Annotated in this window: 58 protein-coding genes (1 of these 58 running past the window's edge); 22 read left to right on the forward strand and 36 right to left on the reverse strand. The window is 71.4% G+C overall.

Annotated features, from left to right (window positions below; all coding sequences use genetic code 11):
- Nucleotides 1-137: 137 nt before the first annotated feature.
- Genes IE200_RS17210 through IE200_RS17225 form a run of 4 tightly spaced genes read right to left on the reverse strand, consistent with a single transcriptional unit; the run spans nt 138 to nt 2,542 of the window.
- Nucleotides 138-743 (reverse strand): acVLRF1 family peptidyl-tRNA hydrolase, encoded by a 606-nt coding sequence (locus IE200_RS17210; protein WP_191280719.1) that lies wholly within the window; start codon nt 741-743, stop codon nt 138-140.
- A gap of 2 nt (nt 744-745) precedes the next feature.
- On the reverse strand, nt 746-1,291 hold the full coding sequence (locus tag IE200_RS17215) for an NYN domain-containing protein (RefSeq protein ID WP_191280720.1): 546 nt from the start codon (nt 1,289-1,291) through the stop codon (nt 746-748).
- A 31-nt stretch (nt 1,292-1,322) separates the two neighbouring features.
- Nucleotides 1,323-1,724 carry an ASCH domain-containing protein gene (locus IE200_RS17220; RefSeq protein ID WP_191280721.1) on the reverse strand — a complete coding sequence of 134 codons (402 nt, stop codon included), beginning with the start codon at nt 1,722-1,724 and terminating at the stop codon, nt 1,323-1,325.
- A 35-nt stretch (nt 1,725-1,759) separates the two neighbouring features.
- Nucleotides 1,760-2,542 carry an aminoglycoside adenylyltransferase domain-containing protein gene (locus tag IE200_RS17225; protein ID WP_229856722.1) on the reverse strand — a complete coding sequence of 261 codons (783 nt, stop codon included), beginning with the start codon at nt 2,540-2,542 and terminating at the stop codon, nt 1,760-1,762.
- A 106-nt stretch (nt 2,543-2,648) separates the two neighbouring features.
- Here IE200_RS17225 and IE200_RS17230 point away from each other — a divergent pair, with 106 nt between their 5' ends.
- Nucleotides 2,649-3,608, forward strand: a complete 960-nt coding sequence (locus IE200_RS17230) for an SMP-30/gluconolactonase/LRE family protein (protein ID WP_191280722.1) — start codon at nt 2,649-2,651, stop codon at nt 3,606-3,608.
- 28 nt (nt 3,609-3,636) lie between these two features.
- On the opposite strand, the gene IE200_RS17235 is transcribed toward IE200_RS17230, so the two are convergent.
- The 12 genes from IE200_RS17235 to IE200_RS17285 all read right to left on the reverse strand — a co-directional run bounded on the left by IE200_RS17235 (nt 3,637) and on the right by IE200_RS17285 (nt 15,372).
- Nucleotides 3,637-4,029, reverse strand: coding sequence for a metal-sulfur cluster assembly factor (locus IE200_RS17235; protein WP_191280723.1), 393 nt, complete (start codon nt 4,027-4,029; stop codon nt 3,637-3,639).
- Complete coding sequence (gene sufU / locus IE200_RS17240; protein WP_191280724.1) at nt 4,026-4,493, reverse strand: Fe-S cluster assembly sulfur transfer protein SufU; 468 nt, start codon at nt 4,491-4,493, stop codon at nt 4,026-4,028. The genes IE200_RS17235 and sufU overlap by 4 nt, the downstream gene beginning before the upstream one ends.
- A gap of 1 nt (nt 4,494) precedes the next feature.
- Nucleotides 4,495-5,730 carry a cysteine desulfurase gene (locus tag IE200_RS17245; protein ID WP_191280725.1) on the reverse strand — a complete coding sequence of 412 codons (1,236 nt, stop codon included), beginning with the start codon at nt 5,728-5,730 and terminating at the stop codon, nt 4,495-4,497.
- Between the two features lie 108 nt (nt 5,731-5,838).
- Complete coding sequence (gene sufC / locus IE200_RS17250; RefSeq protein WP_191280726.1) at nt 5,839-6,603, reverse strand: Fe-S cluster assembly ATPase SufC; 765 nt, start codon at nt 6,601-6,603, stop codon at nt 5,839-5,841.
- Nucleotides 6,600-6,935 (reverse strand): non-heme iron oxygenase ferredoxin subunit, encoded by a 336-nt coding sequence (locus tag IE200_RS17255; RefSeq protein WP_191280727.1) that lies wholly within the window; start codon nt 6,933-6,935, stop codon nt 6,600-6,602. The genes sufC and IE200_RS17255 overlap by 4 nt, the downstream gene beginning before the upstream one ends.
- Nucleotides 6,932-8,158: a Fe-S cluster assembly protein SufD gene (sufD, locus tag IE200_RS17260; RefSeq protein WP_191280728.1), complete on the reverse strand. Its 1,227-nt coding sequence runs from the start codon at nt 8,156-8,158 to the stop codon at nt 6,932-6,934. Before sufD ends, IE200_RS17255 begins: the two co-directional genes overlap by 4 nt.
- Before the next feature lie 43 nt (nt 8,159-8,201).
- Complete coding sequence (gene sufB / locus IE200_RS17265; protein WP_191280729.1) at nt 8,202-9,620, reverse strand: Fe-S cluster assembly protein SufB; 1,419 nt, start codon at nt 9,618-9,620, stop codon at nt 8,202-8,204.
- The gene (locus IE200_RS17270; protein WP_407941026.1) at nt 9,617-10,303 is read right to left on the reverse strand and encodes a helix-turn-helix transcriptional regulator; all 687 of its coding nucleotides are present in this window, start codon (nt 10,301-10,303) and stop codon (nt 9,617-9,619) included. The genes sufB and IE200_RS17270 overlap by 4 nt, the downstream gene beginning before the upstream one ends.
- 98 nt (nt 10,304-10,401) lie before the next feature.
- Entirely contained in the window at nt 10,402-11,226 is an 825-nt protein-coding gene (locus IE200_RS17275; protein WP_191280731.1) for an ABC transporter permease, read from the reverse strand.
- Nucleotides 11,223-11,960: an ATP-binding cassette domain-containing protein gene (locus IE200_RS17280; protein ID WP_308433023.1), complete on the reverse strand. Its 738-nt coding sequence runs from the start codon at nt 11,958-11,960 to the stop codon at nt 11,223-11,225. Before IE200_RS17280 ends, IE200_RS17275 begins: the two co-directional genes overlap by 4 nt.
- A complete protein-coding gene (locus IE200_RS21130; RefSeq protein ID WP_308433021.1) occupies nt 11,954-12,235 on the reverse strand; it encodes an ATP-binding cassette domain-containing protein in 282 nt (93 codons plus the stop codon). The genes IE200_RS17280 and IE200_RS21130 overlap by 7 nt, the downstream gene beginning before the upstream one ends.
- Nucleotides 12,236-12,354: 119 nt before the next feature.
- The gene (locus IE200_RS17285) at nt 12,355-15,372 is read right to left on the reverse strand and encodes a S8 family serine peptidase (protein WP_191280732.1); all 3,018 of its coding nucleotides are present in this window, start codon (nt 15,370-15,372) and stop codon (nt 12,355-12,357) included.
- Nucleotides 15,373-15,609: 237 nt separating this feature from the next.
- Here IE200_RS17285 and IE200_RS17290 point away from each other — a divergent pair, with 237 nt between their 5' ends.
- The 3 genes from IE200_RS17290 (at nt 15,610) to IE200_RS17300 (ending at nt 18,280) form a co-directional block, all read left to right on the forward strand.
- Entirely contained in the window at nt 15,610-16,548 is a 939-nt protein-coding gene (locus IE200_RS17290; RefSeq protein ID WP_229856724.1) for an ABC transporter ATP-binding protein, read from the forward strand.
- A 68-nt stretch (nt 16,549-16,616) separates the two neighbouring features.
- Complete coding sequence (locus tag IE200_RS17295; RefSeq protein ID WP_191280786.1) at nt 16,617-17,351, forward strand: ABC transporter permease; 735 nt, start codon at nt 16,617-16,619, stop codon at nt 17,349-17,351.
- Nucleotides 17,351-18,280: a COX15/CtaA family protein gene (locus tag IE200_RS17300; RefSeq protein ID WP_229856726.1), complete on the forward strand. Its 930-nt coding sequence runs from the start codon at nt 17,351-17,353 to the stop codon at nt 18,278-18,280. The genes IE200_RS17295 and IE200_RS17300 overlap by 1 nt, the downstream gene beginning before the upstream one ends.
- An 18-nt stretch (nt 18,281-18,298) precedes the next feature.
- Here IE200_RS17300 and IE200_RS17305 read toward each other — a convergent pair whose 3' ends face one another.
- Nucleotides 18,299-19,264 carry a heme o synthase gene (locus IE200_RS17305; RefSeq protein ID WP_191280734.1) on the reverse strand — a complete coding sequence of 322 codons (966 nt, stop codon included), beginning with the start codon at nt 19,262-19,264 and terminating at the stop codon, nt 18,299-18,301.
- Nucleotides 19,265-19,467: 203 nt separating this feature from the next.
- Between IE200_RS17305 and tkt the strand changes: the two genes are divergently transcribed.
- From tkt to pgl, 6 genes are read left to right on the forward strand one after another with little or no spacing between them, the layout of a single operon-like run.
- On the forward strand, nt 19,468-21,591 hold the full coding sequence (gene tkt, locus IE200_RS17310; protein ID WP_191280735.1) for a transketolase: 2,124 nt from the start codon (nt 19,468-19,470) through the stop codon (nt 21,589-21,591).
- A gap of 53 nt (nt 21,592-21,644) precedes the next feature.
- The gene (gene tal, locus IE200_RS17315) at nt 21,645-22,760 is read left to right on the forward strand and encodes a transaldolase (protein WP_191280736.1); all 1,116 of its coding nucleotides are present in this window, start codon (nt 21,645-21,647) and stop codon (nt 22,758-22,760) included.
- A complete protein-coding gene (gene pgi / locus IE200_RS17320) occupies nt 22,757-24,412 on the forward strand; it encodes a glucose-6-phosphate isomerase (protein ID WP_191280737.1) in 1,656 nt (551 codons plus the stop codon). Before tal ends, pgi begins: the two co-directional genes overlap by 4 nt.
- Nucleotides 24,409-25,932: a glucose-6-phosphate dehydrogenase gene (gene zwf / locus IE200_RS17325; RefSeq protein ID WP_191280738.1), complete on the forward strand. Its 1,524-nt coding sequence runs from the start codon at nt 24,409-24,411 to the stop codon at nt 25,930-25,932. The genes pgi and zwf overlap by 4 nt, the downstream gene beginning before the upstream one ends.
- Nucleotides 25,932-26,843 (forward strand): glucose-6-phosphate dehydrogenase assembly protein OpcA, encoded by a 912-nt coding sequence (locus IE200_RS17330; protein WP_191280739.1) that lies wholly within the window; start codon nt 25,932-25,934, stop codon nt 26,841-26,843. Before zwf ends, IE200_RS17330 begins: the two co-directional genes overlap by 1 nt.
- On the forward strand, nt 26,840-27,565 hold the full coding sequence (gene pgl, locus IE200_RS17335) for a 6-phosphogluconolactonase (RefSeq protein ID WP_191280740.1): 726 nt from the start codon (nt 26,840-26,842) through the stop codon (nt 27,563-27,565). The genes IE200_RS17330 and pgl overlap by 4 nt, the downstream gene beginning before the upstream one ends.
- Before the next feature lie 65 nt (nt 27,566-27,630).
- Here pgl and IE200_RS17340 read toward each other — a convergent pair whose 3' ends face one another.
- The 12 genes from IE200_RS17340 to uvrA form a co-directional block, all read right to left on the reverse strand.
- The gene (locus IE200_RS17340) at nt 27,631-28,605 is read right to left on the reverse strand and encodes a hypothetical protein (RefSeq protein WP_191280741.1); all 975 of its coding nucleotides are present in this window, start codon (nt 28,603-28,605) and stop codon (nt 27,631-27,633) included.
- A gap of 113 nt (nt 28,606-28,718) precedes the next feature.
- Nucleotides 28,719-29,078, reverse strand: coding sequence for an RNA polymerase-binding protein RbpA (locus IE200_RS17345; protein ID WP_191280742.1), 360 nt, complete (start codon nt 29,076-29,078; stop codon nt 28,719-28,721).
- Between the two features lie 35 nt (nt 29,079-29,113).
- A complete protein-coding gene (gene secG, locus IE200_RS17350; RefSeq protein WP_191280743.1) occupies nt 29,114-29,353 on the reverse strand; it encodes a preprotein translocase subunit SecG in 240 nt (79 codons plus the stop codon).
- 43 nt (nt 29,354-29,396) lie between these two features.
- Nucleotides 29,397-30,200 (reverse strand): triose-phosphate isomerase, encoded by an 804-nt coding sequence (tpiA, locus tag IE200_RS17355; RefSeq protein ID WP_191280744.1) that lies wholly within the window; start codon nt 30,198-30,200, stop codon nt 29,397-29,399.
- Nucleotides 30,201-30,205: 5 nt separating this feature from the next.
- Nucleotides 30,206-31,420, reverse strand: coding sequence for a phosphoglycerate kinase (locus IE200_RS17360; RefSeq protein ID WP_191280745.1), 1,215 nt, complete (start codon nt 31,418-31,420; stop codon nt 30,206-30,208).
- Nucleotides 31,421-31,425: 5 nt separating this feature from the next.
- Nucleotides 31,426-32,421, reverse strand: coding sequence for a type I glyceraldehyde-3-phosphate dehydrogenase (gene gap, locus IE200_RS17365; protein ID WP_191280746.1), 996 nt, complete (start codon nt 32,419-32,421; stop codon nt 31,426-31,428).
- 176 nt (nt 32,422-32,597) lie between these two features.
- Entirely contained in the window at nt 32,598-33,584 is a 987-nt protein-coding gene (gene whiA, locus IE200_RS17370) for a DNA-binding protein WhiA (protein ID WP_191280747.1), read from the reverse strand.
- Between the two features lie 75 nt (nt 33,585-33,659).
- Nucleotides 33,660-34,628: a gluconeogenesis factor YvcK family protein gene (locus IE200_RS17375; protein WP_229856728.1), complete on the reverse strand. Its 969-nt coding sequence runs from the start codon at nt 34,626-34,628 to the stop codon at nt 33,660-33,662.
- 1 nt (nt 34,629) lies between these two features.
- A complete protein-coding gene (gene rapZ, locus IE200_RS17380; RefSeq protein ID WP_191280748.1) occupies nt 34,630-35,499 on the reverse strand; it encodes an RNase adapter RapZ in 870 nt (289 codons plus the stop codon).
- A complete protein-coding gene (uvrC, locus tag IE200_RS17385; RefSeq protein ID WP_191280749.1) occupies nt 35,500-37,488 on the reverse strand; it encodes an excinuclease ABC subunit UvrC in 1,989 nt (662 codons plus the stop codon). It abuts the gene before it with no gap.
- Nucleotides 37,489-37,549: 61 nt separating this feature from the next.
- Nucleotides 37,550-38,008, reverse strand: a complete 459-nt coding sequence (locus IE200_RS17390) for a Rieske (2Fe-2S) protein (protein WP_191280750.1) — start codon at nt 38,006-38,008, stop codon at nt 37,550-37,552.
- A 40-nt stretch (nt 38,009-38,048) separates the two neighbouring features.
- The gene (gene uvrA, locus IE200_RS17395) at nt 38,049-41,084 is read right to left on the reverse strand and encodes an excinuclease ABC subunit UvrA (RefSeq protein WP_229856730.1); all 3,036 of its coding nucleotides are present in this window, start codon (nt 41,082-41,084) and stop codon (nt 38,049-38,051) included.
- 163 nt (nt 41,085-41,247) lie between these two features.
- On the opposite strand from uvrA, the gene IE200_RS17400 reads away from it, so the two are divergent.
- From IE200_RS17400 to trxA, 3 genes are read left to right on the forward strand one after another with little or no spacing between them, the layout of a single operon-like run.
- Nucleotides 41,248-41,952: a maleylpyruvate isomerase family mycothiol-dependent enzyme gene (locus tag IE200_RS17400; RefSeq protein ID WP_229856732.1), complete on the forward strand. Its 705-nt coding sequence runs from the start codon at nt 41,248-41,250 to the stop codon at nt 41,950-41,952.
- Entirely contained in the window at nt 41,946-42,635 is a 690-nt protein-coding gene (locus IE200_RS17405; protein WP_191280753.1) for an MBL fold metallo-hydrolase, read from the forward strand. The genes IE200_RS17400 and IE200_RS17405 overlap by 7 nt, the downstream gene beginning before the upstream one ends.
- 52 nt (nt 42,636-42,687) lie before the next feature.
- Nucleotides 42,688-43,368 carry a thioredoxin gene (gene trxA, locus IE200_RS21135; protein ID WP_191280754.1) on the forward strand — a complete coding sequence of 227 codons (681 nt, stop codon included), beginning with the start codon at nt 42,688-42,690 and terminating at the stop codon, nt 43,366-43,368.
- Nucleotides 43,369-43,404: 36 nt separating this feature from the next.
- Here trxA and IE200_RS17415 read toward each other — a convergent pair whose 3' ends face one another.
- The gene (locus IE200_RS17415; RefSeq protein WP_191280755.1) at nt 43,405-43,851 is read right to left on the reverse strand and encodes a hypothetical protein; all 447 of its coding nucleotides are present in this window, start codon (nt 43,849-43,851) and stop codon (nt 43,405-43,407) included.
- A 219-nt stretch (nt 43,852-44,070) separates the two neighbouring features.
- Here IE200_RS17415 and IE200_RS17420 point away from each other — a divergent pair, with 219 nt between their 5' ends.
- Nucleotides 44,071-44,715 (forward strand): sulfotransferase family 2 domain-containing protein, encoded by a 645-nt coding sequence (locus IE200_RS17420; protein ID WP_191280756.1) that lies wholly within the window; start codon nt 44,071-44,073, stop codon nt 44,713-44,715.
- Here IE200_RS17420 and IE200_RS17425 read toward each other — a convergent pair.
- Nucleotides 44,712-45,362, reverse strand: coding sequence for a sulfotransferase family protein (locus IE200_RS17425; protein ID WP_191280757.1), 651 nt, complete (start codon nt 45,360-45,362; stop codon nt 44,712-44,714). The two genes, IE200_RS17420 and IE200_RS17425, sit on opposite strands and share 4 nt — an antisense overlap.
- 56 nt (nt 45,363-45,418) lie before the next feature.
- Between IE200_RS17425 and IE200_RS17430 the strand changes: the two genes are divergently transcribed.
- Nucleotides 45,419-46,063: a sulfotransferase family 2 domain-containing protein gene (locus tag IE200_RS17430; RefSeq protein ID WP_191280758.1), complete on the forward strand. Its 645-nt coding sequence runs from the start codon at nt 45,419-45,421 to the stop codon at nt 46,061-46,063.
- Between the two features lie 19 nt (nt 46,064-46,082).
- On the opposite strand, the gene IE200_RS17435 is transcribed toward IE200_RS17430, so the two are convergent.
- Entirely contained in the window at nt 46,083-47,042 is a 960-nt protein-coding gene (locus IE200_RS17435) for a zinc metalloprotease (protein ID WP_191280759.1), read from the reverse strand.
- A gap of 129 nt (nt 47,043-47,171) precedes the next feature.
- Here IE200_RS17435 and IE200_RS17440 point away from each other — a divergent pair, with 129 nt between their 5' ends.
- The 5 genes from IE200_RS17440 (at nt 47,172) to IE200_RS17460 (ending at nt 51,299) form a co-directional block, all read left to right on the forward strand.
- On the forward strand, nt 47,172-47,915 hold the full coding sequence (locus IE200_RS17440) for a dienelactone hydrolase family protein (RefSeq protein ID WP_229856734.1): 744 nt from the start codon (nt 47,172-47,174) through the stop codon (nt 47,913-47,915).
- 25 nt (nt 47,916-47,940) lie between these two features.
- Nucleotides 47,941-48,729, forward strand: a complete 789-nt coding sequence (locus IE200_RS17445) for a DNA/RNA non-specific endonuclease (protein ID WP_191280760.1) — start codon at nt 47,941-47,943, stop codon at nt 48,727-48,729.
- A 16-nt stretch (nt 48,730-48,745) separates the two neighbouring features.
- Nucleotides 48,746-49,225 (forward strand): NUDIX hydrolase, encoded by a 480-nt coding sequence (locus IE200_RS17450; RefSeq protein ID WP_191280761.1) that lies wholly within the window; start codon nt 48,746-48,748, stop codon nt 49,223-49,225.
- A 124-nt stretch (nt 49,226-49,349) separates the two neighbouring features.
- Nucleotides 49,350-50,747 carry an HNH endonuclease signature motif containing protein gene (locus IE200_RS17455; protein ID WP_191280762.1) on the forward strand — a complete coding sequence of 466 codons (1,398 nt, stop codon included), beginning with the start codon at nt 49,350-49,352 and terminating at the stop codon, nt 50,745-50,747.
- A 78-nt stretch (nt 50,748-50,825) separates the two neighbouring features.
- Nucleotides 50,826-51,299, forward strand: coding sequence for a nucleotidyltransferase domain-containing protein (locus IE200_RS17460; RefSeq protein ID WP_191280763.1), 474 nt, complete (start codon nt 50,826-50,828; stop codon nt 51,297-51,299).
- A 14-nt stretch (nt 51,300-51,313) separates the two neighbouring features.
- Here the strand turns inward: IE200_RS17460 and IE200_RS17465 are convergent, their stop codons facing one another.
- Both IE200_RS17465 and IE200_RS17470 read right to left on the reverse strand, forming a co-directional pair.
- Entirely contained in the window at nt 51,314-51,679 is a 366-nt protein-coding gene (locus IE200_RS17465) for a VOC family protein (protein ID WP_191280764.1), read from the reverse strand.
- Between the two features lie 43 nt (nt 51,680-51,722).
- Nucleotides 51,723-52,613 (reverse strand): aminoglycoside phosphotransferase family protein, encoded by an 891-nt coding sequence (locus IE200_RS17470; RefSeq protein ID WP_191280765.1) that lies wholly within the window; start codon nt 52,611-52,613, stop codon nt 51,723-51,725.
- Nucleotides 52,614-52,651: 38 nt separating this feature from the next.
- Between IE200_RS17470 and IE200_RS17475 the strand changes: the two genes are divergently transcribed.
- The gene (locus IE200_RS17475) at nt 52,652-53,935 is read left to right on the forward strand and encodes an alpha/beta hydrolase (protein WP_191280766.1); all 1,284 of its coding nucleotides are present in this window, start codon (nt 52,652-52,654) and stop codon (nt 53,933-53,935) included.
- A gap of 8 nt (nt 53,936-53,943) precedes the next feature.
- Nucleotides 53,944-54,591 carry a class I SAM-dependent methyltransferase gene (locus tag IE200_RS17480; RefSeq protein WP_191280767.1) on the forward strand — a complete coding sequence of 216 codons (648 nt, stop codon included), beginning with the start codon at nt 53,944-53,946 and terminating at the stop codon, nt 54,589-54,591.
- Here the strand turns inward: IE200_RS17480 and IE200_RS17485 are convergent.
- Complete coding sequence (locus IE200_RS17485; protein WP_191280768.1) at nt 54,550-55,668, reverse strand: prenyltransferase/squalene oxidase repeat-containing protein; 1,119 nt, start codon at nt 55,666-55,668, stop codon at nt 54,550-54,552. The genes IE200_RS17480 and IE200_RS17485 overlap by 42 nt on opposite strands.
- Nucleotides 55,665-56,135, reverse strand: partial view of a class I SAM-dependent methyltransferase gene (locus IE200_RS17490; RefSeq protein ID WP_191280769.1) — the 3' portion only. It continues 273 nt past the right edge of the window; only the last 471 of its 744 coding nucleotides appear in the window; its start codon lies beyond the right edge, outside the window; its stop codon occupies nt 55,665-55,667. Before IE200_RS17490 ends, IE200_RS17485 begins: the two co-directional genes overlap by 4 nt.

The following is a 56,135-nucleotide window of genomic DNA, read 5'->3' on the forward strand; positions in this document are numbered from 1 at the left end:
CGCCTGCGGCAACCCCGCCATGTACGCCCGCTCAATCACCAACCGCTGATCCGCGGTCAACCTCACACCCGGCACGCGCCGCAACCTCTCACTCACGATCGAGTTGCAACAACCGGTTGAGTTCGCCCGGGCGGAGGTCAGGTGTTGACGACATTCACGGCGACCGCTTGGGTGTCGGCGATCGCCCGGTCGAGCACGGCGCGGCGAGGGTCGGGCACGGCCAGCCACGGCTCGACGACGGTGAGGCCGCCGAGGCGGGGGTCGGCCAGCACGGCGTCCACCGCCGCGTGGTCGCCCCCGGTGGACACCAGCCGTACGCCGCCCAGGATCCGTGCCGCGTGCTCGGCGGCAGCCTCGTACGCCTGCCGCGCCTGGTTGTCGCGGCGCCGCGCGAACCGCTGCTGGCTCTGGCCGCCGGCCTTGGTGCGTCCCTGCACGTGCCGCTGGCCGACCTTGTGCTCGACGAGATCGCTCCCCCGCATCCGGGCGACGGCGAAGCCACCCTTGCGCACCAGCAGCACGCCCCACTCGTCCGGCGCGACCGCAGCTGCCGCGAAGGCGACCGCGTCTGGGTCGCCGGTGTACGGCGCGTCGAAAGGCAGGCGGGCGGTGAAGTGCGAGCCGTCGACCGCGCGGCCGTGCAGTGCGCCGTCGGCCACCGAGAGCGTGGCACCGCCGTGCCCGGCCGTGAAGTTGTCGACCCACCGCTCCCAGCGAGCGGCGGGGACGAGGACGGCAGGCATGGTCAGAGGAAGTCGAGCGGGTCGAACTCGTCGATCGGGATGACCCGGGTGCGCGGGAGTGCGGAGTTGAAGGCGCCGAGGTCGTACTCGAGGTCGAAGATCCGCACGCCGGGCAGGTTGCGGAACTGCGAGTTGACGAACTCGGTGAAGCCGATGACGCCAACCTGCCGACTGCCGTCGCACAGCGCCGAGACCTGGTCGACGAAGTCACCGTCGTGGCTGACCAGCACCACGTCGGCGTCGCGGTCCACGAGGGCCTCGGCGGTGCGCTGGATGGCGATGTCGACGACCTTGCCCTCACCGCTCAGCGGGATCGGCTTGAAGCCGATCGCCAGCAGTGCCTGCACGAAGCTCGTGGGCAGCTCGGTGGTGGCCGCGAGGAAGAACAGGCCCGTGACGTCCTGGTCGAATGCCCGTTCGGCCCACTCCAGCAGCCGGTCCCAGCGGGGGCGCTCCTCCGGGCGGGGACGCCGACCCAGGATCGAGGTGCCCAGGGTGGCGTCGATGTTCTCCCCGTCGACGAGGAGGTAGGTCATCCGCTCGGCCATGCGAGGACTCTCCCACACCGCCGGGCCACGCTCAGGCCTGGTAGACGACCTTGAACGACTCGACGACCTCGTCACCGGTCACGGCGACGTCGGTCACCTCCACCAGCGCGCGCGGGACCCCGGCCCCGTCGCACAGGATCGACAGCACGCCGGTCTGTGGCAGCTCGCCGCCGTAGTCGGCCTCGGCGGCGCTCGTGCTCCCCCGCTCGTCGGCCAGCACTTGTGCGACGAAGGCGTCGGACTCCTCGGCCGAGTCGCCGTACGCCCAGGCCGGCGGCGGCACCGACTCGAGCGTCGTGGGGCCGAAGTAGGTAGGCGCGGCGTTGAGCTTGGCGTGGAAGCGCGCCAGGTCCCAGAAGACCCGCAGCTCCTCGTGGTCGAACGCGATCTCGCTGACCTCGACCGCGCTCGGGTCGACCTCGTGCTCGTCCATGGGCGCAGCCTAGCCAGACGCCGGGTGACCGGGCCTCAGGCCACGGCGGCCGCGTACGCCGCAAACTCGCGTGCCGCCTCCATCGCGCCCGGCGGTGGCGCGTCCAGCGGGTCGAGGCCGCGGTCGCGGTCGGCGAGCACCTGCTGGAGCAGCGGGCGCCAGCCGGGATCGCCGTGCACCATCACCCAGCGCAGCGCGTCGCGCTTGCTGGCCACCCGTCCGGTGCGCACGGTGTAGAGGCTCCGGCACGCCTGCACGACGAGGTAGCGCTGGCACCACGCGACGGTCGGAGGGCACCACGCCTCGACCTCCTCGCTCAGGGTCGCCAGGGTCGTGCGGGCCCGCTCGCGCAGGACCTCGTCGGGCACCGGGTCCATCAGCTGCGCCGGGCACGGGCCGACCAGCGTGATGCCGTGCTCGCGCACGATCCACCGCGTCCACGGCTGGTTGCAGTGCTCGGACCACTCCATCTCGTCGGAGCCGTGGTCGACGTGGAGCCAGGGTCGTCCGAGCCCCGCGGTCGAGCGCAGGTCGGCGGCGACGGCGTACGAACCCTCGAGGTGCCGGTGCCAGAAGCCGTCGCGGTGCGGGAGCTCGCGGTGCAACGCACGCAGCGCGGCCTCCTGGCCGGCGTCGGGTCGCTCCCTGACCACGACGAGGAAGTCGCAGTCGCTGTGCCGGTCGCCCGCGCCGAGGGCGAAGGAACCCTGGAGGTACGCCCCGACGAACGAGCCTCCCAGCGCGGACTGCGCACCGGTGACGAGGTCGTGGAGCACGCCGTTGAGGTCGGCGTAGCGCGTCGGGTGGGGGTTCAGCACGGTTGGAGTGTGCGCCTCGCACGGCGGCGGCGCCACGCAATATCCGAGCCTCCGTCTGGGGCCCGCGGGCTACCGTCGAAGGTCCCCCAACGATCCGGAGGTCCTCATGCGTCGTCTCCTCGTCACCCTCACCGCGGCCGCCCTCGGCGTGACCCTGTCACCCGTCCCGACCGCCACCGGCGCCACCGCCCCACCTAACGGCACGTTCCCCGCCCGTATCGAGCTGCCGGACGGCTTCCAGCCCGAGGGCATCGCGCTCGGCCCCGGCCCGACCGCCTGGTTCGGCTCGCGGGCCGACGGCGACATCTACGAGGTCTCGTTGCGGACCGGCGAGGGCCGGGTGATCAGCGAGGGTCCCGGGACCCCGTCGGTCGGGATGAAGTCCGACCAGCAGGGACGCCTGTACGTCGCGGGAGGCAGCTCGGGCACCGCGCGCATCATCGACACCGAGACCGGCGCGGTCCTGGCCGACCGCACCCTGACCACGGGTGCGAGCTTCGTCAACGACGTCGTCCTCACCCGCAGCGCCGCGTGGTTCACCGACTCCTCCCAGGCCCAGCTCTACCGCGTCGACCGCGGAGCCGAGGGCGAGCCGGGGACTGCGACCACCACCCTGCCGCTCACCGGCGACTGGCAGCAGGTCGCCGGCTTCAACGCCAACGGCATCAGCACCACGCCGACCGGCCGCGCCCTGCTGGTGGTCAACTCCACGACCGGGCTCCTCTACCGCGTCGACCCGGCCACCGGGGAGGCGACGCAGGCCGACCTCGGTGGTGCCTCCCTCACCATGGCCGACGGCATGCTGCGCCACGGACGCACCCTGTACGTCGTGCGCAACCGGATCAACGAGGTGGCGGTCCTGCGGCTCTCGCGCACCGGGCTGAGCGGACGGCTCGTGCGGACGATCACCGCCGACGACCTGCCGGCCTCGACGTCCTTCGACGTGCCGACCACGGTCGCGCGGTTCGGCTCGCACCTCTACCTGCCGAACGCACGGTTCAGCACACCGCCCACGCCGACCACCGACTACTGGGTGACCAAGGTGCGGGCCAAGGCCGGCGACTGACCTCAAAAAGGTTTCGAGCCGCCCGACCTCAGACGTTGAACCCGAGGGCGCGCAGCTGCTCGCGACCGTCCTCGGTGATCTTGTCCGGCCCCCACGGCGGCATCCAGACCCAGTTGATCGCGACGTCACCGACCAGGCCCTCGAGCGCGGACTCGGTCTGGTCGGTGATGACGTCGGTCAGCGGGCAGGCCGCGGAGGTCAGCGTCATGTCGAGCACGGCGTTGCTGTGCTCGTCGAGGTGCACGTCGTAGACCAGGCCGAGGTCCACGACGTTGATCCCGAGCTCGGGGTCGACGACGTCCTTCATGGCCTCGGTGACGTCCTCGACGGTCACCGTCGACGTGCCACCACCCTGAGCACCCTGGGTGGCCTCGGGGACCTCGGGGAGGTCGGAGTGATCGGGCTGCTGGGACTCGCTCATGCGGTCTCTCCTTGTGTCTGGGCCTGGCTGGTCGCGTCCTTCCACGCCATCCAGGAGAGCAGGGCGCACTTCACGCGCGCGGGGAACTTGGCGACGCCGGCGAAGGCGATCCCGTCCTCGAGGACGTCCTCGTCGGGTTCGACCTGCCCCTTGCCCTGCATGAGCTCGAGGAAGGTCTGGTGGATGGTCATCGCCTCGTCCACCGGCTTGCCGATGACGAGGTCGGTCAGCACGGACGCCGACGCCTGCGAGATCGAGCAGCCGACGGAGTCGTACGACACGTCCTCGACCACGGCGCCGTCGGCACTGTCGACGAGGTGCACGCGCAACGTCACCTCGTCGCCGCACGTCGGGTTGACGTGGTGCACCTCGGCCTCGAAGGGGTCACGAAGCCCCTTGTGGTGCGGGTTCTTGTAGTGGTCCAGGATGATCTCCTGGTAGAGCGCGTCGAGATCTGTGCTCATCTCAGCCCACCTTGAAATAGCTGCGGGTGTGGTGGAGGCCCTCGACCAGCGCGTCGATCTCGGCCGGCGTCGTGTAGAGGTACGACGACATCCGCGTCGAGCTCTGCACGCCGTAGCGCGCGTGCGCGGGCTTGGCGCAGTGGTGCCCGGCGCGGACCGCGACGCCGCGCGAGTCCAGCACCTGGGCGATGTCGTGCGGGTGCACGCCGTCGAGCTCGAACGAGATCGCGCCACCGCGCTCGGCGGCGTCCAGCGGCCCCAGCACCGTCAGGCCCGGCACGGACTGCAGGCCCTCGAGGGCGTACGCCGTGATCGCCTGCTCGTGCCGGTGGATCGCCTCCAGCCCGACGTGGCCGAGGTAGTCGACCGCCGCACCGAGGCCGACGGCCTCGACGATCGGGGGCGTGCCCGCCTCGAACCGGTGCGGCGCCTTGGCGTAGGTCGAGCGCGCCATCGTCACGGTCTCGATCATCTCGCCGCCTCCGTGGAACGGGGGCAGCTCGTTGAGCAGCGCCTCCCGGCCCCACAGCACGCCGATGCCGGTCGGACCGCACACCTTGTGGCCGGTGAAGACCAGGAAGTCGCAGTCGACCGCCTGCACGTCGACCGGCAGCTGGGGCGCGGCCTGCGAGGCGTCGATGACCGACCAGGCCCCGACCGCCTTCGCCCGGGCGCACAGGTCGGTGACGGGGTTGATCGTGCCGAGCATGTTGGAGACCCAGGTGAAGGCCACCACCTTGGTGTTCTCGTCGACGAGCTGGTCGGCGTTGCCGAGGTCGAGCCGGCCGTCGTCGGTCAGGCCGAACCAGCGCAGCTCGGCGCCCGCCCGCTCGCACGCGAGCTGCCACGACACGATGTTGGAGTGGTGCTCCATCTCGGTGATGACGACGTTGTCGCCCGGGGCGAGCTCGATCGTGCGGGCCAGCAGGTTGAGCGCCTCCGTGGCGTTCTTGGTGAAGACCACCTCGTTGCGCGAGGGCGCGTTGAGGAAGGCCGCCACCTGGTCGCGCGCACCTTCGTACGCCTCGGTCGCCTCCGCACCGAGCTGGTGCATCGCCCGGGCGATGTTGGCGTTGTGCCGCTCGAGGTGGTCCACCATCGTGTCGATGACGACCTGCGGCTTCTGCGAGGTGTTGGCGCTGTCGAGGTAGACCAGCGGCACTCCGCCCGCGAGCGTGCGCTCGAGGATCGGGAAGTCCTTGCGGATCACGTCGAGATCCGGGAGCAGTCCTTCCATGATCAATCCTTTCTGCGGTGGGAGAAGTGGTGCTGGTCAAGGCGGAGGAGCGAAGGCGACCTTTGAGCGGAGCGGGTCGTCGAGCGAGACAACGCAGCCCAGCGCCGCTTATCGCGCCGCAGGGGCCTTGAGGTACTTGTCGTAGCCCTCAGCCTCGAGCTGGTCCGCGAGCTCCTTGCCGCCGGACTCGGCGACCCGGCCGTCGACGAAGACGTGGACGAAGTCGGGCTCGATGTAGCGCAGGATGCGGGTGTAGTGCGTGATGAGCAGGACGCCCTTGCCCTCGCGCTCGCGGAAGCGGTTCACGCCCTCGGACACGATCTTCAGCGCGTCGATGTCGAGGCCGGAGTCGGTCTCGTCGAGCACCGCGACCTTGGGGTCGAGCAGGTCGAGCTGGGCGATCTCGTGACGCTTCTTCTCGCCACCGGAGAAGCCCTCGTTGACCGAGCGCTGGGAGAAGGAGGAGTCGAGGTTGAGAGCCTCGAGGGCGCTGTTGACGTCCTTGACCCAGGTGCGCAGCTTGGGGGCCTCGCCGTCGATGGCGGTCTTGGCCGTGCGCAGGAAGTTCGCGACGGACACACCCGGCACCTCGACGGGGTACTGCATCGCGAGGAACAGGCCGGCGCGGGCACGCTCGTCGACGGAGAGCCCGAGGATGTCCTGACCGTCGAGGGTCACCGAGCCGCTGGTGATCGTGTACTTGGGGTGACCGGCGATGGAGTAGGCCAGGGTCGACTTGCCGGAGCCGTTGGGACCCATGATGGCGTGGGTCTCGCCCTCGTTGATGGTGAGGGTGACGCCCTTGAGGATCTCCTTGGGGCCGTCCTCGGTCTCGACGCTGGCGTGGAGGTCGGTGATGACGAGCTTGCTCATGCGGGGGTGACTCCGTTCAGGGTGGTCTCGGTGTCGACGTAGACATCAGTGCCTCGTACGTCGACGGGGAAGGTGGCGACCGGCTCGGTCGCCGGGAGGTTGGTGGGCTTGCCGGTGCGCAGGTCGAACATCGACCCGTGCAACCAGCACTCGATCTGGCAGTTGGCGACCTCGCCCTCGCTGAGGGCGACCTCGGCGTGGCTGCAGGTGTTCTCGAGGGCGAAGACCTCGTCGCCGTCGCGGGCGATGGCGACGTCGTAGCGGCCCAGGGTGACCGCCAGCGCCTCGTCGGTCGGGACCTCGTCCAGCGAGCAGGCGCGCTCGAAGGTCATCGCGCGTCCTGACCGAAGGCGGCGAGCGAGCCGACGTCCTTCAGCACGTTCTTGGCAAGCTCCGCCTCGACGGTGGACAGGAGACGCTGCTCGATGGAGGGCACGCCGACCTGGCGGATCAGGTCGTTGAAGAAGCCGTGCACGACCAGGCGCTGCGCCTCCTGCTCGGAGACGCCACGCGACTGCAGGTAGAAGAGCTGGTTGTCGTCGAACCGCGCGGTGGCCGAGGCGTGGCCGGCACCCTCGATCTCGCCGGTCTCGATCTCCAGGTTGGGGATCGAGTCAGCCTGGCACCCGTCGGTGAGGACGAGGTTGCGGTTCTCCTCGTAGGTCTCGATGCCCTCGGCGACCTTGCGGATCAGCACGTTGCCGACCCACACGGTGTGTGCCTTCTCGCCCTGCAGCGCGCCCTTGTAGACAGCGTGCGACTTGGTGCGCGGGGCGGTGTGGTCGGCGAAGATCCGGTGCTCGATGTGCTGGCCGGCATCGGCGAAGTAGAGGCCGAGGAGCTCCGCGGAGCCGCCCGGGCCGTCGTAGGTGACGTTGGCGTCCATCCGGACCAGGTCGCCGCCGAAGGAGATCGCGGCGTGCTTGTACGACGCGTCGCGGCCGACCCGGGCCTGGTGGTGCGAGAGGTGGACGGCGTCGTCTGCCCAGTCCTGGATGGAGACGACCGTGACGTCGGCGCCGTCGCCCACGGCGATCTCGACGACCGCGGCGATGGTGGAGGAGCCCGTGTGGTTGAGCACCACGATCGCCTTGCTGTGGGCTCCGAAGCGCAGCGCCACGTGACCGGCCTCGGTGACGGAGACGTCCGTGCCGTCCAGGTCGACCACGATCGGCTCGGCGACCTCGGTTTCGGCGGGCACGTCGACCAGCAGGCTCGCGGGGACCTCGGCGAGGACGCGGGCGGCCCAGCGGGTGTTGGGCACAAGGCCGGAGATGCCGCGCAGGGCACGGGCCTCGTCGCCCGACACGCCCTCGACGCGGACCCCGGCGGGGGTGTTCCAGGTGCACGAGGTCGCCGAGCGCATGAACTCGGCGTCGGCGTGCAGGCCCTTGAGCCGCTTGAGCGGCGTGAAGCGCCAGATCTCCTCGCGCCCCGTCGGGACCTCGTGGTCGGCGACGTCGAACGAGCCGGCAGGGTGGAGGTGGCTCTCCACCTTGTCGGGCTCGGGGGTCTGCTCCAGCGCGGAGCGGACGGAATCGGTGGTGACGGTCAAGGCTCTACTTTCTACGGTCGGGTGCGGAGCGGGGCGGTCGGGATCAACCGACAGCGCCCTCCATCTGCAGCTCGATGAGGCGGTTGAGCTCGAGGGCGTACTCCATCGGGAGCTCCTTGGCGATCGGCTCGACGAAGCCGCGCACGATCATCGCCATGGCCTCGTCCTCCTCCATGCCGCGCGACATGAGGTAGAAGAGCTGGTCGTCGGAGACCTTGGAGACGCTGGCCTCGTGGCCCATCGACACGTCGTCCTCGCGGATGTCGACGTAGGGGTAGGTGTCGCTGCGGCTGATCTGGTCGACCAGGAGCGCGTCGCACAGCACGTTGGACTTCGAGCCGTGCGCGCCCTCGTTGACCTGGATCAGGCCGCGGTAGGACGTACGGCCGCCGCCGCGGGCCACCGACTTGCTCAGGATGGACGAGGACGTGTGGGGGGCGGCGTGCACCATCTTCGCGCCGGCGTCCTGGTGCTGGCCCTCGCCCGCGAAGGCGATCGACAGCGTCTCGCCCTTGGCGTGCTCGCCCATGAGGTAGACCGCGGGGTACTTCATGGTCACCTTGGAGCCGATGTTGCCGTCGACCCACTCCATGGTCGCCCCGGCCTCGCACGTGGCGCGCTTGGTGACGAGGTTGTAGACGTTGTTGGACCAGTTCTGGATGGTCGTGTAGCGCACGCGGGCGCCCTTCTTGACGACGATCTCCACGACCGCGGAGTGCAGCGAGTCGGAGGAGTAGATCGGCGCGGTGCAGCCCTCGACGTAGTGCACGTACGAGTCCTCGTCGGCGATGATCAGCGTCCGCTCGAACTGGCCCATGTTCTCGGTGTTGATCCGGAAGTAGGCCTGGAGCGGGATGTCGACGTGGACTCCCTTGGGCACGTAGATGAACGAGCCGCCCGACCACACCGACGTGTTGAGCGCGGCGAACTTGTTGTCGCCGACCGGGATGACGGTGCCGAAGTACTCCTTGAAGAGGTCCTCGTGCTCCTTCAGCGCGGTGTCGGTGTCGACGAAGATGACGCCCTTCTCCTCGAGGTCCTCGCGGATCGAGTGGTAGACGACCTCGGACTCGTACTGGGCGGCCACGCCGGCGACGAGACGCTGCTTCTCCGCCTCCGGGATGCCGAGCTTGTCGTAGGTGTTCTTGATGTCCTCGGGCAGGTCCTCCCACGAGGTGGCCTGCTTCTCGCTGGAGCGCACGAAGTACTTGATGTTGTCGAAGTCGATCGTCGACAGGTCCGAGCCCCAGGTCGGCATCGGCTTGCGGTGGAAGAGCTTGAGGCCCTTCAGCCGCAGGTCGAGCATCCACTGCGGCTCGGACTTCTTGGAGGAGATGTCGCGCACGACGTCCTCGTTGAGCCCACGCTTGGCAGCGGCACCCGCCGTGTCGGAGTCGGCCCAGCCGAACTCGTACTTGCCGATGCCCTTGAGCTCCGGGTTGAGTTCTTCGATGGAGGTCATGCCTTCTCCTTTTTCGGGGTCTGGGGGATGCAGGTCGTGCAGACGCCGTCGCCGTGGGCGATCGTCGCCAGCCGCTGGACGTGGGTGCCGAGCACCGCGCCGATGGCCTCGGTCTCGGCCTCGCAGAGCTGCGGGAACTCGTGGGCGACGTGGGAGACCGGGCAGTGCTGCTGGCACAGCTGCTCCCCCACGCTGATGCCGTTGACGGGGGCGAGGTCGCGCACCGACGCGGCGTAGCCGTTCTGGGTGAAGACCTTCGCCAGTGCCTCGGCCGGGGTCAGGTCGGGGTCGACCTCCAGCACCGCGGCGTAGTCGCGCTCGACGAACGCGACGCGGCGCCGGGCGAACTCCACGACCGCCTCCTCGCCCTGGGTCTCGGCGAGGAACCGCAGAGCCTGGACGGCGAGGTCGTCGTACTGCTGGTCGAAGCTGTCGCGGCCGGCCTCGGTCAGGGCGAAGATCCGGGCCGGGCGACCGCGGCCGCGGGTGCCGTAGACCTTCTGCTCGCGCGACTCCACGACGCCCTCGGAGACGAGGTGGTCGAGGTGGCGACGTACGGCGGCCGGGGTCAGGTCGAGGCGTCGGGCGAGGTCGGCTGCGGTCGAGGGACCGTTCTCCAGGATCGTGCGCGCCACGCGGTCACGCGTGGGGGCGTCACCGTCCAGGGTCGCAGCCGTCCGGATGAATTCCACAACGACAGTGTGACGTTATTGCGGTTCACGGTTCAAGCAAGGGTCACCTAAGTCACGCGCGGGCGCTCGATGCGCTCGCCCCTCGGTGCTCAGTCGGCCGTACGGGCGCGGAACGTGCGGATCGCCAGCGGGGCGACGACGGCGGTGATCAGGATGATCCACCCGATGGTGAACGGGATCGGGTGGTGCATCGGGAACGCCGCCCCCTCGGCCAGCGGCTGGTCGTTGCCCCAGAGCTCGCGGACCGCCTGGGTCAGCGACGAGATGGGGTTCCACTCGGCGATGAGGCGCAGGAACGTGGGCATCCGGTCGGTGGGTGCGAACGTGTTGGCGAGGAACGTGATCGGGAACATGGTGGCGAACATGACGCCGTTGACGGCCTCGACGGAGCGCATCGCCGACCCGACCCAGATGCCGACCCAGATCATTGCGAAGCCCCACCCGAGGAGCAGGAGGTAACCGAGGGCAGCCTCGAAGACTCCTGTGTGGATCCGCCAGCCGATCACCAGCCCCGTCAGCGACATCACGACGAGGCCGATCGAGGCGTGGGCCAGGCTGGAGATGCTGCGCCCGACCAGCACCGCCGCGGCGTTGATGGGCAGGGAGCGCATCCGGTCGACGATGCCCTTGTCGAGGTCGGCGGTGAGCCCGACTGCGACGATGAAGGACGCGAACGCCACCGTCTGCGCCATGATCCCGGCGAGCAGGAAGGCGCGATAGCCGGCCGGGGTGGCGACGTCGATGGACGAGCCGAAGACGTAGGCGAACAGCAGCACGAACATGACCGGCTGGATCGTGACGTCCATCAGCATCTCGGGCATGCGCTGGATGTGGAGGAAGTTGCGCCGGGCGATGGCCCAGGACTGCGCCAGCAGCCCGGTCGTGCGGATCTCGGGTCGCTCGAGCGTGGTCATCGCGTCTCCCCGGTCATCGTGTCCGAGCGGGCAGCGAGGTGGCCGCCGCCCTCCGCGTCGTCGAGTCGCTCCTCGGCGCGGTGGCCGGTGAGGTGGAGGAAGACGTCGTCGAGGCTCGGTCGCTTGAGCCCGATGTCGTCGAGCACGATCCCGCTCTCGTCGAAGATGCCCGCGACGCGGGTCATGTGCCCCAGCCCCTCGGCGGGGGCGGTCAGCTGCCGTGCACCGGCGTCGACGTGCACCTCGCGCACGTGCGGCATCAGGAGCGCTTCGGCCGCGGCGAGGTCCGCGGCGTGCGAGACGGTGACCACCAGCGCCGCGGCGCCCGACTGGTCCTTGAGCTGCAACGGCGTGCCCTCGGCGATGACGGTGCCGCGGTCGATCACCACGACGTTGTCGGCGAGCTGGTCGGCCTCCTCGAGGTATTGCGTCGTCAGCAGCAGCGTCGTGCCGTCGGCGACCAGCTCCCGCAGCACCTCCCAGAGCTCGACACGCGAGCGCGGGTCGAGCCCGGTGGTCGGCTCGTCGAGGAACAGCACGGGCGGCGTGGCGACCAGGCTCACCGCGAGGTCGAGGCGGCGCCGCATGCCGCCGGAGTAGGTCTCGGCCGTGCGGTCGCCGGCGTCGGCGAGGGAGAACCGCTCGAGCAGGTCGTCGCTCGCACGCCTGACATAGGCGGCGTCGAGGCCGTAGAGGCTGCCGATGAGGCGGAGGTTCTCCCGCCCCGTCAGCAGCTCGTCGACCGTCGCCGCCTGCCGGTCAGGCCCATGCTGCGCCGCACCGCCGCAGGCTCGGCCACGATGTCGTGGCCCGCGACGCGTCCGGTGCCGGCAGTGGGCCTCGTCAGCGTGGTCATCATGCGCACCGTGGTGGTCTTGCCGGCGCCGTTGGGCCCGAGCAGGCCGAGCACCGAGCCCTCCGGGACCTCGAAGGACACGCCCGCGACGGCGACCGTCTCGCCGAAGTGCTTGACGAGACCGTCGGCCTCGATCGCTGGAGCTCGAGTCATGGCGACCACGCTAGCCGCGGGGACCGACAACGGCTCCTGGATTTCCTCGTTCTGCGCGCCGGCGGGCGTGGCCCCAGGACCACGCCCGCCGGTCGATCACTCTGTGCGACGTCCCGCGGTCAGGGCACGTCCACGTAGACGTACGTCGGAGCGAGCGCACCGTCGTACGACAGCCGGCCGAGGTAGCGGCCCTGCGCCAGCCCGGACCAGACGGCGTCGAACGTCGTCGACTGCCCCTGGACGACCGGCACCGGGTCGGGGCTGGCCCCGAAGGAGCCGAGACCGCCGGCCGTGGGCACCGTGTACTGGTCGTAGCGGTAGTCGATGCTCGACGCCCCCGGTGCTGCGCTGTAGCCGTCGAGCACCGCGACGTAGGTCGCCGCCGCGGGGGCGTTGAGCGTGACGGACTCGTCGGCCGAGCCGGTCGCGGACAGGCCCACCAACGTGCGGGTGTCGTTGGCGTTGACCCGGTAGACGTACAGGTCCAGGTCCGCCGCGTCGTCGGCCGCGTCGAGGTCGAACCTCACCACGGCCGTGCCGGCCGGGACGGCGACCGGTCGCTCCACGACCTCGGCGACGGCCAGGGTGGCGGTCTCCGTGGTCGCCTTGGCGAGACCCGCCGGGACGACGTCCTGCTCACCGGTGAAGCCGGCCGTGATCGTCACCGGCACGCTGCCCGAGGCACCCGTCCCGCGCAGCGTCGCGGGCGCGGAGACCGACACCGGGCGCAGCGCGACCGGCATCCGGACCGTGGTCGGGCCGGTCAGCGTGGCGAAGCCGGTCGAGAACGTCCGCAGCGGCGCGTCCGTCCGGGTGAAGGTGAACGAGACCGTGGCGGAGTCACCCTCGGCGAGGGTGATCGACGGCTTGTCGATCGCGACGTCGAATCCGGGCACCGACGCCGCGACGTCCCACGTGCCGGCCTGGACCGCGGTGAACGTGCGGGCGATGGTGACGCTCGCGGTGACCTGCCCCTTGGCCATCGACGGGATGTTGAGGTCGGTGGCCGCCATCGGCTCGACGCCGGGCAGGTCGAATCCCTGGCCCTCGAAGAAGCTCAGCCACTCGTCCTCGCCCGAGGTGACCACCAGGCCCGGGTCGAAGAACTTCGTCGGGTCGACGTGACCGGCACCCTGGTTGAACGGGTTGCGGTCGGGCGAGCCGTCGGCCTTCTTGAGGTCGTAGGCCGTGGTCATCATGGCCGACTTGACCGCCATCGGGCTCCACTCCGGGTTGACCCCCAGGATGAAGGCCGCGAGGCCCGCGACGTGCGGGCTCGACATCGAGGTGCCGGAGTAGAGGTCGAAGTCACGACCGTTACCGGACGGCGGCGCCACTGCGGCCAGCACGCTGACGCCGGGAGCCGAGATGTCGGGCTTGATCACGTCGGAGGCGTTGGCGACGGCCGGGCCGCGTGAGGAGAAGCCGGCGACCTGCGGCACCGGGGTGGTGCTTCCACCGGTCGTGTCGCCCAGGACGATGCCCGCCGTCGCAGCGGTGCCCGCCGAGGTGACGTACGCCTTGATCGCGTCGCCTGCCGCCTTGTCGACGTGGACCGACGGGACGGAGTGGAAGTCGGCGTCGAGGCTCTGACCCGGACCCGTGTTGGCGAGCACCATCCCGACACCGCCGGCCTGCTCGACCGCGGCGCTCTTGGCGACGCGGTCGTAGACGCCGCGGTCGCAGACGACGATGGTGCCCTGCGCCTTGGCGGGGTCGAGGCTGCCCGGGGCGCAGAGGTCCACCTCGGTCGCCGGGACGCCGGCAGCGCCGACCGCCGAGCTGTCGACCAGCCTGGTGCCCTCGGCGACGCCCGTCGAGGCGATGGAGGCGCCCTTGTACTTCTGGCCGTTGCCCAGGACGACGGTGTTCTCGTACGTCACGTGGGTCGAGGCCGCGACCGTGGTCACCCACGGGCTGTTGTGCGCGACGGTCGAGGCGGTCGGGCCGCTGTTGCCGGCAGACGCGGCCACGAAGACGTCGGCCGCGGCAGCGCCGAGGAAGGCGAACTCCACGGCGTCGACGACCGTGCTGGTCGCGCCCGAGATGGAGAAGTTGATGACGTCGACGCCGTCGGCGATCGCGTCGTCGACCGCCGCGAGGGTCGAGGAGGTGTAGCACCCGCCCGTGTTGGGGTTGGTGTCGTTCCAGCAGACCTTGTAGGCAGCGACCTTGGCCGCGGGCGCCATGCCGCTGACGTTGCCGAACTCTCGGCCCTCGACGCTGGCCGGGACGCCGTTGTTGCCCGCCGCCGTGCTGGCGGTGTGCGACCCGTGGCCGTCGCCGTCACGCGTCGAGATGAACTCGGCGCCGTCGCGCTGCTGCGGCGGGACGCTGTCGAGGAAGGCGTCGGGGTAGTAGCGAGCGCCGACCAGCTTGCTGTTGCAGTCGTCGGCCGTCCACTTCTCGCCCGGCTGGCAGACGCCACGGAAGACCGACCCGTCGGCCTTCGTCATGTAGGTCGTGTTGCCGCGGCGGTAGAGGTCGAACGGACCCGTGGGGTTGCGGTCGACCTTCCGACCGCTGAAGGAGCCGGACTCGGGCCAGATGCCGGAGTCGAGGACACCCACGACGACACCGGCACCGGCCTGGTCGACGCCACCGCGCTGGGCCCACTGGCCGTTCGCCCCGGACAGGCCGAGGAACTCGGGCGAGGCGTAGGTGTCGAGGGAGAAGGCCTGGTCCTTGACGACCATGAGGACGTCACGGGTCTCGGCCAGCTCGGTGGCCTGCCGGCCGGTCAGGCGCGCGGTGAAGGAGCTCGCCGCCAGGGTGGAGCGGGTCATCACCTCCGCGCCGACGTCGGCAGCGAGGCGGTTCTGGCGCCTGGTCAGGTAGGCCGAGTAGTCGGCGACCCGCGCGGAGCGGGCGTCGAAGGACCTGCCCTTGGTCGCGGCGGTGGCGCGCAACCCGGCGACGCCGCCGTCGTAGCGCGTCGCGCCGGGGTCCCTGAGCACCACGACGTAGCGCCCGGGCCCGAGGTTCGAGGCCTTCGTGGGCGGCGCGGGGCTCGTCCCGCTCTCGCCGGGGGCCGCGGCGGCGTTCGGCACGCCGGCGGCGAGACCGCACACCACGGCGGCCGTCGTGAGGAGGGCGAGGCCGCGTCGCGCGCCCCGCCCGATGTAGTGGATGGACACGCGATTCTTCTCCCTCATCTCCGAGCAGCCGGGTCCGCGACCCGACCGGCTCGCACCGCGGCCGGATCACGACCTCGGGACGAGCCCCCTCACCAAAAGCCATGGCGGGGCGTCAGTCAAGGGATTCCTGCCGGCATTTTGTCCACGTGTGCGCGCAGCCCCCCTCCTGGGTGGGCTCAGGCCCCGGGCGAGGACCTCGGCGTCGTCGCCCCACGGCCCGCTCCCTAGACTGGTGGCGTGTCAGTCGCCGCGCCAGCCGTCGAGATCGACGGCCTGGTGATGGCCTACGGAGACAAGGTCGCGGTCGACGGACTGTCCCTCGACGTCGCCCGCGGGTCGATCACCGCGGTCCTCGGCCCCAACGGTGCCGGCAAGACGACGACGCTGGAGACCTGCGAGGGCTTCCGGGCGCCGCAGCAGGGCACCGTACGGGTGCTGGGCCTCGATCCCCAGCGCGACCGCACCGCGCTGCTCCCCCGCATCGGTGTGATGCTGCAGGACGGCGGGGCGTGGAGCGGGGTGCGGGCGGTCGAGATGCTCGAGCACATGGCCACCCTGCACGCGCACCCGCTCGACACCGCGATGCTCGTCGCGCGCCTCGGCCTCGGCGACTGCGGCCGTACGCCCTACCGCCGGCTGTCCGGCGGGCAGCGCCAGCGCCTGGGCCTGGCCGTGGCCCTGGTCGGGCGCCCGGAGCTCGTCTTCGTCGACGAGCCGACCGCCGGGATGGACCCGCAGGCCCGCCGTACGACGTGGGAGCTGCTGGAGGAGGTCCGTGAGGACGGAGTGACCGTCGTGCTCACCACCCACCACATGGACGAGGCCGAGCACCTCGCCGACCAGATCCACATCATCGACCGCGGCACCGCCATCGCGAGCGGCACGCCCGCGGAGCTCACCCGCGGGGGCCGGTCGGCCACGATCCGGCTCGTCGTCAACCGTCCCTTCCCCGACGGCGCCCCCGAGTCGCTGCGCGCCGACCTCGGTCCGCAGACGGAGGTGCGCCAGCTCGACGAGGTCAGCATGCTCATCCACGGACCCGCCGACGCCTCGACCCTGGGACGGGTCTCGCGCTGGTGCGAGGAGCACGGCGTGCTGCCCCAGACGCTCAACCTGGGCCAGCGCACGCTCGAGGACGTCTTCCTCGAGCTCACCGGGCGGGAGCTGGCACCGTGACCGCACCCCGTACGAGCACGGCCCCCGCGACCTTCACCCCCGCACCCGGCAGCGCGCCGCTGGCCCGGATGGTGCTGGCGCAGGCGCGGATGGAGTCGCGGCTGATGCTGCGCAACGGCGAGCAGCTCCTGCTCGCCCTGGTGATCCCGGTGATCGTGCTGGTGGGCGGCGTGGTCGCGGCGGGGCGCCTCGGCAGCTCCCTCGGCGAGCGGGCGGCGGTCGACGTCCTGACCCCGGGCGTCCTCGCCCTGGCCGTGATGTCGACGGCGTTCACCTCGGTGGCCATCGCCACTGGCTTCGAGCGCCGCTACGGCGTGATCAAGCTCCTCGGCGCCTCCCCCCTGCCGCGGCACGGCCTCCTGCTGGGCAAGGCGCTGGCCCTGCTCGCGGTCGTCGCCGTCCAGCTCGTCGTGCTGGTCGGCGTCGGACTGCTGCTGGGCTGGGAGCCCGCCCTCGCGCACCCGGTCCGTACGGCGGTCGGCGTCGTGCTCTCCGTGGCGCTCGGCACGGCGGCGTTCGCCGCCCTCGGCCTCTTCGTCGCCGGCGTGCTGCGCGCCGAGGCGACCCTGGCGCTGGCCAACCTCGTCTACCTGCTCCTCATGGCGGGTGGCGGTGTCGTGCTGCCGACCAGCACGTACGGATCCGCCGGCACCCTGATCCAGTGGTTGCCCTCCGGTGCGCTGGGCGAGGCCGTGCGCGGCGCGCTCGTGGACGCACAGATCGACGGCCGTGCGTTGGTCGTGCTCGCCGCCTGGGCGGTGCTCGGCACGCTGCTCACGGCCCGGACCTTCAGGTGGGAATGATGAGACACACGGTCCTCGACCGGCTCGCGCCGTACCTCTGGCCCCTGGCGGTCGCCAACCTGCTCGCCAACGTCGGCATCGTGGTCACCGGCGGCGCTGTCCGCCTCACCGGGTCCGGCCTCGGCTGCCCCACGTGGCCGCGCTGCACCGACGAGTCGTACGTGCCGCACGGCGAGCTCGGCCTGCACGGGGCCATCGAGTTCGGCAACCGGCTGCTCACCTTCGTGCTGGTGGCGGTCGCGGTGCTCTGCTTCCTCGCCGCCCTCGGCGCGAGGCACCGGCGCGCGACCCGGCTCTCGCTGGTCGTGGGGCTGGGCATCCCGCTGCAGGCCGTCATCGGCGGCATCACCGTGCTGACCGACCTCAACCCGTGGATCGTCGCCGGGCACTTCCTGCTCTCGATGGCGATGGTGATGGTCTGCGTCGCCTTGCTCGACGAGCTGCGCAGCCCGGACCGCGACGCCGCACCACGGCTCCCGCGCGCGCTCGCGTGGGCGACGCTCGCCTCGGGCTGGGTCGCGCTCTACCTCGGCACGGTCGTCACCGGCGCCGGTCCGCACGCCGGCGACACCGACGCCCCGCGCAACGGCCTCGACCCGGCCACCGTCTCCCAGGTGCACGCCGTGTCGGTCTACGTCCTCGTCGCCCTCACGATCGCCCTGCTCGTCGTCGCCGTCCGGGGCGGGCACCAGTGGCTGGCCCGCGTGACCGGGCTGGTGCTCGTCATCGAGGTCCTGCAGGGCGTGCTCGGATGGGTGCAGTACTGGCTGGACCTGCCCGTCGTGCTGGTCGCGCTGCACATGCTCGGTGCCGCCCTGCTGGCGGCCGGCCTGGCCCGCATCGCCCTCGCCGTGCTGCCCCACCGGGCGGACCGGGAAGCCGTCGCCGACGGCGAGCCGCAGCCGCACGCAGCGACCCGCCCGGCCTGACGACCCGGCGAGCCGGGACTAACGGCCCAGCAGCGGGTCGAGGGCGACCGCGACGAAGAGCAGGGAGAGATAGAGGTTGGAGGCGTGGAACAACCGCATCGGGTTGATCTCGCCGAGCGCCTCGGAGGTCTTGGTGCGCGACCACATCCGGTGGGCCTCCACGAGGAAGACCGCACCCAGGACGGTCGCGGCCGCCGGATAGACCAGGCTCGTGCCCGCGACCGGCCACAGCAGCAGTGACGTCGCCACCATCACCCAGCTGTAGACGACGACCTGGCGGCCGACCTCGCGCGCCGGCTTGACCACCGGCAGCATCGGCACGTCGACGTTGCGGTAGTCCTCGCGGTAGCGCAGGGCGAGCGCCCAGGTGTGCGGGGGCGTCCAGAAGAACACCACGAGGAACAGCACGACCGGCGTCCACGCGAGCTCGCCGGTGACGGCCGTCCAGCCGATCAGCGCCGGGAAGCAGCCGGCGAGGCCGCCCCAGACGATGTTCTGCGTCGTGCGCCGCTTGAGCAGCATCGTGTAGACGAGGACGTAGAACGCGTTGGCCAGCACGGACAGCAGCGCGGAGAGCAAGTTGACCCAGAGCAGCAGCACCACCGTCGACAGCACGGCCAGCACCGTCGCGAAGACGAGCGCGGAGACCGGTGAGACGATGTGGCGCGGGAGCGCGCGCCGGCGCGTACGACGCATCTGCTCGTCGATGTCGCGGTCGTAGACGCAGTTGTAGGCCGACGCGGAGCCGGCCGACAGCGCGCCGCCGACGACCGTCGCCGCCACCAGCCCGAGCGCGGGCACGCCACGCTCGGCGAAGAACATCACCGGCACGGTGGTGAGCAGGAGCAGCTCGATCACGCGCGGCTTGGTGAGCCCGACGTAGGCCGCGACGACGTCGCGCCAGGTCTTGGACTCCTCCGCCCCGGTGCCGTCGCCGGTCGACGGCCGCGCGGACGCGGCGGCGTCAGGACCGGCGTGGGACACGGTGGAGGACCTCGGAGGACGGGGACGGATGGGGATGCGGGCAACGGGGCACCGAGGGGAATGGACAACCAGGTTCGGCGGCGTCCGGGGCGACCCTCGGGCGGGGTCGAGTCTACTCGTCCGCGGCGATAGGGTCGCAGTCGAGGCCGCCCGGGGCCCTGTGATCTGGGCTGCACTGCATCTCACCCCCGAGAGGAACTGCGTTGACCGACACGTCCGCCCTGCCCGCCACCCTCGAGTGGAACGACCTCGACGACCGCGCCGTGGACACCGCCCGGGTGCTCGCGATGGACGCGGTCCAGAAGGTCGGCAACGGCCACCCCGGCACCGCCATGAGCCTCGCCCCGGCGGCGTACCTGCTCTTCCAGAAGGTGATGAGGCACGACCCGACCGATCCGGAGTGGGTCGCGCGCGACCGCTTCGTGCTGTCCTGCGGCCACTCCAGCATCACCCTCTACACCCAGCTCTTCCTCGGCGGCTTCGGCCTCGAGCTCGACGACCTCAAGGCGCTGCGCACGTGGGGCTCCAAGACCCCCGGCCACCCCGAGCTCGGCCACACCGCCGGTGTCGAGGTGACCACCGGTCCGCTCGGTCAGGGCGTCGGCAACGCCGTCGGCATGGCCCTGTCGGGTCGACGCGTGCACGGCATCCTCGACTCGGACGCGGCTCCCGGTGAGGGTCTCTTCGACCACCAGGTCTACGTCCTGGCCTCCGACGGCGACCTCCAGGAGGGCGTGAGCTCCGAGGCGAGCTCCATCGCGGGCACCCAGAAGCTCGGCAACCTCACGGTCATCTACGACCGCAACCGGATCTCGATCGAGGGCGACACCGACATCGCGTTCACCGAGGACGTCGCCAAGCGTTACGAGGCCTACGGCTGGCACGTCCAGACCGTCGACTGGACCAACGGCGGCACCGAGTACGTCGAGGACGTCCCGGCTCTCTACGCCGCGGTCCGCGCGGCGCGCGGCGTGACCGACCAGCCCTCGCTGATCGTCCTCGACACGATCATCGCCTGGCCCGCTCCCAACGCCCAGGGCACCGAGGCCGCGCACGGCAGCGCGCTCGGCGCCGACGAGGTCGCGGCCACCAAGAAGGTCCTCGGGTTCGACCCCGAGCAGACCTTCGAGATCCCCCCCGGCGTGCTCGAGCACACCCGCGAGCTGCGCGAGCGCGGCGCCGCGTGGGGGGCCGAGTGGGACAAGAGGTACGCCGCGTGGGCCGAGGCGCACCCCGAGTCCGCCGAGCTCCTCCACCGGCTCAAGCGGCGCGAGATGCCCACCGAGCTCGCCGACGCACTGCCGAGCTTCCCGGCCGACGCGAAGGGCGTCGCCACCCGCTCCGCGTCCGGCAAGGTGATCAACGCCATCGCGCCGGTGCTCCCGGAGCTGTGGGGCGGCTCCGCCGACCTCGCGGGCTCCAACAACACGACCATCACCAGCGCCCCGTCGGTCGGGCCCGAGGTCGCCGAGATCGGCGAGTGGAGCACCGACCCGTACGCCGGACGCGTCCTCCACTTCGGCATCCGCGAGCACGGCATGGGCGCGATCATGAACGGCATCGCGGCCGACCGCCTCACCCGCGTGTTCGGCGGCACCTTCCTCACGTTCTCCGACTACATGCGCGGCGCCGTGCGCGTGGCCGCGCTGAGCAAGCTGCCGGTCACCTACGTCTGGACCCACGACTCCATCGGCCTCGGCGAGGACGGCCCGACGCACCAGCCGATCGAGCACCTCGCCGCGCTGCGCGCGATGCCGGGCCTCGACGTCGTGCGCCCGGCCGACGCCAACGAGACGGTCGCGGCGTGGCACGCGATCCTGCAGCGCACCGACACCCCGGCCGCGCTCGCGTTGACCCGGCAGAACGTGCCGGTCTTCCCCCGGGGCGAGGACGACGGGCAGACCTGGGGGTCCACCGAGGGCGTGGCGCGCGGCGCCTACGTGCTGCTCGACGCCGACAAGGGCACGCCCGACGTGGTCCTCGTCGCCACTGGCTCGGAGGTGCAGCTCGCCGTCGAGGCGCGCACCCTGCTCGCGGCCGACGGGATCGACGCCCGCGTGGTGTCGATGCCGTGCCTGGAGTGGTTCGAGGAGCAGGACGAGTCCTACCGCGACACCGTCCTGCCGCCGTCGGTGAAGGCGCGCGTGTCCGTCGAGGCCGGTGTCAAGCAGGGCTGGCGCGAGATCGTCGGCGACAACGGCAGGATCATCTCGATCGAGGGCTACGGCGCCTCGGCCGACTACGCCCGGATCTACAGCGAGTACGGCATCACCGCGCAGGCCGTCGCGGACGCCGCGCGCGACAGCGTCGCGCTCGTCACCGCCTGACCCACCGGCGACTGCGACCGACGACCACCCACCACCAGCACGGGAGGCACACCATGAACCACCGCCTGAAGGCACTGACCGACGCCGGAGTGTCCATCTGGCTCGACGACCTGTCCCGCGAACGCCTGGAGACCGGCAACCTCGCCGACCTCGTGGCCAACAACCACGTCGTCGGCGTGACGTCCAACCCCTCGATCTTCCAGGCCGCGCTGGCCGACGGCGAGCGCTACGACGCCCAGGTGCGCGAGCTCGCGGCCGAGGGTGCCGACGTGGACCGGGCCACGCTCGTCATCACCACCGACGACGTCCGCGAGGCGTGCCAGCTGATGCGGCCCGTCTTCGAGGCGACCGACGGCGTCGACGGCCGGGTGTCCATCGAGGTCTCCCCCGGCCTCGCGCACGACACCGAGCAGACGGTGGCCGAGGCGGCCGAGCTCCACAAGACGGTCGGCGAGCCCAACGTGATGATCAAGATCCCCGGAACCGAGGCCGGCTGGCCCGCGATCACCGAGACCGTCGCGGCCGGCATCTCGGTCAACGTCACGCTGATCTTCGGCCTCGAGCAGTACCGCAACGTGATGGAGGCGTACGTCTCCGGCCTCGAGCAGGCCGCCGACAACGGCCACCAGCTCGCCGACATCCACTCGGTCGCCTCGTTCTTCGTCTCGCGCGTCGACACCGAGATCGACAAGCGGCTCGAGGCGACGACCGACGGTCCGGGCACCGACCCGGCCCTGCGGGGCAAGGCGGGCGTGGCCAACGCCCGGCTGGCCTTCCAGGCGTTCGAGGAGTTCTTCAGCGGTGAGCGCTGGGAGGCCCTCGAGGCCAAGGGGGCGCGCAAGCAGCGCCCGCTGTGGGCCTCCACCGGCGTCAAGAACCCCGACTACGACGACACGATGTACGTCGTGGACCTGGTCGTGGAGGACACCGTCAACACGATGCCCGAGAAGACCATGGACGCGGTCGCCGACCACGGCGAGGTGCGCGGTGACCGGGTCCGCCCCTTCTACGACGACGCCGCCGCGCACATGCAGGCGCTCGCCGAGGCCGGCATCGACTACGACGACGTGATCGCGGTGCTCATCGAGGAGGGCGTGGACAAGTTCGTCGTCGCGTGGGACGAGCTGCAGACGACCCTGGCCGCGTCGCTCGAGGCCGCCCGCGCATGAGCGGGGGCGCGCCGGTCGACCCGACGACGACGGCGGCGTGGACCCGCCTCACCGGTCTCGCCGAGGCGTACGAGCCGGACCTGCGCTCGACGCTGACGCCTGAGTGGGTCGAGCGGCAGACCCTGGAGGCCGGCGACCTGCACGTCGACCTGTCCAAGAACCTCACCGACGACGTCATCGAGGACGCCCTGCTCGCGCTCGCCGACGAGGTCGACCTGCCCGCCCGACGTGAGGCGATGTTCACCGGTGAGCGCATCAACGTCACCGAGGACCGGGCCGTCCTGCACACCGCGCTGCGGCTGCCGGCCGGGGCGTCCCTGACCGTCGACGGCCAGGACGTCGTGGCCGACGTCCACGCTGTGCTCGACCGGGCATACGCCTTCGCGTCCCGCGTGCGCTCCGGCGAGTGGACCGGCGTCACCGGGAGGCGGATCGAGACGGTCGTCAACATCGGCATCGGCGGTTCCGACCTCGGCCCGGTCATGGCCTACGAGGCGCTCGAGCCCTACCGGCAGGACGGGCTGTCCTGCCGGTTCATCAGCAACATCGACCCGACGGACGCCGGGCAGAAGCTGTCCGGCCTGGACCCGGAGACGACGCTCTTTATCGTCTCGAGCAAGACCTTCGGCACCCTCGAGACGCTCACCAACGCCCGCCTGTGCCGTACGTGGCTGCTGGACCGGCTGCCCGGGGACGCCGACCGCGAGGCCGCCGTGGCCCAGCACTTCGTGGCGGTCTCGACCGCGCTCGACAAGGTCGCCGACTTCGGCATCGACCCCGACAACGCGTTCGGGTTCTGGGACTGGGTCGGTGGGCGCTACTCGATGGACTCGGCGATCGGGCTGTCGCTGATGGTCGCGATCGGTCCGGAGCACTTCGCCGACCTGCTCGCCGGCTTCCACACGATGGACGAGCACTTCCGCACCGCGCCCGCCGCCACCAACGTGCCGCTCCGGATGGGGCTGCTCAACGTCTGGTACGCGAGCTTCCTCGGTGCCCACACCCACGCGGTGCTGCCCTACGCGCAGCTGTTGCACCGGTTCCCGGCCTACCTCCAGCAGCTCACGATGGAGTCCAACGGCAAGGGCGTGCGCTGGGACGGCTCGGCGGTCACCTACGACACGGGCGAGGTCTTCTGGGGCGAGCCCGGCACCAACGGCCAGCACGCCTTCTACCAGCTGATCCACCAGGGGACGCGCCTGGTGCCGGCCGACTTCATCGCCTTCGCGCGGCCTGCGTACGACCTCCGGGACGGTGACGTCGACGTCCACGAGCTGTTCCTGGCCAACTTCTTCGCCCAGACCCGTGCGCTGGCCCTCGGGAAGACGGCCGACGAGGTCCGCGCGGAGGGCGTCGCCGAGGAGCTGGTGTCGGCGCGGACCTTCCCCGGCAACCGGCCGACGACCTCGATCATGGCGCCGGCGCTGACGCCGGCGGTGCTCGGTCAGCTCGTCGCGCTCTACGAGCACATCACCTTCGTCCAGGGCGTCGTGTGGGGCATCGACAGCTTCGACCAGTGGGGCGTCGAGCTCGGCAAGCAGCTCGCCCAGGAGCTCGGCCCCGCCGTGTCGGGCGACAAGGCGGTCGCGGCCGAGCAGGACCCGTCGACGCGGTCCCTCATCGCCTACTACCAGGAGAACCGAGGCCGATGACCCACACCAACCCGCTGCGGGACCCCCAGGACCGACGGCTGCCGCGCATCGCCGGCCCGTGCGGGATGGTGCTGTTCGGCGTGACCGGCGACCTGTCCCGCAAGAAGATCATGCCGGCCATCTACGACCTGGCCAACCGCGGCCTGCTCCCCCCGGGCTTCAGCCTCGTGGGCTTCGCGCGGCGCGACTGGGCCGACCAGGACTTCGCCCAGATCGTGCACGACGCGGTCAAGGCCAACGCGCGCACGCCTTTCCGCGAGGAGGTCTGGAACCAGCTGTCCGAGGGGTTCCGGTTCGTCCCCGGCGACTTCGACGACGACAACGCGTTCGAGCAGCTGCGCCGTACGGTCGAGGAGCTCGACCAGCTGCGCGGCACCGGCGGCAACATGGCGTTCTACCTGGCGATCCCGCCGTCCTTCTTCGGCACGGTCGTCGGCCAGCTCAAGGAGCACGGCCTGACCGACCACGGCGAGGACCAGTGGCGCCGCGTGGTCGTCGAGAAGCCCTTCGGGCACGACCTGGAGTCGGCGCGCGAGCTCAACGAGATCCTCGCCGGCGTCTTCCCGTCCGGCTCGATCTTCCGCATCGACCACTACCTCGGCAAGGAGACGGTGCAGAACATCCTGGCGATGCGGTTCGCCAACAACATGTTCGAGCCCGTCTGGAACGCCAACTACGTCGACCACGTGCAGATCACGATGGCCGAGGACATCGGCATCGGCGGGCGCGCCGGCTACTACGACGGCATCGGCGCGGCGCGCGACGTCATCCAGAACCACCTCCTGCAGCTGATGGCGCTCGTGGCGATGGAGGAGCCGACCGCCTTCGACGCCGAGAGCCTGCGCATCGAGAAGCAGAAGGTCCTCGCCTCGGCGACGCTGCCCCCGCGCCTGGACACCACCACCGCCCGCGGCCAGTACACCGCCGGCTGGGCCGGGGGCGAGAAGGTCATCGGGTTCCTCGAGGAGGAGGGCATCAAGAAGACCTCCACGACCGAGACCTTCGCCGCCATCACCGTTCACGTCGAGACCCGACGCTGGGCGGGCGTGCCGTTCTACCTCCGCACCGGCAAGCGCCTCGGGCGCCGGGTCACCGAGGTCGCCGTCGTGTTCAAGCGGGCACCGCACCTGCCGTTCAGCCAGACCTCGACCGAGGACCTGTCGCAGAACGCGCTCGTCATCCGCGTGCAGCCCGACGAGGGCCTGACGATGCGGTTCGGCTCCAAGGTGCCCGGCACCGCGATGGAGATCCGCGACGTCAACATGGACTTCGCCTACGGCGGCTCGTTCACCGAGGCGAGCGCGGAGGCGTACGAACGGCTGATCCTCGACGTCCTTCTCGGCGATCCCCCGCTCTTCCCGCGCCACGAGGAGGTCGAGCTGTCGTGGAAGCTGCTCGACCCGGTGATCGCGCACTGGGCGAGGAAGGGCAGGCCCGAGGAGTACGACTCGGGCACCTGGGGGCCCGCGTCCGCCGACAAGATGCTGGCGCGTGACGGTCGCACGTGGAGGAGGCCCTGATGATCGAGCTCACCGACACCAACTCGTCGACGATCGCCGCGGAGTTCGTCCGGGCACGCACCCGTGCCGGCAGCCCCGCGATGGGGATGGTGATGACCCTCATCATCGTGGCCCCCGAGGACGACGCCGCCGAGGCGATGGCCGCGGCCAAGCGCGCCTCCCGCGAGCACCCCTCCCGCGTCCTCGGCGTGATCCTGGGCGACGCCCGTGGCTCCGCCCAGGTCAACGCCCAGGTCGGCAGCGGCGACGGGTGGGGCGGCGAGACCGCGCTCATCCGGCTCAAGGGCGAGGTGGTCAGGCACGCCGAGTCCGTCGTGCTGCCCCTGCTGCTCCCCGACTCACCGGTCGCGATCTGGTGGCCGACCGCCGCGCCCGCCGACCCCGCCGCGGACCCCCTCGGCTCGCTCGCCCAGCGCCGCATCACCGACTCCGCCGCGGTCACGCGCGGCAAGGCCACGGCGATGCTGAACCAGTGCCAGTCCTACGCGCCGGGCAACACCGACCTCAGCTGGACCCGGCTCACGCCGTGGCGCGCGCTGCTGGCGGCCGCACTCGACCAGCACCCGCTGAAGGTCACCGGAGCGCGGGTCGTGGCCGAGCGGACCAGCCCGAGCGCCGACCTCCTCGTCGCCTGGCTCACCGACCGTCTCAAGGTCGAGGTCACGCGCGGCAGCTCCGACGGACCAGGGATCACGGAGGTCAGCATGGACACCAGGGAAGGCGCGATCCGCATCTCGCGCGCGGACGGCCGACTGGCCACGTTCTCCTCGCCGCACCGCCCCGACCGGCCCGTCGCCCTGAAGCGACGCGAGGTCCCGGCGCTGCTGTCGGAGGAGCTGCGCCGCCTCGACGAGGACGACGTGTACGCCCACGTCGCGGCGCGCCTCGTCAAGCTGAGGAGCGCGAAGTGAGCGCCGCGGAGGTCCGGCGCCACGACGACGCCGACGTGCTCGTCGGCGACGTCGCCTCGGCGCTGCTCGAGCGGATCGAGGCCGCCCAGGCCCGCGGCGAGACCCCTGACATCGGCCTCACGGGCGGGTCGATCGCCGAGGAGCTGCACCGCGAGCTCGCCCGGCGGGCGCCGGACTCCTCGGTCGACTGGTCCCGCGTCGCGTTCTGGTGGGGCGACGAGCGCTTCGTCGCCGCCGACTCCCCCGACCGCAACGCCGGTCAGGCGCGCGAGTCCCTCCTCGACCACGTCGCCGTGGACCCTGCCCGCGTCCACGAGGTGCCGGCCAGCGACCAGGTCGCGGCGGCCGAGGAGGCGGCCGAGGCGTACGCCGCGGCGCTGCGCGAGCACGGCTCCGGGACCTTCGAGGTGCTGATGCTCGGCATCGGCCCCGACGGCCACTGCGCCTCGATGTTCCCCGGCCACCCTGCGCTCGACGTCCGCGACGCCGTCGCCGTCGCGGTGCACGACTCCCCCAAGCCGCCGCCCGACCGCGTGAGCCTCACCTTCGAGGCGATGAACCGGTCCCGCGCCGTCTGGTTCATCGCCAGCGGCGAGGGCAAGGCGGAGGCTGTCGCACGTGCCCTGGCACCCGAGGGCACCGTCGCCGAGACACCCGCCCGGGGCGTACGGGGTGCCGAGACGGTCTGGTGGCTCGACGAGGCTGCTGCGTCCGCCCTCTGAATTACACGTGACCGGGCACTTCGTGCCCGTCTCGAGCGCCGACCGGGCGCTTCATGCCTGTCTCGTCAGCGGGAGAGGTCGATGTACGTCGGGCGGCTGGCGGCCGCCGTCTCGTACCCGTGGCGCAGTCGTCCGTTCGCGGCGAGCTCGCGGCCGTAGACGTCGACCTTCGTGAAGACGTCCATGCGCCAGCCTCGATGCTCCTCCAGCCAGCCGAGCCGCGCCTCGTCATCCTCCCGGTGCTCCTCGTCGTGGAACTCCTCGCCGAAGTACTCGGCGCCGTAGCGCACCGCTCGGTCCCCGACGTCGATGCGGAACTTCGGCACCCCGGAGTCGTCATCGATCCAGATCTGCGTCTCCGGTGCCGGCAGGTCGGCGTCGTACCAGTGCAGCCGCAAGGCGCTCTCAGGCGGTGACTCGGCTCCCGGGTCGCCGAGCGGCGCCAACGTACGCAGCTGGCGCACGCCTCGATGTCCAGCGAACCTCCCCACCTCACTCAGCAGCAGGGAGTGGTCGAGCCCGAGACGCAGAAACCCGTCGATCGCGCTCAGGGCATCGAAGCGCCAGAGCAGACGACCCAGGTCGCAGGACGTCCGGAGAGGCGTGGTCACCCTCAGGCCTCCCACGGCCTCCACGTCACGCACGGTCAGGTCACGCGTGCCGCTCACGACACCCGGCCGGCGCATCCTGCTGCCCCGCGTGCTGAAGACGTCCAGTCCGGGCATGCGGTGGATGGCTGATCGCGGCAGGGCGTCGACACCGTGGAGCCAGGCCGCCGTCCGGTCCACGACGACGGCGTGCTCCGGGACGACGAGCTCGAGCGCTGCAACTCGGAGGCGCAGGGAGTCGGGCACGCTGGCGACGACGAAGACACCGCGCAGCAGGGGGCGCAGCAGCCCACGCTGGACCAGCCGACGGCGCAGGCTCTCGTCGACACCCAGGCGTGACGCCTCCACCGCGGAGAACGGACGATCACACGGGATCGGCGCGTCCGGGGTGATGGCATCGACGTCGCGGCACCACAGGGGCATGACATGCATACGACCACCGTGCCCGGATCGGGCGGGCGACGTCGTACGTCATCCACAGGGGGCGGCATGAAGTGCCCGGTGACCGCCGAGGACGGGCACGAAGTGCCCGGTCACGTGGTGGGTCAGAAGATGATCTCGCCGGCCTTGCGACGGCTGCGGAGCAGGGCCACGGCCTCGTCGAGGATGTCGGCGGCCTCGGTCTCGCTACGACGCTCCTTCACGTAGGCGAGGTGCGTCTTGTAGGGCTCGATCTTCGGCGCCGGCGGCGGGTTCTCGCTGTCGAGGCTGGCGGGCAGGCCGCACTTCGGGCAGTCCCACGACTCGGGCACCGCCGCTTCGATGGCGAACGTGACCACCGAGCGGTGGTCGTGGCTGCAGAAGTAGGTCACCGCCTGGCGCGGCGCGGCGTCACCGCGCTCGGCCTCCCCCATCGGCCCCGCTCCGACCCGACTACCGCGGATCGCGTTCCCAGCACCAGCCATGACGACTCCTTCTCAGAAACGCTCAGGGGGAATGATCAGTTGCCCTGGTAGGCCATGAGCAGGCCAAGGGCGATGATGCAGGCAAACCAGATGACGCCGACCCCGACCGTGAACCGGTCGAGGTTGCGCTCAGCCACCGACGATCCCCCCAAGCTGCTGGACACGCCGCCTCCGAACATGTCGGACAGGCCGCCACCCCGCCCCTTGTGGAGGAGGACCAGCAGGATCTGGATCGAGCTCGTGATGACGAGCAGGATGGTGAAGAGCAGAATCACGGTCGGAAGCCTACGTCACGTCTCACGGGAACCGGTCGGTGCCTCACCGCGCCGACCCGGAAAGGTCGGGCATCGAGTAATAGCGGCAGATCCCGCCGAACTCGTCGACCTGCAGGCTGGCGCCGCCGACGAGGCACCCGTCGACGTCGGCCTTCTCCATGATCCCGCCCACGTTGGCGGCCTTGACCGAGCCACCGTAGAGGATCCGCAGGCCGTCGGCCGCCCCGTCGCCGTGCACCTCGCGCACGCGCTCGCGGATGGCCGAGCAGACCTCCTGCGCGTCGTCCGGGGTCGCCACTTCACCGGTGCCGATGGCCCACACCGGCTCGTACGCGACCACGAGGCCCGCGACCTGCTCGGCGGTGAAGCCGTCGAGCGAGCCGTCGACCTGAGAGAGCGTGAACGGCACGTGCTCGCCGGCCTGACGGGTGTCGAGGCCCTCACCGACGCACACGATGGGCGTCATGCCCCCATGGAGCGCCTGGTGGGCCTTGGCGTTGACCAGCTCGTCGGACTCGTTGTGGTACATCCGGCGCTCGCTGTGGCCGACGACCACGTAGGAGCAGCCGAGCTTGGAGAGCATGCCGGCCGTGATCTCACCGGTGTAGGCGCCGCCGTCGTGGACGGAGACGTCCTGGGCGCCGTAGCGGATCGACAGGCGGTCGCCGTCGACCAGCGTCTGCACCGAGCGCAGGTCGGTGAACGGCGGCACGACGACGACCTCGACCTTGCCGTAGTCGTGTCGCTTGTCCGCCAGCGTCCAGGCGAGCTTCTGGACCAGCACCACCGCTTCCTGGTGGTTGAGGTTGGCCTTCCAGTTGCCGGCCATCAGGGGTGTGCGCGCCATGGTGTTCAGTCCCTCTCCAGTACGGCGATGCCCGGGAGCTCCTTGCCCTCCAGGAACTCCAGCGACGCGCCACCGCCGGTGGAGATGTGGCCGAACGCGGCCTCGTCGAAGCCCAGCTGACGCACGGCTGCGGCCGAGTCGCCGCCGCCGACCACCGAGAGGCCGTCAACCTTGGTGAGCGCCTCGGCCACCGCACGCGTGCCGCCGGCGAACGCGTCCACCTCGAACACGCCCATCGGCCCGTTCCAGAAGACGGTCCGCGCATCGGCCAGCTCGGCGGCGAACGCGGCCGCCGACTCGGGCCCGATGTCGAGACCGAGCGCGTCGGCCGGGATCTCGGAGGCCGGTACGACCCGGGGCTCGGGCTCGTGGTCACCCGACGGGAACGCCGTGTCGACCACGACGTCGGTCGGCAGCACGATCTCGACGCCGCGGTCGGCCGCCTCGCCGAGGTAGCGCGTGCAGGTGTCGAGCTGGTCGGCCTCGAGCAGGCTCTTGCCCACCTCGTGGCCCTGGGCCTTGAGGAAGGTGAACACCATGCCACCGCCGATGAGGAGCTTGTCGGCCTTGTCGATCAGGTTGTCGATCACCCCGAGCTTGTCGGAGACCTTCGACCCTCCCAGGACGACCACGTAGGGCCGCTCCGGGTGCTCGGTGAGCCGCCGCAGCACCTCGACCTCGGACGCCACCAGGCCACCCATCGCGGACGGCAGCCGCAGCGCGACGTCGTACACGCTGGCCTGCTTGCGGTGCACGACACCGAAGCCGTCGGACACGAAGGCGTCGCCCAGCTGCGCGAGCTGGTCGGCGAACGCGCCGCGCACGGCGTCGTCCTTGCTGGTCTCGCCGTCGTTGAAGCGGACGTTCTCCAGGACGGCGACGTCGCCGTCCCGGAGCCCGGCCACCGTGTCGCCGGCGCTCGCGCCGACGGTGTCGGTGGCGAAGGCCACCGGGCGACCGAGCAGCTCGCCGAGCCGGCCTGCGACCGGCTCGAGCGAGTACTGCGGGTCGGGCGCGCCCTTGGGACGCCCCAGGTGGGCGAGAACGACCACCCGGGCGCCCGCGTCGGAGAGCTGCTTGATCGTCGGGACGCTCGCGCGGATCCGGCCGTCGTCCGTGATCTCGGTGCCGTCCAGCGGCACGTTGAGGTCCGAGCGGACCAGGACGCGCTTGCCCTTCAGGTCACCGAGCGAGTCGATTCCTGCCGTGGAGTCGGTCATCGCCGTCAGAGCGAGGAGCCGACGTGCGTGATCAGGTCGGCGAGGCGGTTGGAGTAGCCCCACTCGTTGTCGTACCAGCCGAGCACCTTGACCTGGTTGCCGATGACCTTGGTCAGCGGGGCGTCGAATATGCACGAGGCCGGGTCGGTGACGATGTCGGTGGAGACGATCGGGTCGGTCGAGTACTTCAGGAACCGACCGTCGGCGGCCGCCTCGACGATCTCGTTGACCTCCTCGACGGACGTCTCGCGCGGGGCCTCGAAGGTGAGGTCGGTGGCCGAGCCGGTCGGCACGGGCACGCGCATGGCGTAGCCGTCGAGCTTGCCCTTGAGCTCGGGCAGCACCAGGCCGATGGCCTTCGCGGCACCGGTCGAGGTGGGCACCATGTTGAGCGCGGCGGCGCGGGCGCGACGCGGGTCCTTGTGGATGTTGTCCTGCAGGTTCTGGTCTGCGGTGTAGGCGTGGATCGTCGTCATCAGGCCCTTGGTGATGCCGAGGCCGTCGTTGAGCGCCTTCGCCATCGGCGCGAGGCAGTTGGTCGTGCACGAAGCGTTGGAGATGACGGTGTGGGCCGACGGGTCGTAGAGCTCGTGGTTGACGCCCATCACGATCGTGATGTCCTCGTTGGAGGCCGGCGCGGAGATGATGACCTTCTTGGCACCGGCGTCCACGTGCGCCTTGGCCTTGGTGGCGTCGGTGAAGAAGCCGGTCGACTCGACGACGACGTCGACACCGAGGTCACCCCAGGACAGGGCCGCGGGGTCGCGCTCGGCGGACACGGCGATCTCCTTGCCACCGACGACGATCGAGGTGTCGGTGCTCGACACGTCGGCGTCGAGACGCCCGAGGATCGAGTCGTACTTGAGCAGGTGGGCCAGCGACGCGTTGTCGGTGAGGTCGTTGACGCCGACGATCTCGATGTCGGCGCCCGAGGCGCGCACGGCGCGGAAGAAGTTGCGGCCGATGCGGCCGAAGCCGTTGATGCCTACGCGGACGGTCATGGTGATTGTCTCCTTCGGATGGGGCCTTCGGTGACCCCGTGGACGATCTGGCCTTCGGTGACCGGCCCCGACCCTATCGGGTGTCGGACGGCCCGACACGTGCAGTCTCCCGCGGTACGGACGAGTAACCTTGGAACGATCCAACAGGCGGTACTGCAGGCACCGCCGCCGGCCGGTCAGGCGTCCTCGGCGAGCATCTCCGGGGTCAGCGAGGCCTCCGTGTCGGGGATGCCGAGCTCCTCGGCCCGCTTGTCGGCCATGGCGAGCAGCCGGCGGATCCGGCCCGCGATGGCGTCCTTGGTGAGCACGGGCTCGTGCAGCTGGCCGAGCTCCTCGAGCGAGGCCTGCTTGTGCTCGAGCCGCAGGTGGCCGGCCTGGCGCAGGTGGTCGGGGATCTCCTCGCCGAGGATCTCCAGCGCCCGGTCGACCCGTGCCCCGGCGGCCACTGCGGCGCGCGCGGAGCGGCGGAGGTTGGCGTCGTCGAAGTTGGCGAGCCGGTTGGCCGTGGCGCGCACCTCGCGCCGCATCCGTCGCTCCTCCCAGGCCATGAGGGACTCGTGCGCCCCCAGCCGGGTCAGCAGGGCGCCGATCGCGTCACCGTCGCGGATCACCACACGGTCGACGCCGCGGACCTCGCGTGCCTTGGCGGAGATGCCGAGCCGGCGCGCCACCCCGACGATCGCCAGCGCGGCCTCGGGACCGGGACAGGTGATCTCCAGCGAGGACGAGCGGCCGGGCTCGGTGAGCGAGCCGTGGGCGAGGAACGCACCGCGCCAGGCGGCCACCGCGTCGCAGCCGCCACCGCTGACGACCGCCGGCGGCAGGCCGCGTACGGGGCGTCCGCGCTGGTCGAGCAGGCCGGTCTGGCGGGCCAGCGCCTCGCCGTCCTTGGTGACGCGCACGATGTAGCGGCTGCCCTTGCGGATGCCGTTGCCCTGGACCATGACGACGTCGGAGGGATGCCCGTAGACCTCGGCGATGTCCGTACGGAGCCGACGGGCCGCGGCGCCGGTGTCGAGCTCGGCCTCGACGACGATGCGCCCGCTCACGATGTGGAGCCCGCCCGCGAAACGGAGCATGGAGGCCACTTCGGCCTTGCGGCAGCAGGTCTTGGTGATCTGGGTGGAGGCGAGCTCTGCCTTCACCTGTGCCGTCATTGCCATGGGGCGAATCCTGCCATGAGGGTCAACCACCGAGGCGCCGGAACCCACCCCTGCGCAGGGGGCGGCGCCGCGTCGTCAGGCCTCGTCGACGATCCGGCGGAAGGCCTCGGCCAGGCGGCCGGGGTCGTGGCGCGGCTCGCCCGGCACGGCGATGTCGGCGACGACGAGGCGGGCCCCTCGCTCGGCGACGTCCTTCTCCAGCCGGCCGTGGTCGTCGGCCAGCGCGGAGGAGTCGACGAGGACCGCGTGGACGGTGAGGTCCGGCGCGTGCTCGAACAGCGCCGCGAGGTGGTCGGCCGGCCCGAAGCCGGTCGTCTCCCCCGCCTGCGCCTCGAGGTTGAGCACCACGACGAGGCGCCCGCTGGTCTCGGCGAGCGCCCGGCGCAGGCCGGGGACCATGAGGTGCGGGATCACCGAGCTGAACCACGAGCCCGGGCCGAGCACCACCCACTCCGCGGCGAGGACCGCCTCGACGGCCTCCCGGCAGGCCTGGGGGTCCTCCGGCACCAGCGCCACCGACTCGATGCGTCCGTCCGTCGTCGCGACCTCGACCTGCCCGCTCACCACGGTGACCGCGTCCGGCACGGCCGGGTCGGCCCCGCGCACCCGGGCGGTGATGTCCATCGGGGTGGTCGCCATCGGCAGCACCCGGCCGTGCGCCCCGAGCAGCCTGCCGACCCAGTCCAGGGCACGCACGTGGTCGCCCATCAGCTCCCACAGCCCGACGATCAGCAGGTTGCCGACGACGTGGCCCTTCATCTCCCCCTGGCCGGCGAACCGGTGCTGGATGACGTCGGCCCACGTGCGACCCCACTCGTCGTCTCCGCACAGCGCGGCCAGCGCCATGCGCAGGTCGCCGGGCGGCAGCACGCCGAACTCGCCGCGGAGCCGGCCGGACGAGCCGCCGTTGTCGGCGACCGTGACGACGGCCGTCAGGTCGTCGATCGTGAGGTCGTCGTGCAGCCGGCGCAGCGCCGAGAGCGTGGCGTACAGGCCGTGTCCGCCCCCGAGGGCCACCGCAGCCTGCGCGGTGTCGCGCGCCACGTCACTCCCTGCCGAGGTCGCGGTGCGCGGTGCGTACGTCGTAGCCCGCCTCGCGCAGCCGCCCGGCGATCGCCTCCGTCATCGCGACGCTGCGGTGCTTGCCGCCGGTGCAGCCGACGGCGACCTGCATGAAGCGCTTGCCCTCGTTGAGGTAGCCCTCCGCGACGGTGCGCAGGACGGGGAGGTACTGCTCGAGGAACTCGCCGGCACCGGGCTGGGAGAGCACGTAGGCAGACACGTCGGGATCGCGGCCGTTCTGCGGACGCAGCTCGGGCACCCAGTGCGGGTTGGGCAGGAAGCGCATGTCGGCGACCCAGTCCGCATCGACCGGGATGCCGTACTTGAAGCCGAAGCTGATCACGGTGACCTTGAGCCGCGTCGTCGCCGCGGTGCCGAAGAGCTCGGCGATGCGGTCCTGGAGCTGGTGGACGTTGAAGTTGGAGGTGTCGAGCAGCACGTCGGCGTCGCCGCGGATGTCGGCCATCACCCCGCGTTCGCGCTGCAGCCCGTGCAGCAGCCGGCCCCCACCCTGGAGCGGGTGCGGCCGCCGCGCGGCCTCCTGGCGGCGTACGAGGACCTCGTCGGTCGCCTCGAGGAACAGCAGCGTGGTCGGCCGACCGGTGACCAGCTGGTGACGGTTGGCCTGGAGCGAGTCGAAGAAGGAGCCCGACCGGACGTCGACCACCACGGCGATGGGCTGGTCGATGCCGCGGCTGTCGTCGACGAGCCGGACGACGTCACGCACCAGCGTCGGCGGGAGGTTGTCGACGACGAAGTAGCCGAGGTCCTCCAGCTCCTTGGCCGCCGTGCTCCGCCCGGCACCGGTCATGCCGGTGACGATCACGAGCTCGCCGGGGGTCGGCTCTGCCATTCAGTCCTCCAGGATCTCGCCGGTGGCGGTGTTGACGGTCGGTTCCGCAGGAGCAGTCTTGCGGGTCGCGTCGGCCTGCGCGACGGCGTCCTTGATCGCAGACGCTGTGCGCGGTCCGATGCCGGGCACGAGGGCGATCTGGTCGACGTCGGCCTCGCGCAGCTTCTTGAGCGACCCGAAGTGCTTGAGCAGGGTCTTGCGGCGCACCTCACCGAGACCCGGGACGTCGTCGAGGGTGCTCTCCACCATCGACTTGGAACGGCGGTTGCGGTGGTGCGTGATGGCGAAGCGGTGCGCCTCGTCGCGGATGCGCTGGAGCAGGTAGAGGCCCTCGCTGGTGCGCGCCATGATCACCGGGTCCTCCTCCCCCGGCAGCCACACCTCCTCCAGCCGCTTGGCCAGCCCGCAGACAGGGACGTCGGTGACGCCCAGGTCGGCCAGCGCCTGCTCGGCGGCGGCCACCTGGGGCGGGCCGCCGTCGACGACGACCAGCGACGGCGCGTACGCGAACTTGCGGGGGCGGCCTGTCTCAGGATCGACGAGCATCGGCCCCGAGTCCGTCGACACGGTCTCGGTCCGCGCCTGCTCGTCGAGCAGACGCCTGAAACGACGGGTGATCACCTCGTGCATGGAGGCGACGTCGTTCTGGCCGTCGACGCCGCGGATGACGAAGCGGCGGTACTCCGACTTGCGGGGCAGCCCGTCCTCGAAGACGACCATCGACGCGACCACCTCGGTGCCCTGGAGGTTGGACACGTCGTAGCACTCGATGCGCAGCGGCACCTCGTCGAGCCCGAGCGACTGCTGGATCTCCTCCAGCGCACGGTTGCGGGTGGTGAGGTCGCTGGCCCGCTTCGTCTTGTGGAGCGCGAGGGCCTGCGCGGCGTTGGTCGCGACGGTCTGCTGGAGGTCGCGCTTGTCGCCGCGCTGCGGCACCCGGATCGCGACGCGGCTCCCGCGTCTCTCGCCGAGCAGCTCCTCCATCACCGTGTGGTCGGGCGGCAGGGCCGGCACGAGCACCTCACGCGGGATGGTGTCGCCGGAGTCGGGGTCGGCGCCGCCGTAGAGCTGGAGCAGGAACTCCTGGACCAGCCCGGCGGTGTCGCTGTCGTCCGAGCGGTCGGCGACCCAGCCGCGCTGGCCGCGGATGCGTCCACCCCGGACGTAGAAGATCTGCACCGCCACCTCGAGCGGGTCCTCCGCCAGCGCGATCACGTCGGCGTCGGTGCCGTCGCCGAGCACGACGGCCTGCTTCTCCAGCGCCTTGGTCAGGGCGCCGAGGTCGTCTCGCAGCCGGGCCGCCTTCTCGAAGTCGAGGGCCTCCGAGGCGGCGTACATCTCCCGCTCGATGCGCTTGACGAACGCGTTGGTGTTGCCACCCATGAAGTCGCAGAAGTCGTCGACGATCTCGCGGTGCTCCTCCGGGGTGACGCTGCCGACGCACGGGGCCGAGCACTTGTCGATGTAGCCGAGCAGGCACGGGCGCCCGATCTGCGAGGACCGCTTGAACACGCCGTTGCTGCACGAGCGCATCGGGAAGACCCGCAGCAACAGGTCGACGGTCTCCCGGATCGCCCACGCGTGGCTGTAGGGGCCGAAGTATCGGGTGCCCTTGCGCTTGGCCCCCCGGCCCACCATCACCCGCGGGAACTCGTCACCGACGGTGACGGCGAGCCAGGGATAGGACTTGTCGTCGCGGTACTTGACGTTGAAGCGCGGGTCGAACTCCTTGATCCAGCTGTACTCGAGCTGGAGCGCCTCGACCTCGGTGTCGACGACCGTCCACTCGACGCTCGCACCGGTCGTGACCATGGTGGCGGTGCGGGGGTGGAGGTTGCCGATGTCCTGGAAGTAGGACGACAGGCGCGGGCGCAGGCTCTTGGCCTTGCCGACGTAGATGACGCGGCCCTTGGCGTCGCGGAAGCGGTAGACCCCCGGCTTGGTCGGGATCGACCCCGGCGCAGGTCGGTAGGAGCTCGGCGTGGCCACCCGGCAACCCTACGGGCGGGTCCCGACACCCCGGACGCGCCCCGGCACTCCGGATGCGCGGTCAGGCGCGGGTGATCGAGTCGCCGTCGACGGTGATCTCGACCGGCGCCAAGGGTGCGGAGGCAGGCCCCGAGATCGGCGAGCCGTCCTCCAGCGAGAACCGGCTGGCGTGGCAGGGGCACGGGATCTCCCCGTCGCTGCTCGTCTCCACCAGGCAGCCCTGATGGGTGCACACGGCCGAGAACGCCTTGAAGTCGCCCTCCGTCGGCTGGGTGAGGACGACCTTGGCGGCCGGGACGACGAGACAGCCCCCGACCGGGACGTCGGCGGCACTCGCGAGCGCCTCCCCGCCGCCCGCCGCCCCCGCGTCACCGGAGGTCGGCTCGGACGTCGGCTCGGACGACTCCGCGCCCGCGGGGTCGGTCGCCGTGTCGTTCGACCCACAGGCGGCCAGGACGGGTATGCCGACCGCGATGGCAGCGGAACCGGCGAGGGCACGACGTCTGTCGATGGCGGTCATGACGAGACCTTAGCCAGCGGACCCATGAGGACCCGACGGCTCAGGCCTTCTTGGCCGCCGTCCTCCTGGCTGGGGCCTTCTTGGCTGGGGTCTTCTTGGCTGCGGTCTTCTTGGCTGCGGTCTTCTTCGTCGCCGTCCTCTTCGCGCTCGCGGCGGCCGCCACCGCCTTCGGGCGCCGCGGCGCTCCGGGCTGCTGCGCACCGCGACCCTCGAGGATCGGAGCGAGGAACGAGCCGGTGTGGCTCTCCGCGACGGCCGCCACCTCCTCGGGCGTCCCCTCGGCGACGACCGTGCCGCCACGCGACCCGCCCTCCGGCCCCATGTCGATGAGCCAGTCGGCGGTCTTGATGACGTCGAGGTTGTGCTCGATCACGAGGACGGTGTTGCCCTTGTCGACGAGGCCGGACAGGACGTGCAGGAGCTTGCGGATGTCCTCGAAGTGCAGGCCGGTGGTCGGCTCGTCGAGGACGTAGACGGTGCGTCCGGTGGACCGCTTCTGCAGCTCGCTGGCGAGCTTGACGCGCTGGGCCTCGCCCCCGGAGAGCGTGGTGGCCGGCTGACCGAGCCGGACGTAGCCGAGGCCGACCTCCTGGAGGGTGTTCATGTGGCGCGCGATCGCCGGCACGGCGGCGAAGAAGTCGGCGGCCTCCTCGATGGGCATGTCGAGGACCTCGGCGATCGTCTTGCCCTTGTAGTGGACCTCGAGCGTCTCGCGGTTGTAGCGGGCGCCGTGGCACACCTCGCACGGGACGTAGACGTCCGGGAGGAAGTTCATCTCGATCTTGATCGTGCCGTCGCCGGAGCACGCCTCGCAACGACCGCCCTTGACGTTGAACGAGAACCGGCCCTGCAGGTAGCCGCGCATCTTGGCCTCCGGCGTGGAGGCGAAGAGCTTGCGGACGTGGTCGAAGACGCCGGTGTAGGTCGCCGGGTTGGAGCGCGGGGTGCGCCCGATCGGCGACTGGTCGACGTGGATCACCTTGTCGACGTGCTCGAGGCCGGTGATCTTGGTGTGCCGCCCGGGCACGGTGCGGGCGTTGTAGATCTGCTTGGCCAGCGAGGTGTAGAGGATGTCGTTGACCAGGGTCGACTTGCCCGACCCTGACACGCCCGTGACCGCGGTGAAGACGCCGAGCGGGAAGCTGACGTCGACGTCCTGGAGGTTGTGCTCGCGGGCACCGTGGACCGTGAGCTCGCGACCGACGGTGCGGGGGCGGCGTACGGCCGGGACGGGGATCTCGCGGCGACCGCTGAGGTACTGGCCGGTCATCGAGTCGGGGTGGGCGAGCAGGTCCTCCACGGAGCCGGAGTGGACGACCTGGCCGCCGTGCTCACCGGCACCCGGGCCGATGTCGACCACCCAGTCGGCCACGCGCACGGTGTCCTCGTCGTGCTCGACGACGATCAGGGTGTTGCCGAGGTCCCGGAGGCGCACGAGGGTCTCGATCAGACGCTGGTTGTCGCGCTGGTGCAGGCCGATGGACGGCTCGTCGAGGACGTAGAGGACGCCGACCAGACCCGCGCCGATCTGGGTCGCCAGCCGGATCCGCTGCGCCTCGCCACCGGAGAGCGAGCCGCTCGGCCGGTCGAGGGAGAGGTAGTCGAGGCCCACGTCGAGCAGGAACTGCAGCCGCTCCTGGATCTCCTTGAGCACCCGCTCGCCGATCTGGCGCTCGCGCACCGACAGGTCGACCGTGCGCAGGTAGTGGGCGGCCTCGTTGATCGGCAGCGCGCAGACCTCGGCGATGTTCTTGCCGCCCTGGTCACGGGCGCCGAGGGTGACCGACACGGAGACCGGCTTGAGCCGGGAGCCGTGGCAGGCCGGGCACGGCACCTCGCGCATGAAGCCCTCGAACCGCTCACGACTCGTGTCGGACTCCGCCTCGCGGTGGCGACGCTCGACGTAGGGGCGGACGCCCTCGAAGGCGGCGTAGTAGGCCCGCTGGCGGCCGTAGCGGTTCTTCGTGACCACGTGGACCTTGGTCTTGTGGCCCTCGAGCAGCGAGGTGCGTGCCTTGGGGGTCAGCTGGTCCCACGGGGTGTTGAGGTCGAAGCCCAGCTCCTCGCCGAGCGCGTTGACCAGGCGGAGGAAGTAGTCGGCGACGTGCGCTCCGCTCCACGGAGCGATGGCACCCTCGCCCAGGGTCGCACCGGGGTCGGGGACGACGAGCTCGGGGTCGACCTCCATCCGGGTGCCGAGACCCGAGCAGACCGGGCAGGCGCCGAAGGGCGAGTTGAACGAGAACGAGCGCGGCTCGAGGTCGTCGGTGTCGATGGTGTGGTCGTTGGGGCACGCCATCTTCTCCGAGAACTTCATCTCCCGGCCGGGGTCCTTGGCGCCATCCTTCAACGGCGGAGTGTCGACGAAGTCGAAGACGACCAGACCGCCCGCGAGGCCGAGCGCGGTCTCGACCGAGTCGGTGAGCCGGCGCTTGGAGGACTCCTTGACGGCGAGCCGGTCGACCACCACCTCGATGGTGTGCTTGAGCTTCTTGTCCAGCGTCGGCGGGTCGTCGAGGGTGTGCGTCTCCCCGTCGACGCGCGCGCGGCTGAAGCCCTGCTGCTGGAGCTGGCGGAACAGCTCGACGTACTCGCCCTTGCGGCCGCGGATCACCGGGGCGAGCACCTGGAAGCGCCGGCCCTCCTCGAGCGACAGGATGCGGTCGACGATCTGCTGGGGCGTCTGGCGCTCGATGGGCGCGCCGCAGGTCGGGCAGTGGGCGCGACCGGCGCGCGCGTAGAGGAGGCGGAGGTAGTCGTAGACCTCGGTGATCGTGCCGACTGTCGAGCGCGGGTTCTTGGAGGTGGACTTCTGGTCGATCGACACCGCGGGCGAGAGGCCCTCGATGAAGTCGACGTCGGGCTTGTCCATCTGGCCGAGGAACTGGCGCGCGTAGGCCGAGAGCGACTCGACGTAGCGGCGCTGGCCCTCGGCGAAGATCGTGTCGAAGGCCAGGCTGGACTTGCCGGACCCGGACAGGCCCGTGAAGACGATGAGCGAGTCACGCGGGAGGTCGAGGGAGACGTCCTTGAGGTTGTGCTCCCGGGCGCCCCGGATGATGAGCTGGTCGGCCACAGTGGTCCTCGGTGAGATGGCATCGGCGGAGTCGAACACATGTTCGCCTCGGAGGGGCGCCGCGGTCAAGGCGACGCACCGCTCCACACTATGACCCACCACCGACAACGGGCCCATCCGTCACCCTCGGGGGTGGACGTCCGGAGATGGCACGATGGGTCCCGTGAGCGATGCAGCCGACCGAGCACCCGCCCTCCTCCCGGCGGCCGACCGGGCACTCGTGCGCACCGTGGACGGCCTCGACGACGAGGCGTGGGCGGCGCCGTCCCTCCTCCCCGGATGGACGCGCGCGCACGTGCTCGCCCACCTCGCTCTCAACGCCGAGGGCCTGGCCGGCGTGCTGGACGGCGCTCGCCGCGGACGTCCGCAGCCGATGTACGCCTCGGCCGAGGCCCGTGACGGCGACATCGAGGACCTGGCCGCCGCCGGCCCGGCCGAGCTGCGCGACCGTTTCCTCGCCTCGACGACACGCTTCGAGGACGCGCTGGCCGCGATGCGCGACGGCGACTGGACCGGCCGGTTCGAGCGGACCCCCGGCGGGCCGGAGTTCGCGCTGGCCAACGTCGTCCTGATGCGCGTGCGGGAGGTGGAGGTGCACCATGCCGACCTCGACGCCGGCTACGCGGCCGAGGACTGGCCGGAGGGGTTCCGCACGCTCCTGCTGGACTCGATGACGAGGCGGTCCTACCCGGCGCCGTTCGTCGTCCGTCCCACCGACCTCGACGGCACGTGGGCGTACGGCGAGGGTGGAGGTGGTCCGGTCGTCACCGGACCGTCCGCCGCCGCCGGCTGGTGGCTGACCGGCAGGGGCGCCGGCGAGGGCCTGACGTCCGACACGACCGAGCTCCCGGAGGTGGAGGCATGGTGACCGATCCGTACACCGGCAAGGTGTCGCCCGGTGGCGACCCCGACGTACGCCGGCTGGGCTGCCTGACGCTGACCAAGGTCGCCGTCGACCCGGAGATGTCCAACAACTGCTACGTCCTGCACTGCAGCGACACCGACGAGGTCGTGCTGGTCGACGCCGCCGCCGAGCCCGAGCGCCTGCTGGAGCTCGTCGGGGACCGCAGGCTGACCGCGATCGTCACCACGCACCAGCACTGGGACCACCACCGCGCCCTCGCCGCCGTCAAGGCGGCGCACCCCGACGCGGTCGTGGTGGCGGGCGCCCCCGACGCCGACGCCATCGAGGAGCAGACCGGCGTGAGCGTCGACCGGCGCGTCGGCAGCGGCGACACGGTGCCCGTCGGCACCTGCGACCTCACCGTCATCCCGGTCGCCGGCCACACCCCGGGGTCGATCTGCCTGCTCCTGGAGGACGAGAAGGTCTCCTCCGCCCCGCACCTGTTCACCGGCGACTGCCTGTTCCCCGGCGGCGTGGGCGCCACCTTCGGCGACGCGGCGGCCTTCGACCAGCTCATCGGCGACGTCGAGACCAGGATCTTCGACCGGCTGCCCGACGACACGTGGTTCTACCCCGGGCACGGCGACGACGGCGTCCTGGGCGACGAGCGCCCCCATCTCGCCGAGTGGCGCGAGCGCGGCTGGTAGCACCCGACGGCCGCGCGCCCGGGGCCGTGGCGCGTCGTGGCATGGTGGAGGCATGAGCACGCGTGAGCTGACCCTGGCCGACTTCGAGCAGACCGTGAGCGGCGAGGGCATCGTCCTGGTCGACTTCTGGGCTGCGTGGTGCGGCCCGTGCCGCCAGTTCGCCCCCGTCTTCGAGAAGGCGGCCGAGGACAACCCGGACATCGTCTTCGGCAAGGTCGACACCGAGGCGGAGCAGCAGCTGGCCCAGATGGCTGCGATCAGCTCGATCCCGACGCTGATGCTGTTCCGCGACGGGATCCTGCTGTTCAACCAGGCCGGCGCCCTGCCGCCGCAGGCGCTGTCCGACGTGATCGCCCAGGCCCGTGCGCTCGACATGGACGCCGTACGCCAGGAGGTGGCCGCCGCGCAGGAGGCCGCCGCCAACGCTCCGCAGGACGAGGTCGGCCTCGACGAGTTCGCGGCCGCGCACAGCCAGGGGGCGTACGTCCTCGACGTGCGCGAGTCCGACGAGGTCGCCGGCGGCCGGGTGCCCGGCGCCGTGCACATCGCGATGAACGACGTCCCCGCCCGCGTCGCGGAGCTGCCACAGGACAAGCCGTTCTTCGTGATCTGCCAGGCCGGGGGTCGCAGCCGTCAGGTCGTGGACCACCTGCGCGCGCAGGGGCTCAGCGCCATCAACGTCGCCGGCGGCACCGGCGGCTGGGCCCAGCGAGGGTGGCCGCTGGAGGCGTGACCCGGCCTCGGAGCATCCCGGCGCAGGACGGACCGCTCAGCAGGGGTTCAGCTTGACCACCATGGCGGGGGCCGTGAGGGTGACCGGCGGCACACCCGTACGGGACACCGAGTAGACGAGCTGCACCGAGATCTGGCCCGGGCTCTTGTCCGTGCAGATGCGGAAGCTCACCACCGGGTTCGAGCTGCTCACCGTGTAGGTGTTGGTCGGCTGCAGGCTGGACGTGACGTCCGCGCCGTCGATCTTGACCTGCTGGAGGACGACGGTCCACGTGTAGGGGGCGTCGACCGTCATCGTGGCGTTGAGTCGGTAGCCCTGGCAGTTCGGGCCGTTGGGGTCGCCCGGCGTCTTGCAACCGGTGAACCCGCTCACGGCCGGTGGCGTGGTGGATGCCGCGAAGGCCGGGGCGGTCGAGGCGACGGCGACGACCGGGACAGTCCACGCGGCGCCACGCACGACCGTGCGGCGGTTGATCTGGGACATGCTCGAACCCCCACGATTCGCTGGAAGGCGCCACCCCCACGATGGCTCCGTGGACCGAACCTAGGGCGCAGGCACCAGCCTCACACGTGGACACGGTTTTCTTGAGGGTTTCTAGGGTTTTCTTTGACGTTTGCTGGAGAAGTGGTCTGGACCAGCGGCTCCGCCGGCCTCTCACGGGGACCGGGTCGGCGTGGGTGCGCCGTGGGATAGCCTCGCCGCGTGCTCATCAGCGACTCGCGCCAGGTGCTCTTCGTCCACGTCCCCAAGACGGGCGGGGTCTCGGTCGAGGAGACGGTCAAGGAGGCGTGCCCGGACGCCCGCAAGGCGCGCGTCCCGATCGGCCGCCACGCCACGCTCGGCAAGATCATCAGGACCGAGCCCCAGGTCGTCGACTACTGGACCTTCGGCTTCGTCCGCAACCCGTGGGCGCGGATGGTCTCGTGGTACTCCATGATCTCGGCGTGGGACCGCCGGCACGGCCCCCGCAGCGGCAAGCCGCAGGACGTCAAGCACGGGTCGATGCGCGACGGCAACGCCATGTGGCGCGCCGCTGCGGCGTACTCGGGCTTCGACGAGTTCGTGATGCGCGGCACCGAGGAGCTGCCCCGCGTGGGCACCCCGCAGATCACCTACCTCCGGGCGCCCAAGCACAACCGGGAGGTCGACTTCATCGGACGCACCGAGAACTTCGTCGAGGACCTCCAGCGGGTGCAGGTCCAGCTCGGCCTCGAGCCGTCGACGCCGGTCCACAAGAACAAGTCCAAGCACGGCACCTACCACGACTACTACACCGACGAGACGCGCCAGCGCGTCGCGGAGGTCTACGCCGAGGACATCGAGCTCTTCGGCTACACCTACGACTAGAGCGGGTTCACCAGGGGCGTGCCCCGCGCACCGGACCACTCCCCCGTGGCGTCGAGGCGGCGCCACACCTCGTACTCCGGGGCGAAGTGCGCGACCAGCGCCTCGCGGGTCGCGAACGCCAGCTCGCCGCGCTCGGCGTCGGAGGCGTTGCGCCGCTCGAACTCCAGCGGGACGCCGATCCGCTCACTGAACCACGTCGACCAGACGTCGGGACGCTCGACGCTGAGGACCCGGTCGACCGCGACGGCCCCCTGTGCGTGGATGAACCTCGCGGGACGCCCCTTCGGCACCGGCGCGCGGCCGTCGCCCGCGAGGTAGCGCAGGGCGAACTCCTCGAACGTCATGTCGGCCGTCGACTGCCGGCTGTCCTCCCGCGCGCGGTAGCGCCACCACGACTCGAGCCAGGCAATAGGCTCGCGGAACATCGACACCAGCTCGTACGACTCGCGCGGGTGTCCCTGCGCGGCCAGCCTCGGCGCCCGGGTGTGCACGAACCCGCGTGCCGGCAGGTGCTTCTGGCCCGGGGGCGAGGCGACCACCTCCGTGGCGTACGGGGCGAGCGTGCGCTCGAGGCTGGTGCTGGCGGTCTTCGGCATCGCGAGCAGCACGAAGTCCCGACCGGGCCCGAGCTCGAGGAACGTCATCACGCGGCCGATCATCCCGCATGCCCCGGCGCGGACCCGGCTGGGCTAGCCTCGCGCCCGTGTTGATCTCCGACTCCAGGCGCGCGTTGTTCGTGCACGTGCCCAAGACGGGCGGGGTCTCGGTGGGGGTGGCTTTCGAGCGCTGCTGTCCCGACGCGCGCAGCAAGGCCCCCGGCGTCCGCCCGCCCCTCGGCCGCCACGCGCCGTACGCCCGGATCCTGCGCGCCGAGCCGCAGACGGCCGACTACTGGTCGTTCGCCTTCGTGCGCAACCCGTGGGCGCGAATGGTGTCGTGGTGGTCGATGATCCAGGACTGGGACCGCGAGTGGGGCCCGTCGAGCGGCAGGCCGCAGGGTGCCGCCGCGACGAGGATGCGCGGCAACGACATGTGGCGCGCCGCCGCGGCGTACAGCGGGTTCGAGGAGTTCGTGCTCCGCGGGACCGAGGAGCTGCCGCGGGTCGGGCGCCCGCAGGTCGAGTACCTGCGGGCGCCCGGACGCGAGGTCGACTTCGTCGGCCGTACGGAGCGCTTCGCCGAGGACCTCGCGGAGGTCGAGCGACGCCTGGGCGGGGAGCCCGAGCGGGTCCCCCACCGCAACAAGTCGCCGCACGGCAGCTACCGCGACTACTACACCGACGCGACGCGCGCGAAGGTCGCCGAGGTCTACGCAGCAGACCTCGACGCCTTCGGCTACACGTTCTGAGCCGACCGGACCGTCCGGGTCAGCTCGCCCGGTACTGGTTCCAGGCGTCGCTCATCCGCGCGACCTGGCCCGCGGTGAACTGGTACATGCAGGAGTCCTGCGTGTAGTCCATGTAGTTGTGGATCGGGTCGACGCCCGGGGACGCGCACGTGTCGGCGCCGACGGGACAGTCGAACTGCGGTCCGGCCTCGGCCGGGGTGTCGGCGACCTGGTCGCCCTTGCCGTTGCAGCCGCCCTGGAACGTGTGGTAGAGCGCCAGCCAGTGGCCGACCTCGTGGGTCAGGGTGTCGCCCAGCGCGTACTTGCCGGCCGTGCCGCCCGGCATCGACTCGTCGAGGATGACGACACCGTCGTCGGTGCTGAGCTTCCTGGTCGGGAACGTGGCCCAGCCGAGGAGGCCGTCGCCGATGCTGGCGGTCCAGATGTTGAGGGTCTCCTTGCCGCCCTTGCGGGTCGCGGCCTTCATCTCCCTCTCCACGCCGCCGGGCGTCACGGTGTACCACTCGTCGTTGACCGGGTAGGTGAAGCCGGCGAGCTCGAAGCGGAACGGCGAGGCCGCCGACGACTGGGTGCCCGTACGGCCGGTGTAGGCCTCGTTGAGCACGTCGAGCTGCGCGGTCGCGAGCTGGGTGAGGCGGTCGCGGTCGGCCTGCGTGGCGGTCGTCGGGGTGACGATGTGGAACCAGGTCGGCACCGTCACCGAGCCGGCCTCGAGCGTCGAGGCGTTGTCGAGCGTCAGGTACTGCTCACCGGTGCCGGCGAACGGCTTGGGCTCGTTGGCCTTGGCGTTCTTGCGCACGCGGGCATTGGCGGCGTGCTCGTCGGCGTGACCGTCGACGCACTCGGCGGCCTTCGGCGAGAGCGCCGTGGAGGTGGAGAGGGCGGTGGCCGGGACGGCGGCGGTGGCCGAGAGCGTCGTGGCCACGAGGGCCATCGAGCCCGCCATCACGAGACCACGCAGGGAACGGGAGTGTCGCATCCGAGATGTCCTATCTGTGGGACTTGGGGAGGCAGCAACCTAACCGTGCGGTCAGTAAATGAACAGGCCGTCGCCGATCTGGTGGACGTGCCCTTCCCCTCCGCCGACGGGGCTGGGAGATTGCCGCCCGTGGACGTACTCGAGACCTGGACCCGCAGCGAGCACACTGCCGACGTCGCCGGACGTCCGGCGACGCACCCCGTCTGGCGCAAGGGCGTCGGCCCCGGCGTGGTCGTGGTCCACGAGATGCCCGGGCTGACCGCCGGGGTGGTCCGCTTCGGCGAGGAGCTGGTCGCCGCGGGGTACACCGTGCTGCTCCCCCACCTGTTCGGCCCGGTCGGTCGCGAGTTCAGCAACGTCGACGTCGTCCGGACGCTGCCGAGGGTCTGCATCAGCCGTGAGTTCACCAAGATCGCGAGCGGCGTCACCACGCCGGTCGCCGGCTGGTTGCGCTCCTTGGCCCGCGACCTCCACGACGAGCTCGGCGGCCCTGGGGTCGGAGCGCTCGGCATGTGCTTCACCGGCGGCTTCGCGCTGGCGATGATGGTGGACGAGACCACTGTCGCCCCTGTCGTGTGCCAACCCAGCACGCCGTTCATCGGCCTCCCCGGCCGCGCCGCCGACCTCAACCTCTCCCCCGCCGACGCCGAGGCCGTACGCCGCCGCGCAGCCGACGGCTGTGCCGTCCTGGGCGTCCGGTACACCTCCGACCCGCTGGTCGGGACCCGCTTCGACACCCTGGCGTCGCTGGTCGGCGACAGGTTCATCCGGGTCGACCTCCCGGGCCGCGGGCACTCGACCGTGACCGAGCAGCGCTCGCAGGCGGCGGTCGACGCGGTGCTGGAGTTCTTCGGGCAGCGGCTGCACGGCTGACCGGCCGGTGCCGCACACTCGACGCATGGCCGCGACCGGGTACGACCCCGCCTTCCTCGACGTCCCGCTCGCAGCACCGCAGGCGCCGGGCGGGAGCCTCGTGCTCGACTACACCCACTTCACCCTCCAGATGCACCCCACGAGACGGCTGGCCTCGTGGGTGACGTGGAACGTCGACGGCCTCACGCTCTTCTCCGGCGACAGCATCAGCCGGTCCGGGGAGCGCTTCCGCGCCGACCCGCGACTGCCGGAGTCGGAGCAGACGCTCGACGAGGCGTACGACGGCAACGAGCTCGACCGCGGCCACGTCGCCCGTCGGTCGGACCTCCTCTGGGGCACGCTCGCCGATGCCCGACAGGCGAGCTCCGACTCCTTCTTCTTCACCAACATCACGCCCCAGCACCAGGACTTCAACCAGTCCGGTCGGGGCGGGGCGTGGGGCCTGCTCGAGAACGCCGTCCTGGCCTTGGAGGGCCTCGAGGACCGACGGCTGTCCCTGTTCGCAGGTCCCGTGCTGCGCGAGGAGGACCCCGTCTACCGCGGCATCGTCCAGCTGCCGCGCGAGCACTGGAAGGTCGTCGTCTACCGCGTCGACGGCGAGCCGCGGTTCCGCTGCTTCGTGCTGTCGCAGGACCTCGACGGGATCGCCCGCATCGACTTCCTGGAGGAGTTCGACACCTATCTCGTCCCTCTCGCGATGCTCGAGGAGCGCACCGGCCTGACCTTCGACAGCCTGCGCACGCTGACCACCGCCGGGCGGCGAGGGGTGGAGGCGCCGACGCTGGTCACGGACGCCGAGCAGGTGGCCTGGTAGCTCCTACACTCCTCCGGTGCCCCGCCAGACCGTCAAGCTCCTGCTCGTCGACGAGAGCGGACGGGTCCTGCTGATCCGCCACGAGGACCGGGTGACCGGACTGCGCGCGTGGTACCCGGTGGGCGGCGGCATCGAGGGCGGCGAGTCGTTGCAGCAGGCTGCCGAACGGGAGGCGTACGAGGAGGTCGGGCTCGAGGCGCTGACGCCGGGTGTCCACGTCTGGACCCGCGACCACACCTACGAGTACGACGGGCGCACCGTGGACGTGCACGAGGACTGGCTGCTCCACCGGGTCGGTCACTTCTCACCTGCACCGGCGCGGCTCAGCGACCACGAGGCGGCAACCGTGCGTGGCTTCCGCTGGTGGAGCTCCGACGAGCTCCGAGACACGGCTGACACGGTCTTCCCCCCGGCGCTCGGTGACCTGCTGGCCGGCCTGCTGCGCGACGGCGTCCCGCGCGTCGTCCTGGACATCTCGTCCGCGTCGGCCGGCTGAGCCGCACCCTTCTCCACTGGTCGGGGGAGCGAGGGAGTCGCGTCTCGCGACCCCTCAAGAGTCGTGGGCCACCAAGCATCCACAGCCATGGTCAGTGTCGGAGGTCTCACGTACACTCGAACACATGATCGAAGTATTGGCAGGGCCCGGAGCAGGTGAGGTCGAGGACCTCACCGCCGCCGGTCTGCTCGCCTCGATCAAGGCCTCGCGGGAGACCGAGAACGCCGAAGCAGCTCGCCAATTGGTGCTCGCTGCGCAGTGGGCCGACCTCCACCCGCCCGAGTCCATCCACTCCGCCGCCACGTTCGCCGTCCCAGGGCGTGAGCACGAGGAACCCATCGCCGGCGAAGGTGCGCCGCTGGTGGCGGAGTTCTGCGTCGCCGAGCTCGGCACCGTCCTCGGCATCTCCACGACGGCGGCGAAGAAGCTCATCGGGCACGCCCTCGAGCTGCGCCACCGCCTCCCCCGCCTCTGGGCACAGGTCCACGCCGGCGCCGTGCCCGCGTGGCGGGCGCGGTCGGTCGCCGAGACCACCATCCACACCAACCCCGCCCTCACTCGTGAGGCGGCGGGGTTCGTCGACGCCCAGGTCGCCGCCGTCGCCGGCAGGATCGGACCCGCGCAGCTCGACCGCCTCGTCGCCGAGAGCATCACGCGCTACGACCTCGCCACCGCCGACCCGACAGCCGATCCGGAGGACGGCTACCTGTCGGTCGACCCGCGCCACGTCACCGTCCACGACGACGACGTCCACTTCGCCGGCACCATGCGCATCGAGGCCGAGGTCGACCTCGCCGACGCCCTCGACTTCAACCGCGCCGTGGCCCACGGTGCAGAAACCTTGAAGGCACTCGGGTCGACCGAGTCGCTCGACGCCCGCCGCGCCAAGGCGCTCGGGAACCTCGCCCGTACCCAGACCGCCCTCGACCTCGCCGGCCCAGGAACAGACAGCGAGGACCTGCCGCCCGCGCGGGAGGTGGTGATCCACGCGCACTTCGACGCCAGCCTGTCCGGCGACACCACCGTGTTCGGCCCGACCGGTCGGATGGAGAACAGCCAGCGGCTCGTGCTCCTCGAGCAGATCGAAGCGTGGTGTGGCGACTCCCGTACGAAGGTGACCGTCAAGCCCGTCATCGACCTCAGCACCCCGTTGACCGCGCAGGGATACGACATCCCGGACCGCATCCGCGAGCAGATCATCCTCCGCGACCGCACCTGCGTGTTCCCGAACTGCGGCCGCCCCGCCCGCGGCTGCGACATCGACCACATCGTCCCGTGGGACGAGCACGCCGAGGCCGAGGGCAGGCCCCAACCCGGACCGACGACCACGAGCAACCTCGCCGCCCTCTGCAGGTTCCACCACCGGCTCAAGACCCACACGGGCTGGCGATACGAAACCACCGCGCCCGGGGTGTTCGAGTGGACGGCACCCCACGGCTACCGCTACCGCCGCGACCACACCGGCACCACCGAGCTCGACCCACCCGATCCACCCGGCATCCCACGCCCCCGCCGACCATGACCCCGCCCCACACCCCGCCAGCCCCCACGATGGCGGGGCCGCAGGCGTGCCGGCCCTACCAGCGGTAGCGTCGCCCGGGTGGAACTGGGCGAGGTGATGCGCGTGCTCGACACGCTCGAGGCCGAGCGGGTCGCCTGGTGGGTGCTCGGCGGCTGGGGCGTCGACGCCTTGGTCGGACACCAGACGCGCGAGCACCGCGACCTCGACCTCGCCGTCGACGTTGCCGACTGGGACGCAGCCGTGCTCGCGTGCGCCGGCCTCGGATACCTCGTCGAGACGGACTGGTGGCCGGTCCGGAGCGAGCTGGTCTCGCCGCGCGGGTGGGTCGACCTGCACCCCGTGCGGTTCGACGCCGCGGGCAACGGGGTCCAGGCCCGGCTCGATGGCGCCACCTTCGACTACCCGGGAGAGCACCTCGTCACGGGCGCACTGGGCGACCGGCCCGTACGGTGCGTGTCGGCGGCGTGGCAGCTGCAGGCCCACTCCGACTACGACCCCCGGCCGCAGGACGTCCACGACCTCGCGCTCCTGCGGAGCGTGACCGGCCCCTAGGTCATGGCGCGTGGTCAGGCCCGCTGGCAGACCATCAGCGGATTGCCGTCCGGGTCCTCGAACTGCACGAAGAAGACGCTTCCGATGTCCTCGACGTCCGAGGTGATCACCACTCCGAGCTCACGCAGGTGGTCCACCACCGCGGCGATGTCGTGGGTCCACAGGAAGAACCTCGGTGGCCCGGCCGTGTCGAAGTCCGTTCGGTTCGCGTCGAGCGCGAGCCGGGTCTCGCCGTCCGTCGGGATGTCGAAGATGGTGCCGTCGTGGGAGGTCTCGCCCGGTGGGAAGCCGAGGAGCTCGGCGTACCACCGGACGGCCGCCGGCATGTCGCGCACGGGGATGAACACCTGGCCGACGACACGCTGGATCGGATGGGTCACGCCGCGCAGCGTAGAGGGCGGGGGCACGCACCCGCCGCCCGGGTCAGTCCAGCGACGCGATCAACCGACGTACGGTCTGCAGCGCTCCGCGGGAGATCTCCGGGGCCGTCTCGCGATAGTAGGTCCAACCGCTGATGGCGGGCGCCAGGGCGTACCCGCGTGCTCGTCGGTAGGCCGCGTCGTCGAGGCCCACCGCGTCGCGATAGGTCTCGGCAGCCACGACGGGCACGTAGCCCCACATCGCGTTGAGCTCGATCGCCGGGTCCCCCCGCCCGGCGCAGCCCCAGTCGATCACCGCAACCAGCCGTCCGTCGCGCACGAGGAGGTTGCCCTCGTGCAGGTCCCCGTGGAACCAGCGGGGCTCCCCGTCGTACGCCGGCGCGTCGAGGGCGTCCGCCCACACGGCCAGCACCGCGTCGCGGGAGACCTCGGACGTGTCGGCCCTCGCCGTCCACTTCCGGACCCAGCCGTCGAGCGCCGGCAGCGGCCCGCCGCGCCCCTCCGTCGTCACCGGGCCGTCCATCCCGGGCACCTCCCGGCAGGACCGGACGAAGGCGCCGAGCCCGCTTGCCCACTCCTCGGGGTCGAAGGTCTCCTCGGTCGGGTTGTCGCCCTCGATCCACGGCACGACCGTCCAGGCGAAGGGGTAGCCCTCGCCGGGCTCACCCAGCGCGACGGGGGCCGGGGTCGGCAGCGGCAGGTGCGGGGCCAGCCGGGGCAGCCAGTCGTGCTCGAACGCAACGGTCTCGGCAGGCCCCGGCACCCGCGGCATCCGGACGAGCAGGTCGTCGCCGAGCCTGAAGAGCTGGTTGTCCGTCCCGGTCGGCGGCAGGCGCCGGACGGGCAGGTCCGCCCACTTGGGGAGCTGCGCGGCCACGAGCCTGCGAACGGTCCCCCCGTCGATAGCGACCTCGTCGGCATGCATCCCAGTCATCGGGCGGGACGCTAGTACTGAGCAGTAGGTTTGGTCACGTGAGTTTCCTGACCCGCCAGTCCGTGATCGCCGCCCTCACCGCCAACGCAGTGCGGCCGCCGCGCAACCAGCGGGCCGGCGTACCGTCCTTCGCCGCGGGGTGGCTGATCGGCGAGACGGCACCACAGGTGCTCGCCCTGACCGCGCTCGACGCCGCCGCCCACCTGACCAGGGGTCGCCGCAAGGGCCTGCGCGCCAAGGCCGGCCTCGCGCTGGCCGGCGCCAGCGCGCTCGGGCTCGCCCACATGATCAGGCAGAGCACCCGGGTCAAGGACGGGTTGGAGGACGCGCTCGTGGAGGGTCTCGGCGTCGACTACGTCGAGCAGCTCGACGAGGTACCGACCCCCGCCGACCCGGCGACGCCGTGGCGACGCCTGGCGAGGCCCTTCAACTTCGCCGACGCCGACGTGCGGGTGATCCGCGACCTGCCCTACTCCGAGGCCGGCCGTCGCGGCCACCTCGACATCTACCTCCCTGCCGGGGAGGACGCCATCGAGGACGCCCCGGTGCTCCTGCAGGTCCACGGTGGCGCCTGGACCATCGGGGCGAAGGAGCACCAGGGCCGACCGCTGATGAACCACATGGCCGCCAAGGGCTGGGTGTGCGTGGCCATCAACTACCGCCTCTCACCTCGCGACCCGTGGCCGGCCCACATCGTCGACGTCAAGCGGGCCATCGCATGGATCAAGGAGAACATCGCCGACTACGGCGGGGACCCCGACTACCTGGTGATCACCGGCGGCTCGGCGGGCGGGCACCTCGCCGCCCTGGCCGCCCTGACGCCCGGCGACAGCCGGTTCCAGCCGGGCTTCGAGGACGCCGACACGCGCGTGCAGGCGGCCGTGCCGTTCTACGGCGTCTACGACGTGGCCGGCTCGACCGGGCTGAGCAGCGCCGTCGCCATGCGCGACGGCTTCCTCGGCCCGCGCGTCATGCAGACGACCTGGGACGACGCGCCCGACCTCTACGAGGCCGCCTCGCCCATCCTGCGCATCACGCCGGACGCCCCGGACTTCTTCGTCATCCACGGCGAGCTCGACACCCTGGTGTCGGTCGACCAGGCGCGCCTGTTCGTCGCCGAGCTGCGGCGCACCTCCCGAGCGGCGGTGGTCTACGCCGAGCTGCCGGGTGCGCAGCACGCCTTCGACGTCTTCCACTCGATCCGCAGCGCGCACGCCGTGCGTGCGGTCGACCGCTACCTCTCCTGGCACTGGAGCACCTGGCGTCGCGGCCTCGCGGCCGACAGCGGCGTCGACCCCGACCAGCTGTCCGACGCCGGATGAGCGCGTCCATGCCGGCCGACCTCCTCGCGCACGCCCTCGCCGCCAAGGGGTTCATGCCGGACGACGAGGGCGAGCTGCTGCACCGCTGCGCCCGCGTACGCCTCCCGCACGGCCCCGCCCTCGAGGTCGGGACCTACTGCGGCAAGTCGGCGATCTGGCTGGGCGCGGCCGCGCGCGAGGTCGGGGGCACCGTCTTCACCGTCGACCACCACCGGGGCTCCGAGGAGAACCAGGCCGGCTGGGAGCACCACGACGACACCCTCGTCGACGCCGACCTCGGCCTGATGGACACCCTCCCGACGTTCCGCCGGACGATCGCCGCTGCGGGGCTGGAGGACCAGGTGGTCGCGGTCGTCGGGCGCTCCGAGACCGTCGGCACCTGGTGGCGTACGCCGCTCTCGCTGCTGTTCATCGACGGCGGGCACGGCGTCGAGCCCGCCCGTGCGGACTTCCGCACCTGGCCGCGCTGGGTCGCGTCCGGCGGGTTGCTGGCGATCCACGACGTCTTCCCCGACCCGGCGGACGGAGGGCGCCCGCCCTACGAGGACATCTACCTCCCGGCGCTGGCCAGCGGCGCCTTCACCGAGGTGGAGGCAGTCGGGTCGATGCGGGTGCTACGACGTACGTCCGGTGAGGCCGGCGACCCGCTCCCCTGAGGCGGGGAACGGCGTGCAGCCGCACTCGAGGCCGATCTCGGCGAAGTCGGCGGCCAGCGTGGTGCCGCGCACGATGTCGGCCCCGGGGGTGCCGTCGGTCAGCGCGTCGACGGCCAGGACCACGGCCGCCGCGGTGTAGGTCGTCTGCTCCGCCGGCCAGTTGCCGCCCTGCTGGTCCGGGTCGGTCGGGAAGACATAGCCGGTCCAGTAGGAGCCCTCGTCGGTGCGGAGGTGCTGCATGTCGGCCAGCAGCTGCCGGGCCCGGTCCCGGTCGCCGATGGCCTCGAGCGCGAGCACCAGCTCGCACGTCTCGGCCCCGGTCACCCACGGGTTGGTGGACACGCACCGGATCCCCAGCCCGGGCTCGACGAACGTGTCCCAGCGCTCGGCCAGCAGCTCGCGCGCCGCGTCGCCACGCACCGCACCGCCCAGCACCGGGTAGTACCAGTCCATCGAGAACTCGGACTTGTCCAGGAACAGGTCGCGGTGCTCGCGCAGCGCGTGTCCGAGCCGGCCCCCGGCCAGCTCCCACTCCACCTGCGTCTCCCCCACGAGCTGGGCGAGGGCGACACCCGCCCGCAGTGAGTGGTGGATGCTCGACGAGCCGGCCAGGAGCGCCTGCTCGTTGACCACGGACGGCGCGCCGTCGGCCCACTCCTGCGACCAGGAGACGCCGCCGAACGGCAGCTGGAGCGACGTCACGAAGTCGAGCGCGCGCCGCACCGTGGGCCACATCAGGCGCACGAAGGCCTCGTCGCGCGCGACGAGCCAGTGATGCCACGTGGCGACCGCGACGTACGCCGACATGTTGGTCTCGCCGGAGTGGTCCTCCACCTCGCCCGCGACGGTCTTCATCGGCCACGACCCGTCAGCCCGCTGGGTCTCGCGGACCCAGGCGAACGCGCGTTCGGCCGCCTCGCGGCGCCCGCCGACCATCAGCGCCATGGCCGCCTCGAGGTGGTTCCAGACGTCGGTGTGCTCCCCCGGCGTCCACGGGATCGCGCCGGACGGCTCCTGCATCGCCTCGATCGTCGCGGCGGTCTGCTCGACCTGGGCGCGGGTGAGGACCTCGCTCATGCCGGCTTGCGGAAGTAGAGCACCATGCTCTTCCCGATCAGCGGGTCGAGCACCTTGCCGGCGTACTGGAGGACCTTGGGGTTCTCCATGATCTCCCACACGAGGAGCTTGTGATAGGCCTTGGCGAGCGGGTGCTCGTCGTTGGTGACGCCGACCGCGCACTTGATCCACCAGTAGGGCGTGTGCAGGCCGTGGGCGTGGTCCCGGCCGGTGAAGACCATCGCGTCACCGGGGGTGCCGTCGTTGGAGCGGCCGGCCTTGGTGACCTTGTCGACCAGCTCCTCGGCCGTGTAGATGCGGACGTGCCCACCCTCGGCGTTGTGGTAGTCGTCGGACAGCTTCCAGTTGACGACCTCGGGGAGCCAGCGCGGCACGGAGACGGCGAGCGTGCCGCCCGGTCGGAGCACGCGCACGAGCTCCTTGATGGCGTCGACGTCGTGGTGGATGTGCTCGAGGACCTCCGCGGC

Origin of the sequence: Nocardioides flavus (ex Wang et al. 2016), assembly GCF_014653115.1 — a bacterium.
Lineage (GTDB): Bacteria > Actinomycetota > Actinomycetes > Propionibacteriales > Nocardioidaceae > Nocardioides > Nocardioides flavus.

Coding starts and splice junctions, on each gene's coding strand:
- IE200_RS17210 (WP_191280719.1), bottom strand. CDS start 743: ATGCCTGCCGTCCTCGTCCCCGCCGCTCGCTGGGAGCGGTGGGTCGAC.
- IE200_RS17215 (WP_191280720.1), bottom strand. CDS start 1,291: ATGGCCGAGCGGATGACCTACCTCCTCGTCGACGGGGAGAACATCGAC.
- IE200_RS17220 (WP_191280721.1), bottom strand. CDS start 1,724: ATGGACGAGCACGAGGTCGACCCGAGCGCGGTCGAGGTCAGCGAGATC.
- IE200_RS17230 (WP_191280722.1), top strand. CDS start 2,649: ATGCGTCGTCTCCTCGTCACCCTCACCGCGGCCGCCCTCGGCGTGACC.
- IE200_RS17235 (WP_191280723.1), bottom strand. CDS start 4,029: ATGAGCGAGTCCCAGCAGCCCGATCACTCCGACCTCCCCGAGGTCCCC.
- sufU (WP_191280724.1), bottom strand. CDS start 4,493: ATGAGCACAGATCTCGACGCGCTCTACCAGGAGATCATCCTGGACCAC.
- IE200_RS17245 (WP_191280725.1), bottom strand. CDS start 5,730: ATGGAAGGACTGCTCCCGGATCTCGACGTGATCCGCAAGGACTTCCCG.
- sufC (WP_191280726.1), bottom strand. CDS start 6,603: ATGAGCAAGCTCGTCATCACCGACCTCCACGCCAGCGTCGAGACCGAG.
- IE200_RS17255 (WP_191280727.1), bottom strand. CDS start 6,935: ATGACCTTCGAGCGCGCCTGCTCGCTGGACGAGGTCCCGACCGACGAG.
- sufB (WP_191280729.1), bottom strand. CDS start 9,620: ATGACCTCCATCGAAGAACTCAACCCGGAGCTCAAGGGCATCGGCAAG.
- IE200_RS17275 (WP_191280731.1), bottom strand. CDS start 11,226: ATGACCACGCTCGAGCGACCCGAGATCCGCACGACCGGGCTGCTGGCG.
- IE200_RS21130 (WP_308433021.1), bottom strand. CDS start 12,235: ATGACTCGAGCTCCAGCGATCGAGGCCGACGGTCTCGTCAAGCACTTC.
- IE200_RS17295 (WP_191280786.1), top strand. CDS start 16,617: ATGGTGCTGGCGCAGGCGCGGATGGAGTCGCGGCTGATGCTGCGCAAC.
- IE200_RS17300 (WP_229856726.1), top strand. CDS start 17,351: ATGAGACACACGGTCCTCGACCGGCTCGCGCCGTACCTCTGGCCCCTG.
- tal (WP_191280736.1), top strand. CDS start 21,645: ATGAACCACCGCCTGAAGGCACTGACCGACGCCGGAGTGTCCATCTGG.
- pgi (WP_191280737.1), top strand. CDS start 22,757: ATGAGCGGGGGCGCGCCGGTCGACCCGACGACGACGGCGGCGTGGACC.
- zwf (WP_191280738.1), top strand. CDS start 24,409: ATGACCCACACCAACCCGCTGCGGGACCCCCAGGACCGACGGCTGCCG.
- IE200_RS17330 (WP_191280739.1), top strand. CDS start 25,932: ATGATCGAGCTCACCGACACCAACTCGTCGACGATCGCCGCGGAGTTC.
- IE200_RS17340 (WP_191280741.1), bottom strand. CDS start 28,605: ATGCATGTCATGCCCCTGTGGTGCCGCGACGTCGATGCCATCACCCCG.
- IE200_RS17345 (WP_191280742.1), bottom strand. CDS start 29,078: ATGGCTGGTGCTGGGAACGCGATCCGCGGTAGTCGGGTCGGAGCGGGG.
- tpiA (WP_191280744.1), bottom strand. CDS start 30,200: ATGGCGCGCACACCCCTGATGGCCGGCAACTGGAAGGCCAACCTCAAC.
- IE200_RS17360 (WP_191280745.1), bottom strand. CDS start 31,420: ATGACCGACTCCACGGCAGGAATCGACTCGCTCGGTGACCTGAAGGGC.
- gap (WP_191280746.1), bottom strand. CDS start 32,421: ATGACCGTCCGCGTAGGCATCAACGGCTTCGGCCGCATCGGCCGCAAC.
- whiA (WP_191280747.1), bottom strand. CDS start 33,584: ATGGCAATGACGGCACAGGTGAAGGCAGAGCTCGCCTCCACCCAGATC.
- rapZ (WP_191280748.1), bottom strand. CDS start 35,499: ATGGCAGAGCCGACCCCCGGCGAGCTCGTGATCGTCACCGGCATGACC.
- IE200_RS17390 (WP_191280750.1), bottom strand. CDS start 38,008: ATGACCGCCATCGACAGACGTCGTGCCCTCGCCGGTTCCGCTGCCATC.
- IE200_RS17405 (WP_191280753.1), top strand. CDS start 41,946: ATGGTGACCGATCCGTACACCGGCAAGGTGTCGCCCGGTGGCGACCCC.
- trxA (WP_191280754.1), top strand. CDS start 42,688: ATGAGCACGCGTGAGCTGACCCTGGCCGACTTCGAGCAGACCGTGAGC.
- IE200_RS17415 (WP_191280755.1), bottom strand. CDS start 43,851: ATGTCCCAGATCAACCGCCGCACGGTCGTGCGTGGCGCCGCGTGGACT.
- IE200_RS17435 (WP_191280759.1), bottom strand. CDS start 47,042: ATGCGACACTCCCGTTCCCTGCGTGGTCTCGTGATGGCGGGCTCGATG.
- IE200_RS17445 (WP_191280760.1), top strand. CDS start 47,941: ATGGCCGCGACCGGGTACGACCCCGCCTTCCTCGACGTCCCGCTCGCA.
- IE200_RS17455 (WP_191280762.1), top strand. CDS start 49,350: ATGATCGAAGTATTGGCAGGGCCCGGAGCAGGTGAGGTCGAGGACCTC.
- IE200_RS17470 (WP_191280765.1), bottom strand. CDS start 52,613: ATGACTGGGATGCATGCCGACGAGGTCGCTATCGACGGGGGGACCGTT.
- IE200_RS17480 (WP_191280767.1), top strand. CDS start 53,944: ATGCCGGCCGACCTCCTCGCGCACGCCCTCGCCGCCAAGGGGTTCATG.
- IE200_RS17485 (WP_191280768.1), bottom strand. CDS start 55,668: ATGAGCGAGGTCCTCACCCGCGCCCAGGTCGAGCAGACCGCCGCGACG.